Genomic DNA, 54,629 nt, shown 5'->3' on the forward strand with positions numbered 1-54,629 from the left:
GACCTTCACCGGATAGGCGCGGCTGCTACCCCGAGGGGGCTGGTCCTACAGGGCCAGCCCCCTTCTGTCGGGGTGCCGCCCCAGCCAGGCGGTGTAGCGGTCGTTCTTGCGCACCGCGTCGGCATACGCCTCGATCGCATACGCCCACACCTGCCCGGCGACGCTGGCGGCCGGCCCGTCGGGCAGCCAGCCGAGCATCTGCCGCCAGTGCAGCGGAGCGCCCACGATCGGCACCGCGGCCAGGCCCGCCATCGGGCGCAGCGTCGCCTGGCACAGCCCGACCGCGTCGCCGGACTCGATCAGGTCGATCGCGCCGCGGACCTCGGTCTCGAAGAGCACCTTCGGCGTGAAGCCGGCCCGGGCGCAGGCCGCCGCGTGGCAGGCCGAGAAGCAGCCGTCGCCGGGCGCCGCGACCCACTGCGCGTCGGCGAGCTCGGCCAGGTCGACCTCGTCCCGGTCGGCCAGGTGGTGCCCCTCCGGCAGCAGCAGGAACACCGGGTCGGCGGCCACGACCCGCCAGGCCAGGCCGTTGTCCGTCGCCGGTGGCGCGTCGCCGCAGGCGCCCACGAGGACGAAGTCGAGCTTGCCGGCGAGGATCTGGTCGCCGAGCTCGGACGCCGACCACGACGCGTGCGTGCTCACCTGGGCGCCCGGGTGGTTGCTGCTGATCCGGTGGACCAGGCCGCCCAGGATCGGGCCGTTGACGGCGCCGATGCGGTACCGCCCGGCAGGGTCCTTCGTGCTGGCCAGCCGGGTCGCCTCGTCCTGCAGGCCTTTCACCGCCGGCAGCAGCACCCTCGCCCTGGCGAGCACCAGCTCACCCAGCGGCGTCGCCCGGGCCCCGCGCCGGTCCCGCTCGAACAGCAGCCCGCCGAGCGCGCGCTCGATGCGCTGCAACTGGGCGGTCAACGCCGGCTGGGCGAGCCCCAGCATCGAGGCGGCCTTGGTGACACTGCCGGCATCCGCGATCGCGCAAACGACCCGCAGGTGCCGCAGCTCCAGATCCATATGCAGACGGTAGGACGTCTACCGGATGGGGAGAAGACCCCGAAGGTATCGAGACTCACCGTTTTCGCAGATCGACACATCATCGAAACACTTCTGTCGTTTGCCGCCATACCCCCCGGGAGTATGCGGTCGTGCTATGGAAACCCCGTGGTCCACCAGCACCACGACCACCACGTCCACCACTGAGCCGTAGGCTGGGTGGGTGCCCTCCCCCAGCCGCTGGTGCGCCGGTGCCGCCACCGCGACCGCGGTGACCGGCGCGATCGGGCTGGCCGTCTCCGTGGCCGGCTCGGCGCCGTGGCGCTACGTGAGCGAGTCCGGCGTCGCCGGCGCACCCCACCCGACGCTCTACCGGTGCAGCATGCTGCTGCTGGCGGCGTCCCTGGCGCTGCTGGCGGTGCCGGCCCGGCACACCGGCCGGCTCTGGACAGGAACAGGCCGGCTCTGGACAGGAACAGGCCGGCGCCTCGCCGCCGCCGTGCCGACCGGACTGGCCGCCGCCGCGCTCACCCTGGCCGCTCCCCTGGCCGCCCTGTCCGGAGCCGTCACGTGCTCTCCCGGCTGCCCGCTGCCACCGTACGAGTCACCCCAACCGCGGGACCTGATCCACGCCACCGGGGCGATCGGCGCGCTGCTGCTCTGCGCGCTCGCGATCCTCGTGTACGCCACCCAACCCGACGCCACGACCCTGCGCCGGGCGGGCCGCCTCGGCGTGCTCCTGGCCTTCCCGCCGCTGATCCTGTCCGCGATCGGCATCCTGCTCCTGGGCCGCGGCCTGTTCACGGGCCTGATGGAGCGTGCCGCCCTCGCCGCCGTCTCGGCCTGGCTCGTGCATACCGCCGCCGTGCACGTCCGCGCGAAACCGTGACCCGCACCGTCGTCGTCACCGGCGGCAGCGCCGGCATCGGCCTCGCCGCGGCCAAGCGCTTCGCCGCCGCCGGCGACCGGGTGATCCTCCTCGGCCGCAACGAGACCCGGCTGTCGGTCGCCCTGAAGGCAACCCACGCCGCCGCTGCCTCAGCTCCCGGCGCGGGCGATACCGACGGGATGCAGGAGCCGCTCGCGATCCGCGCCGACTTCGCCGACCCGTCCCAGGTCCGCATCGCCGCCGCGCGGGTCATGGCCGCCTGCGACCGCGTCGACGTGCTGGTCAACAACGCCGGCGGCCTGTTCCGCGGGGCGACCTGCCTGCGGGTCAACCACCTGGCCGGCTTCGAACTGGCCCACCTGCTGCTGGAGCACCTCAAGGCCGCCGCCACCCCCGGCCACCCGGCCCGCCTGATCACGACCGCCTCCCTCGCCGAGGCCTGGGGCGTCCTGGACGTCGACCGCCCGCTGCGGGAGTCGCTGTGGCATCGCAGCCGCTGGCTCGCGTACGGCTCCTCGAAGCAGGCCAACGTCCTGTTCACCGTGGAGGCCGCCCGCCGCTGGACCCCGCTGGGCATCCTGCCGACCGCGTTCTTCCCCGGCCTGGTGCGCAGCCGCTTCGCCACCACCAGCCCGCTGTTCATGCTCGGCAAGCTGATCCCGGTGCTGTTCGCCTCCCCGCACCGCGCGACCGACACCCTGCTCTGGCTCGCCGACGCCCCGGCGCACGACCTGTCCCCGGGCGGCTACTACTTCCTGCGCCAGCCCTTCGCCGCCACCCCTCGCGCGACCTCCCCGCACCGCGCCGAGCGCCTCTGGCAGTCCTCCCTCACCGCCACCGGCGATCCCGCCTAGGGCCGGATCGCCGGCACGGCGTCGTTGCGCGATCGCCCGCTATCGCAGCGTCGAGGGCAGGGGAATCTCGTGCCAGGTGGTGGTGGGGCCGGGGGTGGTGGCGAAGTCGTAGCGGGCGGCGTCGTGGCGCAGGGCGACCAGGCTGGCGGAGCCCGAGCCGTACTCCAGGCCGTCGACCTCGCGGTGCACGAGCAGCGGTCGCGGGGCGGCGCCGGTGAAGGTGCCGCCCGCGAGGAGGGGGACCCAGTCGCCCCACGCGTCGGCGGTGGGGCGGCCGGGGACCGGGTCAGGGCTGGCGGCGGCGTGCAGCGGGGCGAAGGTGTTGACGTCGACGCCCTGGTTGACGATCACGTGGTCGCCCGGGGGCAACGACTGATGCGCGAGGTCGGCGCCGTTCCAGGACAGCACGGTAACCGAAGCGGGCGTTGCTCGTACCAGATGGAAGGCGTCGAAACCGGAGAAGTCCTCGGGCAACGGGGCCAGCGGCAGGGTGCCCCGGGTCGGGCGGTCACCGAGGGGCGGCAGAGGTGGGAAGCCGTTGAGCAGGGCGGTCACGACCGGACCAGCCGGGTCGACGGCGAGCCAGGTCCCGCCGCCGGTGCTGTCCCGGCCTCCCCAGCGGCCCGGCCAGTGCTCGGCGGGCGGCTCCCAGGGGCGGGCCAGGTACTCGTCGCGGACCGCGGCCAGCAGGACGGGCCAGGCGGCGGCGGGGTCGAAGCGGAGGAGCACGGTGCACATGCGGGTGAAGGTTATGCCTGTCCGAGCTGGGGCACCCGTGCGGCCAGCCAGTCGGCGAACTCGTCGGCCGGGAGGGGCTTGGAGATGAAGTAGCCCTGGACCAGGTTGCAGCCCTCGAGGCGCAGGTGGTTGAGGGTCTGTTCGTCCTCGACGCCCTCGGCGACGACTTCGAGGTCGAGGGCGTGTCCGAGTTGCACGGCGGAGCGCACGACCGCGCGGTCCCGATGGTCGACGGCGATGCGCTGGACGAAGGACTTGTCGATCTTCATCTCGTGGATGGGGAGCTCGCGGAGGCGGCCGAGGGAGGAGTAGCCGGTGCCGAAGTCGTCGATGGCGAGCTTGACCCCGAGGGCGTGCAGGCGGTCGAGCGTGACGAGGCTGCCGGCGGGGTCGTCCATGATGCTGCTCTCGGTGATCTCCAGAGTCAGGGCGCTGGCCGGCACCCCAGCCTGGCCGAGCAGCCGGGCGACGATGTCGGGCAGGTCCGCCTCCTGCAGGCTGTTGGGCGACAGGTTGACCGCGACGTGCATGTCGTGGCCCATCCGCCGCCAGGACGCGCAGCGGCGCAGGGCGACCTCCAGCACGTGCAGGGTCAGCGGTCGGATCAGCCCGGAGGTCTCGGCCAGGGGGATGAACTCGTCCGGCGGGACGAAGCCGTGCGCGGGGTGGTGCCAGCGGGCGAGGGCCTCGGCGCCGCGGACGATGCCGGTGGCGGTCTCGAGCTTGGGCTGGAAGACGACGACGAGGTCGTGGCGCTGGATGGCCTCGCGCAGGTCGGCGACCATGGCGAGCCGGCGGGGGCTGTTGCGGTCGTCGTCGGGCTGGTAGACGCGCACGCCGGTGCGGGTGGTCTTGGCCACGTACATGGCGACGTCGGCGCGCTGGATGAGGGTCTTCGCGTCGTTGCCGTGCTCCGGGGCGAGGGCGATGCCGATGCTGACGCGGGCGTTGAGGCGCAGGTGGCCGATGGCGATCGGTTGTTCCATGGCGGCGGCGAGGTCGTCGCCGACCGCCACGGCGACCTCGCGGGTGCGGATGCCGGGCAGGAGCACGGCGAACTCGTCGCCGCCGAAGCGGGCCACGGTGCCGCGGTCGCCGAGGCGGCTCTGCAGCCGGTCGCCGACCTGACGCAGGAGGGTGTCGCCGATGTCGTGGCCGAGCGCGTCGTTGACGTCCTTGAACCGGTCGAGGTCCATGAGCAGCATCGCGACGGGCGCGCCCTGGGCCCGCAGCGCGTCGGTGAGGGCCTGGAAGCGTTGCCGGTTGGCCAGGCCGGTGAGCGGGTCGTACAGCGCCAGGTGCTCCTTCTGCGCGACCTCCTGCCGCAGCTCGTCCAGGAGCCTGGCCTTGGTGAGGGAGAGGCTGGCGTGGTTGGCGAGGGCCTGGAAGAGCCGGACGTGCTGCTCGCCGAAGGTCGGGATGTCGGGGAGGCTGTCGGCGACGAACAGCACGCCGGTGGCGCCGTCGCTGAGCGGCACGGGGACGGCGATGCCGTCGACGATGGAGCCGACGACCCGGCTGCCCTTGGCGACCAGGACAGGGGTGCCGGCGCGGGCGGGCTGCCACCAGGCGGTCTCGGGCAGCGTGTCCAGGACGGTGGTGTCGAGCTGGCGCCGGCCGTGCATGCGCATCCGGACCTGGGTGCCGTCCGGGCCGGGCATGATCAGCTCGGCGCGTTCGGCACGCAGCTGGTCGCGGGCCTGTTCGAGCACGATGCGGGCGACGCCACCGGTGTCCAGGACGCCGTCGAGGGCGCGGGTGAAGGCGTAGAGCTCCTCGACCTGTTCGTGGCCCTGACTCTGGCTGACGTAGGAGCGGTACGCCTTGTACGTGACCCCGGAGACGATCGTCAGCAGCGCGATGGCCCGCGGGTCACGGTCGATGGCGAGGGTGCTGATCAGGCCGATGCTGGTGGTGATCGCGACCAGCGGCAGCCCCCGCAGCGCGCTGGGCAGGCGTTTCCACTCGCTCGGGTCGTCGTGCAGCGCGATGACGGCGGTGACGAGGACCGCCGCGATGACGTCGGAGACCATCATGACGAGCAGGACGTAGAGCCACTGCACCGGTCCGACGTCGCCGGGCTCGGGGCCGGCGAGCGCCCGCAGCATCACGGACGAGGTGGTGGTCTGCACGCCGAGCAGGGCGACGTTGAAGCCGAGCTTGACGCCGCGCTGGCGGCGCAGGACGACGAGGCCGAGACCGCCGCCGAGCAGGCGCACGACGAGCAGCAGGGTCGGGTCGACCGACAGCAGGCCGAGGACCATCGGGATCTCGCTGAGGCTCATCGCGTGACCGCCGCGGCGGACCCTGATGTGCACGGCGAAGCCCTCGGTCGCGGCGAACGCGGCGCCGAGCAGGATCAGCGGCAACGCGTCGGCGCTGGATGGCAGGCCACCGTGCTGGATACGGAGGCCGTGCGCCACGACGGTGGCGACGCCCAGCCAGAGGCTGAGCGCCGCCACCCGGGCGTCCGGGCGACTCCACGCACGTGCTTTCTTCATGACCGTCCCGGAAGTCGCCTTCGTAGTGCGATTACTGCCAGATGGAGGCGGACCAGTAGCTTCCACTCCAAGTTCGGCCGCTCCAGGTGCTACCTGACCAAGTTCGACCACTCCATGTGCGGCCGTCCCACACGGCACTGCTCCAGGTGCGCCCGCTCCAGGTGCGTCCGGCCCAGTTGTTGCCGCTCCAACCGACCGCGACCCAGCTGCGTCCGGTCGAGGAGTTGCCGTTCAGCGCGGTGCCGGTCCAGGTCGCGCCGTTCCAGGTGCCGCCGGTCCACGCCGTGCCGGCGGTGGCCGCCCTGGCCCAGGTGGTGCCGGTCCAGGCCTGGCCCATGATGTCCTTCTCGCCGGTCAGCTCGGTGCCGGTGACCGGGTCCGAGACGTGCGCGGAGCCCCGCGACGACTCCAGCGAGCCGGTGCCGGTCGACGCCGCCCAGGTCTGGGTGAAGGTCGGGGTCGGCGCCTCGATCGCCTTCTTGATGTTGAGCTGGCCGGATCCGCGACCCAGGACGTCGCCGGCGGTCATCGCGTCGGCGGTGCTGACGAGCAGCTTCTTCACCTGGTCAGGGGTGAGGTTGGGACGCTGCTGCAGCAGCAGCGCCGCCGCGCCGGAGGTGATGGCCGCGGCCTGCGAGCTGCCGCTGCCACGGAAGTACCGGCCGGTCGAGTCGCCGGGCACCAGCCCGGTCGGGTAGTTGACGTCGACGTAGGAACCCGGGTCCCGCAGCCCGACGATCGAGCGACCGGGAGCGGTCAGGTCGGCGGAGCGGGTGGTGTTGCCGCGGGTGCTGAAGTCGGCCAGGACGTCGTCCGAGCGCGACTCGGTGCCCTTCGAGTCGGCGGCGCCGACCGCGATGACGTACGGGTTGGCCGCCGGCATCGACAGCGCGGTGCGGGTCTTGCCGTCGTTGCCGGCGGAGACCACGACCGTGATGCCCTTCTTCCAGGCCGCCTCGACCGCGTGGGAGAGCGGGTCGAGCTTCTCGTCCTGATACGTGTCGGTCCCGAACGACAGGTTCAGCACCTTGATGTTGAGCCCAGGGTCGTTGCGGTGCGTGACGACCCAGTCGATCCCGGCAATGACCTGGGAGACGTCGGTGGCGCCGTCGGCGGTGGCGACCTTGACGCTGATGAGCGTCGAGGTGGGCGCCATGCCGGTGAAGTTCGTCGGCGTGTCGACGGTCTGGAAGTTCGTGCCGGGGTCGCGGCCGGCGATCAGGCCGGCCATGTGGGTGCCGTGGCCGAAGGTGTCGGCATAGCGGAGGTTGGGCGACTGCGACTCGAACGACAGGTCTGGGCCGTTGACGATCCGGGTCGGGTCGTTGAGGCCGGTGACCTGCGAGACGCCGGAGTCGATCAGCGCGATGCCGACGCCGGCGCCGCCGATCGGCTTGCCGTTGGCGTCGCTCTTCTTCCACACGTCCAGCGCGCCGGTCGCGCGCACGACGCTGAACATCGAGTTGGCGTCGCCGTCGGCGCGCCATCGCTCGGCCTGGAGGGCCACCTCGCCGTCGAGGGTCACGGAGCGCACGCCGGGCGCGCTCCTCAGGGCGGACAGTTGCGTGCCGGGTACCTCAGCCGCGAAGCTCTCCACGATCGACAACGGCCGGCCGACCTTCCCACCCGCGCGGTCGACCGCGAGGGCGGCCGCGTCGGCGTCGTCATAGGCGACGATGACGCGGGTCAGTTGGTCGGCGGCCGACGCCGTCGGTGGCGCTGCGGCTGCCGGCACGCTCGGGACGGCCACACCAGCGATCGAGATGATCGCTGCCGCTGCGGCCCCCACTGCGCTCCGGTGTCTGCTTGGCATTCGGTCCCCTTCCATGGGTCGACGACTCGCCGTGATCCATGGTTGGGCAGAGCGTTGCGCGGCGTTGTCACCAGATCGGCCACTCTTCGCCGCCCAGTGCATACGCAGCGTGGTGTTGATCACTTCAGGCCGAGCCGCATCACGCCCGAAGCGCGCAGCATCACGCCCGGACGAGCAGCATCACGCCCGGACGAGCAGCATCACGCCCGGACGAGCAGCATCACGCCAGGTCGAACAGCATCACGCCAGGTCGAACAGCATGCAGCTGGAGGTGGCGTGCGCGACCATCCCGCCCCGGGCGTCGGTGATCACCGCCTGCGCCAGTGCCGTCCGCCGCCCCTTGGACAGCACGGTCCCCTCGCAGGTCAGCGTGCCGGACGCGAGCGACGCCGGACGCAGGAACTTCGTCGTGAGGTCGAGCGAGGTGTACCCCACACCGGCCGGCAGCGTCGAGTGCACCGCACAGGCCGCGGCCGTGTCGAGCAGCGTCGCCAGGACCCCGCCGTGCACGCTGCCCAGGGGGTTGTAGTGGAACTCCTGGGGCTCGAGTGTCACGACGACCCGGCCCAGCTCCGCCTCGATCCGCCCGGCGCCCATCAGGTGGGTGATCGGCGGCGCCGGTAGTTCGCCGCGGGCCATCGCCTGCAGCAGCTCCAGTCCGCTGCGGCGGCCCAGCTCGGCTGCGTTGAGCATCGGGTCGGACCAGGTGAACGTGCGGCTGCGTGCCCCATCCTGAGTCTGCGTCATAGATGCAGCCTGGCCTTCGGCGGCTGGATCTGTCAATCAGACTCAGGTGCGGGTTAGCCTTTCGGGATGAGACCTGCGGCACTGGAATGGTCGGTTGACAACTGCACCATCGGCGCGGCGATGGCGATCCTCGGCGAGAAGTGGACCCTCGTGGTGCTGCGCGAGGTCTTCAACGGCATCCACCGCTTCGATGACATGCGCGAACGCACCGGCATCCCCCGCCAGGTGCTCACCAACCGGCTCGGCAGGCTCGTCGACAACGACGTCCTGCGCCGGGTGACCTACCGGGAGCCCGGCTCGCGGGCCCGCGACGAGTACCGGCTCACCGAGAAGGGCTTCGACCTGTACCCGCTGCTCGTCGCCGTCCGGGAGTGGGGCGATCGCTACCTGGCCGGCCCGGAGGGCCCGCCGCTGGACATGATCCACCGCGGCTGCGGCGCACCCGTGCACGCGGTGCTGATCTGCGAGGCCGGGCACCACGAGATCGTCCCCCGCGACGTCGTGCCGGTCCCCGGTCCCGGCGCCCGCCGGCGCACCCCCGACTCACAGCCGGCCCACAGGTAGGGCGCAAGCTGCTGGCAGGGCCGGCCCGCAGTCTCGGCACCATGACGACGACGACGCTGACCCGCCCGACAGTTGCCGACAGTTCCACGCAGCCGCCTCGGGATCCCACCTGGGTCCGGCCGGCGCTGGGGCTGCTGCTGGCCGGCACGCTCGTGGCATACGTGTGGAACCTCAGCGCCTCCGGCTGGGGCAACGCGTTCTACGCCGCGGCGGCGCAGGCCGGCTCCGAGAGCTGGAAGGCGTGGTTCTTCGGCTCGTCGGACGCGTCGAACTTCATCACCGTCGACAAGACCCCGGCGGCGCTGTGGGTGACCGGGCTGTCCGTGCGGATCTTCGGGCTCAGCTCGTGGAGCATCCTGGTGCCGCAGGCGCTGATCGGGGTGGCGACCGTCTGGGTGCTGCACCTGACGGTCCGCCGCTGGCACGGCCCGGCGGCCGGGCTGCTCGCCGGCGCGGTGCTCGCCACGACCCCGATCGCCACGCTCATGTTCCGCTTCAACAACCCCGACGCGCTGCTCATGCTGCTGCTGGTCGCCGGTGTCTACGGCATGGTCCGCGCCCTGGAGCGGGGCAGCACCTGGTGGCTGGTGTTCGCGGCGGGCAGCATCGGCTTCGGCTTCCTCACCAAGATGTTGCAGGCACTGCTGGTGGTGCCCGCGTTCGCCCTGGCATACCTGCTCTTCGCGCCGACCGGCTGGGGCCGCCGGGCCGGGCAACTGCTCGTCGCCGGCGCGGCGCTGGTCGTCTCGGCCGGCTGGTGGATCGCGATCGTCGAGCTGACCCCGGCGTCGTGGCGGCCCTACGTCGGCGGTTCGCAGACCAACTCGATCCTGGAGCTCACGCTCGGCTACAACGGCCTGGGCCGCATCACCGGCAACGAGACCGGCAGCGTCGGCGGGGGCGGCGGCAACGGCGGCGGCTGGGGTGCGACCGGCTGGTCCCGCATGTTCGACGGGCAGACCGGCGGGCAGGCGTCCTGGCTGCTGCCGGCGGCGCTGATCTTCCTGGTCGCCGGCCTGGTCTGGTCGACGCGCAGGGCCGCCTACGTCCTGTGGGGCGGCTGGCTGGTGGTGACCGTCGTGGTCTTCAGCACCATGCAGGGCATCTTCCACGACTACTACACCGTGGCCCTCGCCCCCGCGATCGGTGCGCTGGTCGCGATGGGCACGGCGACCCTGTGGCGCCGGCGGGACAACCTGCTCGCCCTGCTCACCCTGGCCTCGACGGTCGCGATCAGCGCGATCTGGTCCTACGTCCTGCTCACCCGCGCCACCGACTTCCACCCGTGGCTGCGCGTCGCGGTCCTGCTGGCCGGGGCGGCGGGCGCGGCGGGCCTGCTGGTCAGCCAGCAGCTCGGGCGGCGGCTGGGCCGGCGGGTCGGGCTGGCCGCCGCGGCGGCGGCACTGTTCGCCCTGCTCGGGGGCCCGGTCGCCTACTCGATGAACACCGTCGCCACCCCGCACAGCGGCTCGATCGTCACGGCCGGCCCCACGGTCGCCGGTGCTGGTTTCGGCGGCGGTCGCGGTGGCGCGGGTGGAGGCCCGGGTGGCTTCCGCAACGGCGGAACGGCACCCGGCGGCGGCATGGGCTTTCCTGGCGGCGGCGCGGGCATGGGCGGGGGCATGGGCGGCGGCGGCATGGGCGGGTTGCTCAACGCCACCACCCCGAGCGCGGAACTGGTCGCGCTGCTGCGGGCCGACGCGTCGCGGTACACCTGGGTCGGCGCAGCCGTCGGGTCCAACAGCGCGTCGGGGTACCAGCTCGCCACCGAACTGCCGGTGATGGCCATCGGCGGCTTCAACGGCAGCGACCCCGCCCCGAGCCTGGGGCAGTTCCAGCAGCACGTCGCCGCCGGCGAGATCCACTACTTCATCGGCGGATCCGGCGTCGGCGGCCGCAGCAACGGCGGCAGCAGCGTCAGCGCCGAGATCGCCGCCTGGGTGGCGGCCAACTACACCGCCCAGACGGTCGGCGGCGTCACCGTGTACGACCTGTCGTAAACCCCCGCGAAACACCGGGGCCGTCTCGTCATGAGGCGGCCCCTTTTCACAGGTGGGGCGCAGGATCGTCGCAAGCTGCCGGAAGGTGCGGGACCGACCTTGGTGGCATGACCACAACGACGCTTCCCCGCGCAGCCGCCATCACCCCGTCGAGCGCCGCCACGGCCGTGCTCGACGTGGTCGTCCCCGTGTACAACGAGGAGCGCGACCTGGGCACGTGCGTACGCCGGCTGCACGCGCACCTCACGGCGACCTTCCCGTATCCCTTTCGGATCACCGTCGCCGACAACGCCAGCACCGACGGGACGCTCGCGGTCGCCGCCGGCCTGGCCGGGGACCTGACCGGCGTCGAGGTGCTGCACCTGACGGAGAAGGGCCGCGGGCGGGCGCTGCGAGCGGCCTGGGACGCCTCCGACGCGCCGGTGCTCGCCTACATGGACGTGGACCTGAGCACCGACCTCAACGCGCTGCTGCCGCTGGTCGCGCCGCTGCTGTCGGGGCATTCCGACGTGTCGATCGGGACCCGCCTGGCCCGGGGCTCCCGCGTGGTGCGGGGCGCGAAGCGGCAGTTCATCTCCAGGTCGTACAACCTGCTGCTGCGCGGGACGCTGCAGGTCGGCTTCTCCGACGCGCAGTGCGGCTTCAAGGCGATCCGCAAGGACGTCGCGGAGCAGCTGCTGCCGCTGGTCGAGGACACCGGCTGGTTCTTCGACACCGAGCTGCTGGTCCTCGCTCAGCGGGCCGGGCTGCGCATCCACGAGGTCCCGGTCGACTGGGTCGACGACCCGGACAGCCGCGTCGACATCGTCTCGACCGCCGTCGCCGACCTCCGCGGCATCGCCCGCCTCGGTCGTGGCCTGCTGAACGGGACGCTGCCGTTGCAGGCGCTGCGCTCGAAGTTCGGCCGGGCACCGCTCGTCGCGGCGGGCGTGCCGGCGGCGATGCCGTCGCAGCTGCTGCGGTTCGCCGCGGTCGGGGTGCTGTCGACGGCGGCGTACCTGCTGCTGTTCGCGCTGCTGCGGCCCTTCGCCGGGGCGCAGGCGGCGAACTTCGCGGCGCTGCTCGTGACCGCGGTCGGCAACACCGCGCTCAACCGGCGGGTCACCTTCGCCGTTCGCGGCGCCGCGAACGCCGGCCGGCACCAGGCGCAGGGGCTGCTGCTGTTCGCGCTCGGCCTGGCCCTGACCTCGGGCTCCCTCGCGCTGCTGTCGTCGGTCGCGCCGGTCCACCCGCACCTGGTGGAGGTGCTGGTGCTGGTGATCGCCAACCTGACCGCGACGGTGCTGCGCTTCGTGCTGATGCGGGTGTGGGTGTTCCGCCAGGCCTGACACCGGCTCAGCCGGACGGCCACCGCGGAGCGCGACGCTGCCGGAACGCCGCGATGCCCTCCGCCACCTCCGTGAGGTTCTGCCGGACCGGGCCGTCCCAGCCGTCGATGATCGCCTTGGCCGAGTGGACGCTGAGCTGGGAGCGGCCGGCGATCACCGCGGCGGTGTCGCGCACCGTGGCCGCGAGGGTGTCGGCGGCGACGACGGTGTCGACCAGGCCGATCCGCTCGGCGGTCCGCGCGTCGAGCAGTTCGCCGGTGAAGAGCAGCAGCTTCGCCCTGGACGGGCCGACGAGCGCGACCAGGCGGCGGGTGGTCGAACGCGGGTACACGATGCCGAGCTTCGCCGGGGTGATGCCGAAGCGGCTGTCGTCACCGGCGAACCGCAGGTCGCAGGCGACCGCGAGCTGGCAGCCACCGCCGACGCAGAAGCCGTCGATGCGGGCGATGGTCGGTTTCGGAAACGCGGCCAGGGCCCGCTCGGCGTGCACGGCGACGCTGTCCTCGCCGTCGGCCGCGATTGCCGCCGCGTCGTCGAGGTCGGCGCCGGCGCAGAACGTGCCGCCCGCCCCGGCGACGACCACGACCTTGACGGCGGGGTCGGCGGCGAGGTCGGCCAGCAGCTGGGGGATGGCGCGCCACATGGCGGCGGTCAGCGCGTTGCGCTTGCCCGGGTTGTCGATGAGCAGCGTCGCGACCGGGCCGTCGACGTCCGCGCGGACCGCGCCCCCGGAGCCTCCGAGGCCGCCGGTCACCACTCGTGGACGGGCACGTTGGAATGCATTCTGGGAAGGTACTCCGCCAGCAGTTTGCGCATGGTGTCGTCGCGATCGATCTCACCCGCGCCCGCGATGCGGTGGACGGTCTCGACCTGCCAGGATGCGCCGTTGCGGGCGGTCAGGCAGCGTTGCTCGATGACGCGGAGCAGCCGGTCGCGATGCACGGGGTCGACGCCCCACCCGTCGAGGCCTTCGTGCGCGAGCGGCAGGAGGCGGCGCAGCACGAGTTCGGTCACGGGGACGGCGCCGAGGCCGGGCCAGAAGACGGACGCGTCGATGCCGTTGCGGGCGGCGGTGTGGAAGTTCTCCTCGGCGGCGCCGAAGGACATCTGCGTCCAGACGGGGCGGTCCTGTTCGGCGAGGCGGCGGACGAGGCCGAAGTAGAAGGCGGCGTTGGCCATGCTGTCCACGACGGTCGGCCCGGCGGGCAGGACCCGGTTCTCGACGCGGACGTGCGGTTTGCCGTCGACGACGTCGTAGATCGGGCGGTTCCAGCGGTACACGGTGCCGTTGTGCAGTCGCAGCTCGCCGAGCTTCGGCACGCCGTTGCCGTCGAGGACGGCGATCGGGTCCTCGTCCTCGCAGATGGGCAGCAGTGAGGGGAAGTAGCGGACGTTCTCCTCGAACAGGTCGAAGATCGAGGTGATCCACCGCTCGCCGAACCAGACCCGGGGGCGCACCCCCTGGGACTTGAGCTCTTCGGCGCGGGTGTCGGTGGCCTGTTCGAACAGCGGGATGCGGGTCTCGCGCCACAGCTCACGGCCGAAGAGGAAGGGCGCGTTGGCACCGAGGGCGACCTGGACGCCGGCGATGGCCTGGGCCGCGTTCCAGTGCGCGGCGAACTGCTGCGGGCTGACCTGCAGGTGGAACTGCACGCTGGTGCAGGCGGCCTCCGGCGCGATCGAGTCGCAGCGCACGTGCAACCGTTCGATCCCGTCGATCGCGATCAGCAGGTCCTCGCCCCGGGCCGCGAAGATCTGCTCGTTGAGCAGCGAGTAGCGGGGGTTGGCCGACAGCACGTCCGGGGTGAGCTGGTCGCGGCGCAGGGTGGGCAGGATGCCGATCATCGCCAGCCGGGTGTCGACGCTCGCCGCGTGCTGATCGGCCGCGTTGAGGCTGGCCCGGACCTGGTCCTCGAACCTGGCGAGCCCGTCGCCGGCGAGCCGCCGGGGCGGCACGTTGATCTCGATGTTGAACTGGCCGAGCTCGGTGACGAACGCCGGGTCGGCGAGGGCGTCGAGGACCCGCTGGTTGCGCAGCGCGGGGTCGTGCCGCTCGTCGACGAGGTTGAGCTCGATCTCCAGGCCGCTCATGCCGTCGCCGTCCTCGAAGTGCGCGTCGGCCAGCATCCTGGCGAACGCGTCGAGGCACTGGCGCACCTTGTCGCGGTACCGCATGCGGTCTTCCCGGCTGAACTCGGTCGTTTCGACGTCCCTGCCCATGGATGCCCACCTCCGCCGGAGCCGCAGCCGTGCCGTGCCGTGCGTGCATCTGGCATACCACGGGACGCGGATTTTTACTCCTGCGTCCCAACCAGGAGAGCTCAGGCGACGTGCGGTTTCAGGCCGAGGTACCGCAGCGCCGCCTCGGCCGACGGCTTGTGCGGCAGCTTGCCGAGCCAGGACTGCCACAGCCGGCGGTCGGCGGACCACGCCCGCAGGTATTCGACGCACAGGTCCGGGGTGATGGTGAGGCTGCGCCCGTGCGCGCCGGTGAGGGCGGCCGCCATCCGCTGCCGCTCCGCCTCGTCGGCGACGGTCGCGCGGGGCACGCGGTGCAGGACCTGCTGGATGAAGTCACGGCGGACGCTGAGATACGCCTCCCAGTAGCCGGCGTCGGCGGCGTCGATGGTCTTGCCGTCGTCGAGGAGGGCGTAGACGCCTTCGGCGAGGGTGTCGCCGAACTCCTCGCCGCGCGCCCGGACGGTGTCGCGGAACGGGTCGTATTCCTTCTGGGTGACCTTGCCGACCGTGGTGACGGGGTCGATGCCATGCCCGTTGAGCAGGAAGAACCAGTCCTCGTTGTAGATGTTTGGGAAGAACGAGGTGGTCCGGTTGACTTGGACGACCAGGGCTCCCCCGCCGACGAACGTGCCCTGGATGCCGCCGGTCCTGCGGTAGGCGTGGCAGACCACGGAGTTGTCCGGGAAGCCCTGGTTGACCAGGCCGACGGCGGCGTGGGTCTCGGCGAGGGCGGCGGCGTCCCAGATGTCGCCGGGCTCCTCGACGCGGATGTCGTCGTCGAGGAAGAGCACGAAGCGCCAGCCGACCATGCGGGCGAGGGCGAGCCCGACGTTGCGTTTGAGGCTGGTGTCGGTCTTGCGGGAGAAGCGCCGCCAGCGCTGCTCGTCGAGCATCGACGAGGTGCGCAGGTCGGGCAGCCGCGGCTGGTCGTCGTCGATGTCGACGGTGACCACCCGGACGCCGACGTCGGCGGCGAGGTCGAGGGCGCGGCCGGCGTCGGCCCACTTGCTGCACAGCACGATGAGCTGGCAGTTGAGTTCCTTGACGAGCTCGGCGGCGTCGCGCAGGTAGCCGTAGGGCCGGGCGGTCGGCACGATGACCGCGTTGACGCCGGCGGGCCGGGCCGAGCGGACGGTGGCGGTGCTGAGCAGTCGCGTGTGCGACGCGTGGTGCGCGTGCACCCGCGGTGGGACCGGTTGCGGCCCTCGGGTCACTCCGTAGGCTCCGGCCATTCGTGCAGCCGGGTCTCGGGGACCGTCCAGTCAGGTGTCAAGACTTCCCCTCTGACGATCTGCACCGACGTGAGGATGCTGAAGGTATCGCGAGACGCGAACCGTGCTGCGAGGTACCCACCGTTGCGGTCGCGGAACCTCTCGTCGGTCAGAGAGCGCACCGCGCCGTAGGTGCCCCGGCCGAACATGCCGTTGAAGATCGTGACGGTCCGGAGCCGGTTGTAGGGGTTGGGCGCGCGGTAGAAGTGCGCGACGTCCTCGACGAGCCGGCCATCGACCAGCGTCGGGGCGAAGATCTGGACGTCGTCGCCGTGGCGGACCTGGAACGCGGCGCCGGTCTCGTCGTCGCCGAGGCGGTCGTGCTGTGACACGGGCACGTCGAGGCGGCCGAGCAGGTCGCGGGTGAGGAGGTTCCAGTCGACGCCGCCGAGGAGCACGAGGTGGGTGGTGAGGTCGTCGGCGGACAGGGCGTCGTCGGCGCGGATGTGGATGACGCTGAGGGGGTTGGCGGCGCGGATGTGGCCGTGCAGTTCGAGCAGTGTGTCGAGGTCGGCGTAGGTGTACGACTCCGTGTAGTCGGGCTCGGCCGGGTCGACGTAAGGCATGTTGCGCCGGAACTCGGGTGGGAGCCGGGCGCAGACGATGGTGATCGGGCGGTTGTCGGCGAAGCACAGCGGCCCGCTGTGCAGCCGGCGCAGGTCCTCGTCGGCGGGCCGGATCGGGCCGGCGGTGCTGCCGTTGGCGGCGTCGCGCAGCGTCAGCAGCTCCTCTTCGAGCTCCCGGCGGCGGGCCTGCTCGTCGTGGTCGAGGTCGTCCTCGCCGATGAGCCGGACCCGGCCGTCGGCGAAGGAACGCTCAGTGCAGAACAGCCGCGCGTAGGAGCTGATCCGCCCGATGGGCGGCAGGTCGGGCTTGCCCGGGGACTCCCACGACGAGATGAGGGGCGCGCTGACGCCGAGCGCCTTGGCGAGCTGGCTCTGGGTCAGTGCGTCCGCATCGGTCCGCAGCGACTTCAGTCGGACCGCCAGCCTGGCTTTCGCATTCTGTGTCGACGCCGCCATGAGCATCCTTAGGAAGATCCGGACTTCAGAACCTGGATGAACATTCCTGACGGCGTTCACCATAGCAAACCGCTGGTCAAACGGCTGCGGTCGATGCGTTGCTTCAGCTTGGACTGAAGTTTAGTCTGACGTCAGGCAAGTCGCCGCAAATTCCGTGACCTGCATTTGCCGGACCGGTGGAGGGGACGGTCCGGCGATGCGGAGCCGGGGTCGGGGTGGTGGATCGCCGCCCCGCCCCGACCCCGGCGCTCATCGACCGTGGTCGCACGAGAAGGCACTATTGCTTGGTGTTGTCAGATCATCTGGAGGTCAGACCCGCGATCGAGCCTGAGCTCGACCTCGTGGTCGCCGCGTTCGGCGACGCGTCGTTCTTCGCCGAACGAATGGCACGACAGTCCGAGGACAACGGCGTCCTCCTGGTGGCATGGCTGCACGGCGAGGCCGTGGGCTGTGTCTACGTATGGTTCGAGGACGCCGAAGAGGCCGAACTGCGCAAACACCTGCCGGGTGTGCCGTTGCTGAACCGCCTGCGGGTGGTCGAGCCGTTGCGCAACAACCGCTTCGGCACCGCATTGGTCCACGCCGCCGAGCGGCTGGTCCGGGAGCAGGGGCACACGCAGTTGGCGCTCGGCATCAGCCTGGACAACGCCGATGCCGAGCGCCTGTATCTGCGGTTGGGGTTCGCGGAGTGGCCGCACGGCCTGGTCGACACGTACTACGTGGTTTTCAAGGGCGAGCTTGAGGTCCGCGAGCCCGAGCTGTGCAGGATTCTGGTGAAGGACCTGGTCGATCTGGACGGTCAGGAGTGAGCGCAGGGCGGGGTCCTGCAAGCCGGCACGCACGACCCCGCCCGCGTCCATGGCTTGGAAAAAGCCCACAAATGCGACTTATCCTCGCGTACCGTCTGGGTCATGGCCCGACACACGCTGCTCCTCCGGGTCGCCAACGTGAATCCCGCCAGCGTGCGGACGCACACCGACCGGGCGCTGTACCGCTCGATCGGGGTCTTCATCCTGCTGTACGGCATCTATGCGATCGTCGGCGCCGCGACCTTCGTCGACGCCAGCACCAACTACGCCCATCCCTGGTGGCAGTGGCTGGTCGGGCCGCCCGTCGCGGCCGCCGTGATCGCCTACGACCGGGCCGTCGTCGGCCGGGTCGCGGTCAGCTACGACAGCCTCGACTCCCCCGACCCGAGGCTGCTGCTGCGGCGGGGGACGCTCGGCCTGTACGCCGGCCGGCTGCTGCTCGCCCTGCTCTTCGCGGTCGTCATCACCGAGCCGCTCATGCTGGCCCGGTACAAGGGCGAGATCGACGCGTATCTCGGCACCGTGCACAACCGGCAGCTCATCCAGCTGGAACAGTCCGGCGCGATCGCCACCTTCGCCGGGCAGGTCGACGCGCTGCGCCAGCAGGACACCGCCGACGACGCCGCCGTCAACGACCTGCACAAACTCGCCGCGGGCAAACGGCAGGAAGCGGCCGAGGTATACGACCGGGCCCTCGCGGACTCGCGCGCCGACGGGGTGACCCGGCGGGCCGGCTGCCCCGCGGGCGGGTTCTGCGACACCCTCGTGCAGCAGTCCCGGGCGCTGAGCGCGGAGGCCACCCGGCTCGACGACGAGGCCGCCACGTTACAGAGAACGCAGGAAAGTGCCCGGCTGGACCGCGCGAAGCAGATATCGGCGCTCAACGGGCAGATCGCCGAGCAACGGTCCGACAACCGGCGCTCGGTGGAGGCCGGCGCCGGCTTCGGTGCCCGCACCACGGCGATGTGGCACCTGGTCAAGAGCGACTTCTGGGGGTTCGGCTTCTTCTACCTCGGCGTCGCCGCGCTGCTGGTCTGCCTGGACTGCGCGGCCGTGTGGCTGAAGCTGGTGTCGCACGGCAACGCCTACGAGCGCACCGAGGCCCGCGCCGCCCGCCGCCAGGAGCTGACCGCCACGAAACGCCACGAGCAGGAGCTCCGCGTCGCCGGGGCCGCCCGGGAGGTCGCCGGCGACGGCCTGGACACCGTGGTCGCGGAGCGGCGCCTGGTCGATGCCGCGGTCGAACAGGCCACCGCCCGCCTGATGGCGGAACTGGAGGACCAGTCCCTCCCCTCTTCGTCCAGAAGTTCCTGAATCGCTTGCAATGGGGGCTTCGGGACCGGGCAGACTGGTCGACGTGCGTCACAGCCTGCCCCGCCGCCCCCCGGTGCTACCGATCGTGATCGGCATCGTCCTCGCGGTGGTCGCCGGCGTCGGCGCCGTCCGGGCGGTCTGGGTCAGCTCCACCTCGTCCAACGCCACGCCGTCGGGGCGCGGCGAGGAACGCGCCGACCGGTCCAGGCCCCGCGGCGACCTGCGCTGCGACGGGGTCCCGTTGAGCGCGCCCCGGGAGCTGCGCGGCATCTGGATCACCACGGTCGAGAACATCGACTGGCCGAGCCGCCCCGGGCTGCCCGACGAGCAGATCAAGTCCGAGTACCTGGGCTGGCTCGACCTCGCCGGGAAGCGCAACCTCAACGCGGTCTTCGTCCACGTGCGCCCCAGCGGTGATGCCCTGTGGCCGTCGAAGTACGCGCCGTGGTCCGAGTGGATCACGGGGGTACGGGGGAAGGCTCCCGGCTTCGACCTCATGCGCTGGATGATCGACGAGACCCACGCCCGCGGCCTGGAGTTCCACGCCTGGTTCAACCCGTACCGGGGCAGCCAGCCCGCGCCCGCCGGCGCCGGATCCGACATCAACGCCCTGGCCCCGGACCACCCGCTGCGCAAGCACCCCGAATGGGCGGTCGTCTACCCGGCGGCCGGCACCACCGGCAGCCGCCTGCACTTCAACCCGGGCATCCCGGCGGCCCGCGAGTTCGTCGAGGACTCGATGCTCGAGGCGGTCAAGAACTACGACATCGACGGCGTGCACTTCGACGACTTCTTCTACCAGTACCCGGTCAACAAGCAGGAGTATCCGGACGGCGCCGCCTACGCGCAGTACGGCAACGGGATGAGCCGCGCCGACTGGCGCCGGGACAACGTCAACAAGCTCGTCCAGGAGATGCACGACAAGATCCGCAAGCTGAAGCCGTGGGTGAAGTTCGGCATCAGCCCGTTCGGCATCTGGCGCAACGACCGGACCGACCCCTCGGGATCCCCGACCCGCGGTCTGCAGTCCTATGACGAGATCTACGCCGACACCCGCCTGTGGGTGCAGCGGGAGTGGCTCGACTACATCGTGCCGCAGCTGTACTGGAACATCGGCTTCGACGTCGCCGACTACGCCAAGCTGCTGCCCTGGTGGGCCGCCGTGGTCAAGGACACCGACGTGCAGCTGTGGATCGGCCAGGCCGACTACCGCGTCGGGCAGGCCGGCGCCTGGTCCGACGCCGGCGAACTGGACCGCCAGCTCGCCCTGAACCGCAAGTATCCGCAGGTCACCGGCAGCGTCCACTTCAGCGCCAAGAGCATGCGCAGCGACGCCCTGGGCTCCGTGTCGAAGTATGCGGCCAGCTTCTACCCGACGCCGGCACTGCCGCCGATCATGACGCAGCTGCCCGACGACATCCCCGCCCCGCCCAGCGTGTCGCTGTCCGGCACCTCGCTCACCTGGAAGGGCAAGGGCACCAACTCGGCCGTGTACCGCGTGCAGGGCGCCAAGGCGAACCTGCTGGCCGTGCGCCGCGGCGGGGACGGCTCGCTGACCGTCCCGGACGCCGCCGGCACCTACTGCGTGACGGCGCTGGACCGCTCCTGGAACGAGAGCACTCCGGCCAGGTGAGCCCGCCTCATCCCGGACCGCGCCAGGTTTGAGCGATGACCAGCTTCATCTCCGACCAGGACTTCACCACCCCCGCACACACCCGGGTCGCCGCCGACGTCGAGGAGCGCACCGCACGCCGGGAGTCCTCGCCGGCCCCGTTCCTCGCCGTGGTGTTCCTGGCCGCGGTCTGGCTGGTGGTGTCCGCGGTGCCGATCGGCTACATCGGCGCCGGCCGCTACGACGTGTTCTGGGGCGACACGGTCGTCGGCATCGCCGTCGCGATCGTCACCATGGTCCGGCTGCTGCGCCCGACCCCGGCCCTGGCCTGGGTCACCGCCGGTCTCGGCGGCTGGCTGCTGGTCGCGCCGCTGGTCCTGCAGTACGGATGGAGCGCCCCGACCGCCAACGACCTCGCCGTCGGCCTGGTCATGCTGATCTTCACGGGGCTGTCCGCCCCGTCCTGACACGACTTCGGGCCCGCCCCGAGACAGGGCGGGCCCGATGGGTGTCAGGTGCGGTCAGTTCGTGAACGCGTCCTTGACGTCAGCGCCGGCGTCCTTGACGTGGTCGCCGGCCTGCTTCGCCTTGGCGGCGGCACGCTCGGCGGCGCCTTCGGCCTGCAACCGCTCATTGTCGGTGGCGTCGCCGAACTTCTCCTTGGCGGCACCCTTGAGCTCTTCAGCCTTGTGCTCGACCTTGTCCGTGAAGCTCATCGCTGATCCTTCCGTTTTGGTCCTGCCTTGCGCTCTTAGGGGTGCCCGTGCTTGCCATACCGCAAACACCGCCGTCACTGCGAGGGACACCACACTGCCCACCCCCGCGGCGGCGTACGGCTGGTCGAAGACCCGACCCCCGATGTATCCGAGCGACACCATGTAGCAGCTCCACAGCACCGCGCCGAGCAGCAGCGCGGGCAGGAACCGCCGGCGCGGGAACCTCGCATACCCGGTGACGAGGGCGACCGTGGTGCGCCCCATCGGCACGAACCGGCCCGCCGCCACGATGCCGCCGCCCCACCGATGCAGCGCCGAGGTGGTCTTCGCCAGGGCCCGCCGCGGCCGTCCCCGGCGGGTCCACCTGCCGAACAGCCGGCGCCCACCCCGCCGGGCGGCCTCATGGGTGAGGAGGTCACCCGCCGCGACCGCGGTCACCGTCGCGACCAGCACGACCGGCAGCTGCAACTGCCCACCGGCCGCCAGCGCCCCGCCGGCGATGACACTGGTCTCCGCCGGCAGCACCGGCAGCAAACAGTCCAACACCAGCAGCACGAAGATCACGACGTAGGCCCACTGCACACCTCAACCGTGCCCGTTCCGGCCGTCCGCGACACGCGTGCCAGCCCGCCGATCGTGGGTGGGGCTTTCCCTACCGGTCGAAGCGGGCGACGACCGCGGGGTCGTGGAAGGCGACCAGTTCGGTGATCCGGCCGGCGGTGATGTGCAGGATCCCCACCGCGAACGGCTGCCAGTCCGTCTCGCCCGGTGGACGGATGTGGGACACCATGGCGGGCCGGCGGTTCGCCGCGGTGCAGCGGACCCGGACCTCGCCGAGGGCGGCACGGCTTTCCCGGAGGGCCTGCTCGACGGCCGTCCGTCCCCGGTACCAGATGCGCAGCGGCGGCATGGAGGCCCGGACTTCGTCGGCCAGGAGGCGGACCATCGCCGGGATGTCGCCGCGCTGGAAGGCGTCGGCGTAGCGGCGGGCGACCTCATGCTCGGCGGCCGTGGCCGGTTTCGACGGGGCGGGCATGCGGGTCTTGGCCCGTTGCAGGGCGCTGTTGACGGCCGGGACGGTCATGTCCAGCAGGGTCGCGGTCTGCGCGGCCGGCCATTCCAGCACGTCGCGGAGGATCAGCACGGCCCGCTGCCGGGGCGGCAGGTGCTGCAGCGCGGCGAGGAACGCCAGCTCGACGCCCTCCTTCGCGACCAGCGCGGCCTCCGGGCCGGCCTGCGCCGCGTTGAGGACGGTGTCGGGGATCGGCTCCAGCCAGAGGGCGGGCTCGTCGGAGCCGAGGTCGACGGGGAGGGCGCGGCGAGGACGGGCCTTGAGCGCGTCGAGGCAGGCGTTGGTGGCGATCCGGTAGAGCCAGGTCCGCACCGACGACCGCCCGTCGAAGCCGTCGCGGGCGCGCCAGGCCTTCAGGTACGTCTCCTGCACCAGGTCCTCGGCCTCGTGCAGCGAGCCGAGCATCCGGTAGCAGTGGACCTCCAGCTCGCGGCGGTACTCCTCCACCACCGTATGTTAGGGCGATGTGGGCGGACTACCGGAAGCGCGTGCTCTTCGAGGACGACGCGGTGCTGGTGCTCGACAAGCCGGTCGGTGTCTCCGTCATGGGTGAGCGGCACGAGACGGACCTGGTGCGGATGGCCGCCGACGCCGGCGAGACCCTGTTCCCGGTGCATCGCATCGACAAGGTCACCTCCGGCGTGATCCTGTTCGCGAAGGACCTCGCCGCGCACGGCGGGCTGACCCGGCAGTTCAACAAGCGGACCGTGGCGAAGGCCTACCTGGCCGTGGTGAGCCCCGGTGGCCTGCCGGCGGAGGCGCGGATCGACCTGCCGTTGAGCGTGGGGCGCAAGAACCGGGTCAGGATCGCGGCGGCCCGGGAGAGCATCGCCCTGGCCGACGGGACCTGGTCGGTGCCGGCCGGGGCCGTGTTCGACCAGGTCCCGACGTATCCGTCGGTGACGGAGCTGCGGGTGCCGTGGCAGGACGAGCGGCACGCCTTGGTGGTCGCCAACCCGCTGACGGGCCGGCGCCACCAGATCCGGGTGCATCTGGCCTGGATCGGTCACCCGATCCTGGGTGATCCGCTGTTCGACAAGGCCGCCACGGGGCGGACGCATCTGCACGCGTGGCGGCTCTCGTTCGACCTCGGCGACGAGCGGGTCACGGTGTCGGCCCCGCCGTCCGCGGAGTTCCTGGCCCCCGTCCCCGGCGCGGTCATCCCGCCGGGCTGAAGTCCTCGGGGCCGAAGACCCGGTGGACCTCCGCGTCGCCCTCCCAGCCGGGCCACAGGTCGCGGTGCAGCTTCATGAACCGGGTCGTCCACTCCGTGGCCTCGGCCTTGGTCCGGACCTGGTACAGCGCGTAGCTGATCATCTCCTTGGTCTCGGCGAACGGCCCGTCGATCACGTCGAGGGCGCCACCGGTCACGGTCACCCGGGCGCTGTCCACGCTCGGGGCGAGCCCGGCGGTGTCCAGCAGCGCGCCGGCGGCGGTGGCGTCCTCGCCCAGCTTCATGATCGCGGCCATCAGCTCGGGCGGGGGCGGGGTGCCCGGGGCGGTCCCCTTCAGCAGCACGAGGTAGCGCATGTCCGTCTCCTATCAGCAGGTGTCTTCACCGGTGCCTCGAACGGGCCGACCCCGATCCGACACGGACCACCAACATATTTTCTGGTAGGGCTGGCACTACCTCCGACACGGGAGACAGCGGGCTGGGACCGGGCCGGCCGTTTCCATACGGTCGTATCCATGACCGTGACGATGACTCGGAACGCCGGGACCCGCGTCGTGCGGCACCCGGCCCCACGCCAGTACCTGATGCTGCTGCCGAGCGTGGCGGCGATCGCGCTCGGGGTCGCCATGCTCCTCGACCCGCTCATCGACGGGACCGCGATCTTCGTGGTCGTCGCGCAGCTGCTCCTGCTCGCCGCCGCGGCCCGGCTCGGCAGCGTCCGGGCCCTGGTCGCCGGCACCTGCCTGATCGCCGGCCTGACTCCGCTGGTCGCGCTGGCGTTCTGACGTTCTAGCGGGTGATCGTCGTCGGCCAGGCCGCCGGGTTGGTGAGGTCCTCGAAGATCTGGACGCGTTGGACGTACCAGACCGCCTGCTCCTCGCTGATCAGGTCCGCGTGGAACGCGTCCCGCTCGCCGACATACAGGCTGACCGGCCCGAACTCCGGCATCCACAGGCCGCGCATACCCTCGGTGACCCACTGCGCGGGATACCCGGCCACGACCCGGTCCGGCTTGAACTCGGCGACGTCGTGCTCGGCCGCCGCCCACAGCTGGACCCGGATGCCGTCGACCTGCTGGACGGTCAGGCTCGACCAGCGCCACCCGGGCCGGCCCGGGACCGGCCCGGCGCGGACCGCCGTCTCGCACTCGGTCCAGCGGCCCCCCGCCGGCAGCTCGGACAGGCGCATCGGGGTCACGCACCGCTGGGCCCGGTCGAGCCGGACGGCGTCGAACGCCTTCGCCGCGCTGGCCCGGTCGGGCGCCCACACGGCCGCGAAGATGCCGTCCCGCGGTTCCCACCGCAGGTCCGTGTACCGCACCGCCGGGTCGCCGGCCCCCACCTCGAACGTGTCGGCCTTGGCGGGCCGGCCACCGACCGTGGTGTCGACGGCGGTGGAGCTCAACGGCCGCAGGGCCCGCTTCAGGTCCGACGCCGTCGGCGCCAGGTACACGGCGGCGATCAGGCTGTTGTCGGACGCGTAGACGCTCACCGACTCGTGGTCCTCGGCCGAGCCCCAGACGGTGAACGCCGGCGGCACGCCGAACGCGCGCACGTCCACGTCGAAGTGCAGCAGCCCCGGGTCCGTGCCGATCGCCTCGGGCCGGCTCGCCGCGGACGGGATGCCCAGCGCGACGGGCAGCGTGGTGTCCTTCCGCTCGGGCAGCAGTGCGCGCACCCCGACGACCCCGGCAACCACCAGCACCGCCACGGCGGCGCCGGTGACCACCCGGTGGCGGGCCCGGATCCGCCCGGCCCTGGTCATCGCGAGGCGGGCCAGGCCGTCGACCTCGACCGGCCGGTCGGCCCGCGCGGTGAGACTCCGCGCCAGCCTGGTCTCGATGTCGGTCATGTCGTCCCCTCCGCCACGCTCCGGCCGTCCGCGTCGAGGCGCCCGCGCAGCCTGGTCAGGGCGCGCATGGCGTGGGTGCGGACGGTCGTCTGTGAACATTCCAGGACCTGCGCGATCGCCGCGTCGTCGAGATCCTCGTAGTACCGCAGGACGACGACGGCGCGCTGCTTGATCGGCAACGCGGCGACCAGCCGCCACAGCTCGTCCCGGTCGGCCGACTCCAGGCTCAGATCCCCGGGCGCGATGCCGTCGGGCGCCCGCTCGACCGGGACCTCCCGGTTGGTCCGGCGCCGCCACCAGGTCCGCGACCCGTTCAGGACGAGCCGGCGCACGTACACCTCGGGGTCGTCGGCGCGCCGGATGCTCGACCACCGCAGGTACGTCTTGGCCAGCGCCTCCTGCACCAGGTCCTCGGCCCGATGGTCGTCGCCGGTGAGCAGGATCGCGAAGCGCACCAGCGCCGCACCCCGGGCGGCGACGAACGCCTCGAACCCCACGACGTGGACCTCGGACGGCTGCAGGGTCACCACGCTTCGTCCCCTCTGTCAGACCATGTCACCCAACAGAGTCCCTTCGGCGCCCCGCCCGTTGACAGCCCTGGCGGACGGCTTCTGGAGGAACGGCTTCCGCAGGACGGTCCGGGACACGACCGTGATCCAGGCGGCGACCAGCACGGCGTACAGCGCGACCGCGAGCCACGCGGCCGCGGGGCTGCCGGTCTGCACCGCGACGCCCGTCATCCCGGTGACGACGGTCCCGACCGGGAACGTGAAGCTCCACCAGCCGAGGGAGAAGGGGAGCCCCCGGCGCACCGCGGCCACCGTCACGATCGCGGCGCCGACGCCCCACCCGAATGCGGCGAGCAGGACCGGCCCGGCGAACCACAGCGCCGCCGTCGCGTGTCCGGTGGCCCTGCCCAGCAGGAGCGCCGCGGTCGCCGACTGGCCGAGCGGCCCGAGCACGATCCACACCGCCGGCGCGGTCCGCGGTCCGCGGCACACCCTGGCCAGCGTCACCGCCGCCACGGGCAGCCCGGCGCCGAACAGGACCACACAGGCCCCGAGCAGCCCCGGCCGGAGCGCGCCGGGCACGTGCGGGAGCAGCAGCGCGCCGGTGGACGCCGAGACCAGCGGCGGGACGACGGGCAGCAGCCAGGTCGGATCCGGCGGCCCGACCTTCCGCTTGTGCAGTGCGGCCCCCATGGTCACCAGTCCGATGCCGGTGCCCACGCACCACAGGACCGCGTCCAGGGCGACCGCCGCCGTGTCCCCGATCCACGCCCCACCGGCCAGCAGCGCCCCGGCGCCGACGGTCAGCACGGCCATGGGCAGCGCCCCGTTCCGCGTTTCCGTTGTTCGCGGGTGTACGACCAGCGCCACCAACAGCGTCGCCGCGGCCGCCCACACCACCGCCGCCACCTGCCGCTGCCCGCCCACCTGCACCGGCAACGTCACGGCGGCGTTCGCGACGATCCCCGTGCCCATCACCGCGGCGAACCGATTGGCTTTCACACCGCTCAGCCTTGATCGGTTCGCGCCGTCCCGGTACCGGTCTTGTCCTGATGCCGCCATAGGCTGCGGTTATGCCACTCCCGCCGCAGGTCACCGACCTGACCAGCTTCGACCTGCTGCTGTCCGTGGCCCGCCTCGGCAGCGTCGGCCGCGCGGCCGCCGAGCACCGCGTCTCCCAACCGGCCGCCAGCGCCCGCCTCCGTCAGCTCGAACGCCGGCTCGGCCTCACCCTCCTGCACCGCACCACCCGCGGCTCCACCCTCACGCCCACCGGAGCGCTGGTCGCGGACTGGGCCCGCACCGCCGTCGACGCCGCCGCCGCACTCGCCCTCGGCGTGGCGGCGCTCCGCGACACCCACACCCGCCGCCTCGCCGTCGCGGCCAGCCAGACCGTCGCCGAATACCTGCTCCCGGCGTGGCTCGTCGCCCTGCGCGCCGCACATCCCGACCTCAGCGTCGTGCTCCAGGCCGCCAACTCGGCCGACGTCGCCGCCCGCGTCCTGGCCGGCGAGACCGCGCTCGGCTTCGTCGAGGGCCCCGACCTGCCGACGGGTCTGCACGCCGCAACCGTCGCCACCGACCGCCTCACCGTCGTCGTCGCCCCCGGCCACCCGTGGGCCCGCCGCCGCCGTGGTGTCACCGCCGCCGAGCTCGCCGCGACACCGCTGGTCACCCGCGAGGCCGGCTCCGGCACCCGCCGGGCGTTGGAGCAGGCCCTGGGCTCCTCGACGGTGCCGTTGCTGGAGCTCTCGTCGACCACCGCGATCAAGCACGCGGTGGCGTACGGCGACTCACCCGCCGTCCTCAGTTCCCTCGCCGTCACCGCCGACCTCGCCGCCGGCACCCTCACCGCCGTCCCGGTCGTCGACGTCGACCTGCACCGCGACCTCCGCGCCATCTGGCCGGCGGGCATGCAGCTCACCGGCCCGGAGCGGGACCTCTTCACGATCGCCGCCGGGGTGGTCAGGTGATGTGCATCGGGGTGGGGGCGTCCGTGTCGTGCAGGAGGTCGGTCAGCTCGGCCACGCAGGTCGCCACGTCCGCGAGATGCGCGTTGCGGCCGAACGAGCGGGGGCGGGGGATGTCGACGGTGAGGACGTGCCGGACGCGTCCCGGGCGTTCGCTGAGCACGGCGACGCGGTCGGCCAGCAGCACCGCCTCCTGGATGGAATGGGTGACGAAGACGGTCGTGGGCTTGACGTCCATGTGCACCTGTTGCAGCTGACCCGCCAGCTCCTCACGGGTCAGCGCGTCGAGCGCGGAGAACGGCTCGTCCATCAGCAGGACCTTCGGCTGCTGGATGAGCGCGCGGCACAGCGCGACGCGTTGCTGCATGCCGCCGGACAGCTCGTGGGGCAGCCGCTTGTGGAAGCCGGCCAGGCCGACGGCGTCGAGGAGCTGGCAGGCCCGCTCCCGGTGCGGCGCGCGCCTGCCGCCGTGCATCTCCACCGGCAGGAGCACGTTGGCGAGCACGGACCGCCACGGCAGCAGGGCCGGCCGCTGGAACATCAGGGCGACGTCGCGACGGGGCCGGGTGACCGCAGTGCCGCCGACGAGCACCGTGCCGTCCGTCGGTGGCAGCAGCCCGGCCAGCAACCGCAGCAGGGTGGACTTCCCGCAGCCGGAGCGGCCGATGACGGCGAGGAACTCGCCCTCGGCAACCGTCAGGTCGATGCCGCGCAGCGCCTCGATGTCACCGGAGCGGGTGCGGAAGGTCCGGGACACCCCGGCAAGCTCGATCATGGCCCCTCCCGGGGTTACGCGGAGATCGCCCGGGCCCACGGCAGCAGCAGCCGCTCGAGGGCGACGATGAGGTAGAACAGCACGATGCTGAGCAACGCCAGCAGCACGATGGCGGCGAACGCCAGCGGGGTGTCCAGCGAGCTGCCCGACAGCACGATGACCGCGCCGAGGCCCTGGTTCGGGCTGCTGATCTCGGCCACCACCGCGCCGATGACGGCGAGCGAGACACCCAGTTTCAGGCCGACGAAGACCTGCGGCAGCGCCCACGGCAGCCGGACCTTGAAGTAGCCCTGCCACCAGGAGGCGGACAGGGACCGGGCCAGCTCGCCGAGGTCGGCCGGGGTCGAGGTCAGCCCGGCGACCGTCGACACGACGATCGGGAAGAAGCAGATCAACACGACCAGCACGATCTTCGGCTTCGGCCCGTATCCCAGCCAGACGACCAGCAGCGGCGCGACCGCGACCTTCGGGATCGAGTTGAGGGCGACGAGGAGCGGGAACGTCGCCCGTTCGACCGCCCTCCACGCGGTGAGCATCATGGCGATGGCCAGGCCCGCGGCCACCCCGATCCCGAAGCCGAGCAGCGTCTCCGTCAGCGTGGCCCAGGTCTCCCGAAGCAGGTAGGCGGGCTGGGCGCGGAACGAGGCGATGATGTCCGGCGGCGCCGGCAGGAAGAACGACCGGATGCCGAAGATCACGGTGGTGCCCCACCAGAGGCCGACCGCCGCAGTGGCGCCGGCCGCCGGCAGGGCCACCACGGACCACCGCGACGATGTCCGTTGCTCAGGCACGGCGGCCGATGGTCGAATACGTGAAGTGTCCCCGGACGACTAGCCGCGGATCCTGCACCGCGGCGTCCAGCTGCTCGATCCGCTCGGCGGTGAACCCGGCGGCGATGAACTCCTTCCGGAGCTGGGCCACGTTGACGGCGATGAGCAGTGCGCCCGGGGTGCCGCCGGGCCAGGACTCCGCGTGGATGGCCGTGTCGACGTCGACAAGCCCTGCCGCCAGCATCGTGTCGTGCACCCGCGCGGCCCAGGTCGGGTCGTTGCCCCGGGCGGGGAGCACCTGGTTCACCAGGACGTCCTGGTAGTGGTTGATGAGCTCGGCGGTGTCGCGGTCCGGGGCCGAGAGGCACAGGTTGCCGAACTCCGTCGCCCAGTCCTCCACGACCAGCGCCCCGCCCGGGGCGAGGGCCGCCGCCAGTCGCGCGAGGATCTCCGCGCGCTGGGGGATGTGCAGCAGCACCAGCCGGGCGTGGATGAGGTCCCAGGGACCTTCCGGCACTGGCTCGGCGACCAGGTCGTGCTGCAGCACGGAGTATCCGTCGCCGGTCGGGATGTGCCGGACGTTGAGGTCGGTGGCCAGCACCCGGCCGCCCGGGCCGGTCCGGCCGGCGAGCCAGCGGGCGACGCTGCCACCGCCGGCGCCGACCTCCAGGCAGCGCCGGCCGGTCAGCTCGCCGACCGTGCCGAGCCGGCTGAAGGTGAGGCCGTCGAGCATGGCGGACAGGTGGCTGTGCCGCCCCACGGACTCGGGATCGTCGTTGTCGAACGAGTACCGCGACCTGCTGGGGTCGATGGATGTGGTCATGTGCGGTCCCCTCCCGGGATCTCGAGGTCAGGCTCTTTGGCGCTCTCGAGGTCAGGCTTTCGGTGTGATGCCGAAGTCGACGACCGCGTCCGGGGTCAGGCCGGCCGGGATGAGACCGCCGGCCTGCAGGGTGGCGATCGCACGGGCGACGCGCTCCTGGTCCATGCCACCGATCGCACCACCGGAGCTGACGTACGGCGTCATCAGGGTGATCTCGCCGACGGCGGCGGTGATGTCGGCCGCGGGCTGCGCCTTCTTCAGGATCTGCGCGGCCTCGTCCGGGTGCTCGATGGTGTACTTCAGCGCCTTGAGCGAGGCGTCGCGGAACCGCTTGGCGAGGTCCGGGTTCTCCTTGGCGATCTTCGCGCTGGTGATGATGCCGTTGCCGTAGAGGTCGCCGAGGTACTTGCTGTAGGGCAGGACCACGGTCTTCTTGCCGCCGGCCGCCTTCTCGATGCCCTTGGAGCCGATGAGGAAGGTGCTCAGCGCCTGGACCTGGCCGCCGGCCAGCAGCGCGGGCAGCTGCGGCGGCTGCGCGTTGACCCACTGGACCTTGCTCGCGTCGATGCCGGCCAGCTTGGCGTAGGCCGGGAACAGCAGCTGGTTGACGGAGCCGGTCGCGGCGCCGACCTTCTTGCCCTCGAGGTCCTTGGGCGAGGTGATGCCGGCCCCTTCGAGCGAGATGATCGAGACCAGCGACTGCTGGTGGATCGCGGCGATGGTCCGGAAGTCCTTGTAGTCGCCCTTGCCGGCGAGGATCCAGGCCCCGATCAGGTCCAGGTTGGCGAACTGCGCCTGGCCGGCGGCGAGGCCTTTGAGGTTCTCCCCCGTGGCCGCGCCGAGCTGGATGGTGACGTCGAGCCCGGACTCCTTGAAGTACCCCTTCTCCTGGGCCACCCAGGCGAAGGCATCACGACCGACGGCCCCGAACGCCGTCAGGTAGGTAACCTTGTCGGCCGGCTTCTCCGCGGCGGCGGGTTTCTCCTTCGAACTCGAGCAGCCACCCGTCGTGCCGATCAGCGCCATGGCCACCACCGACACCAGCAATGCGCGGTAACGCCTCATCGCGGATTCCCCCATTCATATTTTTCGGAAAGTCCCGAACACATGTTCTAACCGAGCAGGCGCCACCGGCCGCCGCGCGCCTCGAGCATCGTCAGCGACTGCGGCATGAACCCGGAATGATTGCTTGGCGTCAATCTGACCTGACCGCTGAGACCGTCGATCTGCGAGGTTTCCAGCGCCGCGCGCAACGTGTCCCCGTCGGTCGAGCCGGATTTGACGACCGCGTTCACGACGAGCTGCAGCGCGTCCGCGGCGAATGACGCGTGGCCGTGATAGGTCCCGTAGCGGGACATGTAGTCCTGAAACCATTGCCGGCGGGCCGCCTTCGCGGGCGTGGTCGCGATGACGTCGTCGATGGCGAGCGTCTGGGTGAAGACGAGCGCCGTGCCGTCGGTGGTCGCGGCCGGTCCGCCGAGGAAGAGCTCCCCGGCGGCGCCGGCGTCCAGGTACACCTGGCCGCGGTAGCCGGCGTCGCGGAGGGCGCCGATGGCCGTCGCGGCCTGCGGCGGGTAGCCCCAGACCACGATCGCGTCCGGGCTGCCGGCGGTCGCCGCGCGGGCGGCACGGCCGAGGTCACCGTCGGCCGGCGCGTACTGCCCGTGGGCGACCACCTTCGCGCCGATCTTGGCGACCTCCCGGGCCAGCGCCTCCGCGCCGCCCCGGCCGTAGGCGTCGTCGCTGGAGACGAACGCGACCTTGCGCCGCCCGGCCCGGGCCAGCTCACCGGCCAGGACGCTCGCGTCGTCGTCGACATTGGGGGCCAGCCGGAAGATGTACCTGCGGTCGGCCAGCGGGGCGCTCACCTCGGCCACCGGCGACAGCGCGATGGTCGGCAGGCGCCCGTCATTGATCACCTTCGCGGCGCCGGTCACGCACTCGGCGCAGGCGCCGGTAATGATCGCGGTGACGTCGGGGTCGCCGGTGAACTCCGTGATCTGGGTCAGCGCGATCGCCGGGTCGCTGCGGTTGTCGCGCACCCGCAGGGCGAGCCGGCGCCGGCCCAGCAGGCCGCCGGAGTTGATCTGGGCCACCCGCAGTTCCAGGGCGCGCTTGTACGCCGTGCCGAGGTCGGCCGCGCTGCCGGAGAGCTCCAGACTCGCCGCGACAACGACGTCGGTTTCCTGTTCCGCATTGACGCTTGTGCATCCTGCCGCGGACGCGGCGGCCACCGCGAGCATCGCCGCAAAAGATCGCCAGCGTCGCACGTCGATTCCCCCGCTCGATGCTCCGGCCCCTCCGGACGGCGATGACCGCCAACACCTTGCCAACTCGTACCAGGACGGTCAAGAGGTTCGAAATACGCGTTCTGACACCATTGCTGAATCTAGGGGGACAACTTACTCAATTGATGACCCTGATAGTACTCAGAGACACCCGTGAATGCCCTATCGGGTTTCCCCAGGAATGTCGGACATGGTGGAATGCGCTGTCCTGCGCCCCGGGGGCCCGCCAGGTCACCATCCTGCGCGACCGTCGATCCGCCGGACCGTCCTAGGCGACCACGAGCACGCGGAGACCTTGCATGCCCGCATCGAAGAAGCCTGCAGGTAGTAGGTTGCGCATCGGTCGGCCCCGACTGGCCAACACCAGGATCCGCGCCAAGCTCGGACTCATCCTGCTGATCCCCATCATGGCGATCGTGACGCTGGCCGCGTTCCGGCTGAGCAGCGCCGCCGACCGCGCGGTCGACGCCGGCCGGGTGGGTGCCCTCACCAGGCTGTCGGCCGACGTGTCGGCCCTGTCCCAGCAGATCCATCTGGAACGGATGACCGCCGCGGCGCTGCTGGCCGCCCCCGCCCCCGCCCCGGCACTGGTGACGTTCAACCGGCAGGTCCTGCGGACGGACGAGGCCATCGCCGCCTACGCCAAGCGGCGCGACGCGCTCGGCGACGTGCCCACCGCGATCCGGGACCGGCTGCAGCGCATCAACGACCAGCTCGAGGCCGTCTCGACGATCCGCGCGGAGGTCAGCAGCCGGCAGGGCGTGTCGGTGGCCGAGGTCCTGCTGCGGTACGGCGTGATCGTCGAGGACCTCGTCTCCTACCGCGAGGCCCTCGGGCAGGTGAGCACCGACCCGGACCTCTCCGACGCGCTCCGGGCGGCGGCGGCGTTCTCCAAGGCGAAGGCACGCGTGGCGGAGCAGGAGGCGATCGTCTACGCCGCGCTGAAGGCCGGCCCGCTCGACGCCCATCAGCTGTCCGCGCTGCTGGCCACGCTCACCGGCCAGCAGGAGGCGTTCGTCGCCTTCTCGCTCTCGGCCGACGTGGAGCAGCGCCGGCTCGTGGAGGCCACGATCGCCGGCGACGCGACCCAGATGGCCGACGACATGACGAGCGCGCTGCAACGCTCGGTCGGCCGGCCGCCCCCCGTCTCCGCCGATGACGCCGTGTCCGTGTTCGGCGCGGTCAACGACCTCATGCGCTGGACCGAGGAACAACTCGACGACGGACTCATCGCCGACGCCGCCGGAATCGGCGCCGCCGTGCGCCGCCAGGTGATCGTGGAGTCGGCCATCGTGGTGCTGGTGCTGGCGGTCGTGCTCGGCCTGGCCCTGGTCACGGCCCGCTCCATGGTCGTGTCGCTGCGGCGGCTGCGCCAGAGCGCCCTCGCCGTGGCCGAGCACGACCTGCCCGCCGCGGTCAGCCAGTTTCGCGACGCCCAGTCGCTGCGCTCGCCGCAGGAGATCGCCGACCAGGTCCGCGACCCGATCGGGGTCCACAGCAAGGACGAGATCGGCGAGGTGGCGCGGGCCTTCAACATCGTGCACCGCGAGGCGGTCCGGGTCGCGGCCGAGCAGGCCGTCCTGCGCAACAGCGTCTCGTCCATGTTCCTCAACCTGGCGCGCCGCAGCCAGACCCTGGTCGACCGGATGATCGGCCAGCTCGACCGGATCGAGCACGGCGAGGAAGATCCCAAACGACTGGCCGACCTCTTCCAGCTGGACCACCTCGCCACCCGGATGCGACGCAACGACGAGAACGTGCTGGTGCTCGCCGGCGCCGACACCACCCCGCCGCGCCGCCAGAACGCGCCGCTCATCGACGTGATGCGCGCCGCCCAGTCCGAGATCGAGCTGTACGAGCGGATCGAGTTCCCCACCGTCGACGACGACGTGTTCGTGGCGGCCCCGGCCGTCAACGACACCGTCCGGCTGCTCGCCGAACTGCTGGACAACGCCACCCGGTTCTCGCCGCCCAACGCGCCCGTCGTGCTCACCGGTCGGCGCCTCGGCGACCGGGCGATCCTGCAGATCGAGGACCGCGGACTCGGCATCGACCCGGAGTCCCTCGCCGCCTACAACGGCCGGCTCGCCGAACCACCACCCGTCGACATCGGCGCCTTCCGGCTGATGGGCATCGCGGTCGTCGGACGCCTCGCCTTCCGGCACAGGATCCTCGTGCAACTGCGCAACAACGCCGGCGGCGGCACCGTCGCGGAGATCGTGCTGCCGCACGGCGTCCTCGCCCCGCCGCGCAACGGGCGGGCGCCGGCCGCTCCGGTCCGGCGGCGGACCGCGGCGGTCACCGTCGGCGGCGCGGCGGCGGCGGTCACCGTCGGTGGCACGGCGGCGGCCGGCACCGGGGGCGGCGTGGCAGCGGCCGGCACGGCGACGATGGTGGAACCCGGTCCGAGCCATCCACCCGCGTGGCCCTTGCCGGCGGCCGAGCCGGGGCCGAACCGGTGGGCCGAGCTGGTGAGCCCGGTCTGGAACGCGGAGCTGGCCGCCGAAGACACCACGGAGCTGCCGATCTTCCGCGAGATCGAAACGGCCTGGTTCCACGAGCGCGGCCACAGCGTGATGCAAGGACCCGTGCCCGCCGCGCCGCGGATTCCGGCACCGGCACCGGCCCCCGCGACACCAGTACCGGCCCCCGCACCGGCGGCGGCGCAACCGGCGGGGCGGCGGCAGCCGGTCGGCGCTGGGCCCGCCGCCGCTTCCGGACGCGTGGACTGGCGCAGCGCGGCCGACGAGGGCTGGCGCGCGGCATCCGCGGCGCAGGATCCACCGCTCGCCGGCAGCACCCGGTCCGGCTTGCCCAAACGCGCACCCCAGGCCCAGCTCGTGCCGGGCGGGGTGCCCGCCCGACCGGCAAAACTCAACCGGCCCAGCGCCGAGGAACTGCGCGGCCTGCTCTCCTCGTACCAACGGGGTGTCCAGCGTGGACGGCAGGCGGCCGGTCCGAATCCGGACCGTGCGGCACAGGCAACCGAGGAGAATCGCTCATGACCGGACCCGGCGCGTTGGAAAGCATGGACTGGCTGCTCGACAGCTTCGCCCAGCAGCTCAACGGCATCGCCCACGTCATCGTCGTGTCGTCCGACGGGCTGCTGCTGGCCGCCACGGGCGACCTCCCGCCGGAGCGGGCCGAGCAGCTCGCCTCGGTCACGGCCGGGCTGGTCAGCCTCACCTACGGCACGGCACGGCACTTCGACGGCGGCAACGTGCAGCAGACCATCGTGCACATGGAGGCCGGCTACCTGATCCTCATGTCGATCAGCGACGGCTCCTCCCTCGTGGTGCTCGCCGCCCGGCACTGCGACGTGGGCCACGTCGGCTACGAGATGGCCCTGCTGGTCGAGCGCGTCGGCAAGTCACTGGTGTCACCGCCCCGCGAAGCGGCGACCCGGTAAGGGAAGGCGGGCGGGACGGCGGAGGCGGCCATGGATCAGTACGGCGAGGAGGACCCGCGCGGAAATCTCGTTCGCCCGTACGCGGTGACCCGCGGCCGGACCGAGCCCACCCGCGAGATCGCCATCGAGGCGGTGATGCTGACCATGCAGCGGGGGGTGGAGGAGAGCCGGTACGCCGGACGGGACCGGCACCTCATCGCGACCCTCTGCAACGGCCGCGCGCAGTCACTGGCCGAGATCGCCGTGCACCTGCGCGTGCCACTCGGCGTCGCCCGGGTGCTCGTCGCCGACATGATCACCGAAGGGATCCTGACCCTCTACGAGCCGCTCGACGCGGACGACACAGAGGAACGGATCAACGTTCTGGAAAGGGTTCTCGTTGGACTCCGCAGCCTCTGACGCGAGTCGGGTCACCGCCGCGAAGATCGTCATCGCCGGCGGCTTCGGCGCCGGCAAGACCACCCTCGTCGGTGCGATCTCGGAGATAACCCCACTGACCACCGAGGCCGTCATGACCGCGGCCGGCGTGCACGTCGACGACACCAGCGCCGTGCCGGCGAAGAGCACCACCACGGTCGCGATGGACTTCGGCCGCATCACGATCGCCCGCGATCTGATCCTGTACCTGTTCGGCACCCCCGGACAGACCCGCTTCTGGTTCATGTGGGACGAGCTGATCCGCGGCGCACTGGGCGCGGTGGTCATTGTCGACACCCGCCGGATCCAGGACAGCTTCACCGCCATCGACTTCTTCGAGCACCGCGACCTGCCCTACCTGGCAGCGGTCAACTGCTTCGACGGCGCCCCGGAGTACGACATCGACGAGGTCCGCGAAGCCCTGGCCCTCGCCGACCACGTGCCACTGATCCTCATCGACGCCCGTTCCCGCGAATCAGTGAAACAACTCCTGATCACCGTCGTCGAACACGCCCTGTCAGTACTGACCACAACGCCGGTGTAACCGGGCCGAACGATCCGATGCCTGCTCAGTCGATCGAGCCGGGAGCCGCCAGCCATGTGGTCGGTTGCTGGGTCGTCCGCGCGATCGTCTCGAAGTCGTGGTCATAGTGCAGCAGCGACAGACCGGACAGCTCGGCCGTCGCCGCCACCAGCAGGTCGACCGCGCTGGCTCCCTGGTGCTCCGAACCGTCCGCGAGCATCTGCTGGATCTCGGCGGCTCGATGCCACACGTCGTCCGGGGTCACCACCCACGTGAAGACCGACCCCAGCAACGCGGCATACCGGTCATGATCGGCCTTGGACCGCACTCCGCGGAGGAACTCCAGCTCGGTAAGGGTGCAGATGCCGATGACGCCGGCCCGCAACTGCGGCTGCCACAGCTCCTGCACCCGCTGGTTGCGCAGCAGTCGTACCACGGCACTCGTGTCAGCGAGGAACCGAACGGTACTCACGGCCGGTAGTTCCCCTTGTCAAGCAGATGATCGAACGCGCCGGTAGCCGCGATCTCGGTCAGTTCACCCAGCGCCTTGGCGCGACGCTGCACGGCGGCCACCTCACGGAGCGCGGTGTTGATGGTGTCCTTCTGCGTCTTCGTCCCGAGCAGGGCCGTCGCCTCCGCCAGCGCATCCAAGTCGATGTCGATGAGCTTCTTGGTCATACCAGCCCCCCAATATATCCAACTCTGACTGCTAGTATATACGTTCGACCGGCGCTCGACGAAGCCACGGGATGCCACCTTGCCGCATCGGACGGAACGCGCTGGTCGCAAACACCGCTCGGGGCGATCGGCGACCGGTCCCACCAGCCCGAACACACCAAGGTCACACCAGGCCGGGATATGCCGACGCAGGTCAGCGGGGACGTCGGTACACTATCGACTCGCGCCCTCGTAGCTCAGGGGATAGAGCATCGGTTTCCTAAACCGTGTGTCGCAGGTTCGAATCCTGCCGGGGGCACGTCACAGAACTACGAACGCGCGGCGCGACCGACCGATCACTGATCGCGGACGCCAGCTTCACGCTCTGAGTGAGTGAGGATGCCCCCAGGCGAACCGCCCGGGGGGGCATCCTCGCGTTCAACCTGATGATCGACATCGGACCCGCCCGGGCTGCGGCATGAGTGAGTAGTCGACAGGCGGTGGTCGGTCTTGACTCGCATCGGCCTGGTGATCTCAGGTACTGGCCCGTCATCCGCACCACCCGATCGGAGGCCGCCTACAGTCGCCCCGTGTCGATGTCCGCTGTCGGCCCGCGCCGGGGCCTGGACGACGATCGGCGGCGCGGGTTCGCCCCAGCATCCGGACGAACCCGCGCCCTGCCAGATCGCTGCCTCGACCTCGGCTCGCCTCGGCAGGGACTTCGACACACGCTAGTACCCGCCCGCCTCCATGCAGTCTCCGAACGACGGGTACAGGCCGCCCCCGGGGCCGTTGCCATACTGCAGCCACAAGCAGTCAATGAACCTCGAGATCAGTTCGATGATGCCGCGGGCTTTGGTGTCGGGTACGGCGAGGTCCAGCGCGCACCGGCCCAACGCGTCGATGTCGTTGCGCGGCACTTTCGTCGAGCATGGCTCGATGGCGGCCAACAGCCTGGCCTTGATCGCCTGGAGCTCGGCCGGGCTGGGCGGCGGTTGCGTCGTGCTGGTCGCCGCCACCGAGTCCGCGGCCGTCGCCATTCCCGGTGTGGAGGCGAGCAGGGCGACTGCGACCGCGACGGCTACGGCGGCTCGGGCCGCCCCGCGTAGGCCTCGAGAAGCGTGCATGACGGGCATGCTTGTCTCCGTTCTGTAGGTGCCGGGCACGTGCCGGGCAGTGGTGAGAGACGCCGCGACCGTTACCACCAACGACTTCCAAACGTCGGGAACGCGACAGTCAGTCCCGTGCCGGCGCGCAGAGCCCGCGTACGCTCGCCCGCCGCGCGTCACCTCGGCGGCCCGGCGTACGTGGTCAACCCGCGCATCGGCCCAGCTCAACGCATGGAGGCCGGCAGCGGTGACCAGGGTGTGGACGCTGGTCGGCGCCTCGGCCCGTCGCCCGCCTCGGCGGGCCGGTTAAGTGAGCTGCGCGGCGCCGAAGGAGACCGAGAAGCGTTTGCACCAGATCGTCACCGACCGCAGGGTGGTGAGGTCGGCGGCGGCGGGGATCGCGTACACCTGATCGCCCTTGTTGCCCTTGAGTTTGCCGAGCTCGACATACTGGCCGTCGTCGAAGACCTGCCAGCCGGCCTTGCCGGCGACGACCGCCTGGTCGGTGAGCCACACGCGCAGGTCCGGTCCGTCGGAGGTGTCGAGGCCCTCGATCTCCAGGCGGTGTGTGCCGTCGGGCAGCCGCACCACCCGCGCGGTGCCGGACGTGTCGTGCTCGTGGGTGACGAACGTTCCCCGCGCCACAACGACTGCCACGGGGCCGCTGGGGGTGGCGGTGGGGGCTCCGGTGCTGGCCGTGGTGGCCGCGGGCGAGGTCAGGGCCTCCCGCACGGTGGTGTCGGTGAACAGGCGCCACGGTGCGAACCAGTACAGGCCGAACCCGATTCCCACGGCGAGTCCCGCGAGCACGATCCACGTCAACGGCTTGCGCGTCATGCCTCCGAGTGAACCGGTCAGCCCGGGCCGGGGCCAGATGTCACGCGGTTACCGGCTCCTTACGGAAGCCAGCCCTCCTCGTTCGACATGGTTTCGAAGTCATGCGGCTCCAGGTGGTCCCACTCGAGGCCGGTCTTGCTCGTGTAGGCGTTGCTGGCGACGTCGAGCAGCGCCGCGGCGTGACCGCCGTAATCAACCGTGAACGGGATGAAGGCCGTCCGGTCGGCGAGCACCGAGGTGTACGCGGCCCGCCCCCCGACGACGACGGCGCAGCGGACGTAGAGGAACCCGTCGTCGCCGAGCGGTGTCCGGCTCACCGTGGCCAGGTCGCGGCGGTCCAGGCCGAACAGCAGCTCGGCGAGCTTGTCGGCGAAGCCGAAGATCCGCTCCTCCGGTCCGGCGGCCAGGGTCGCGGACAGGCGTTCATACGGCCCGTTGTCACAGACGTCGAACCTGCCCTCGAAGACGTCGATGAGGCTCCAGAACTCGTCGTCCGTCACGGTTGCGCCCTTCTTCGCCGGGAGCCGACTCTAGCATGACGCAACCTTTTGGTTGCCATTTGCGAGAGGATGTGCAACCGTTGGGTTGCGACGAAGGGAGAACGCATCATGACCGACCACACGACCGGGACCCGCGAGGAGTGGCTCGCGGCGCGGCTGGAACTGCTCAAGGCGGAGAAGGAGCTCACGCGGCGCAACGACGAGGTGGCCCGGCAGCGGCAGGAGCTGCCCTGGGTGCGCGTCGACAAGGAGTACCGCTTCGACACCGACGACGGGCCGGCCACCCTGGCCGACCTGTTCCGGGGCAACTCGCAGCTGCTCGTCTACCACTTCATGTTCGGACCCGACTACACCGCCGGCTGCCCGTCGTGCTCCTCGATCGCGGACGGCTTCAACGGCTCCGTCGTCCATCTCGCCAATCACGATGTCACGCTGCACGCCGTCTCGCAGGCGCCACTGGCGAAGCTGCAGGTGTACAAGCAGCGGATGGGCTGGACGTTCCCGTGGGCGTCCTCGGCCGGAAGCGACTTCAACTACGACTTCCGCGTGACCCACTCCGCCGACGAGTGGCGCTCCGGCAGCGTGGAGTACAACTACCGCCAGATGGACGTGCGACCGGCCGGGGAGATGCCCCCGAGCGTGATCGAAATGGCGTCGGGCGTCGGCGTCGACTGGTCGACGTACCGGCAGCAGGGCCCGGGCGTGAGCGCGTTCGTGCTCGAGGACGGCGCCGTCTACCACACCTATTCCTCGTACGAGCGTGGTGTGGACGGCATCTGGGGCATGTACTCGTGGCTGGACCGGGCCCCTCGCGGCCGCAACGAGACCGGCGTCTGGTGGCGGCGCAAGGACGAATACGCCCGTTCCTGACCAAGGGGTCTGCGGGTGCCCACCAGGGCACCCGCGTCCTCAGGACGCCAGGATGCCGGCCGACGCGGCGGCGGTGTGCCAGCGGCTGACGAAGTTGCCGAAGATCTGGCCGTAGAGGTCCTCGTCCGACAGCAGGTCGATGTCGTCGATGGGGATGAAGCCGGCGTTGTCGACCATCCCGCCGCGCACGTCGTCCAGCCGGGCGAGGACCCCGTAGTCGGCGACGCCGAGGCCGAGGAACATCCAGTACACCGGGCGGTTGCTGGAACGCACCAGCAGTTCCTTGATCTGCTTCTCGGCGTGCACGCCGCCGTCGGACCAGAACAGCACCAGCGTCGGGTGCGGCGACGGCTCGGCCGCCGTCCAGTCCAGGATCTCCTTCATCACCCGGGGCTCGAAGTTGCCGCCCTCCGCGCGCTTCTTGTCGTCGGCCTGCCGCTCCAGGTAGTCGTGCGCGGTGGTGGTGCGCACCGGCGCCGACCGCACCGGGAAGTCGCCGAAGAACCACACCTCCATCTCGCCGTTGTCGTCGAGCAGGTCGGCGATCACGACCATCCGCTCCAGCGAGCGCTGCATGACGCCGCTGCGGAACAGCTTCTTCGTCGAGCCGCTGCAGTCGATCGCGAGCACCACCCGGAACGTGCGCCCGTCCAGGCCGCTCTTGACCAGCGACACCGCGACGGCGTATTTGCGCAGGTCGACGCTGGAGGCGCCGGCGGCCGGCTTGGCGAGGCTGATCTGCTTGGCCTTGGTGAGCTGGATCGCGGGTGCCGCGGTCTGGGGTGCTTCGTCGTCGACCGTGAGGCCGACGTCGGTGATCAGCCCGCGCAGGCCGTCGGTGAAGCCGTCCCCGACGCACCGCACCTTGACCGCGTCGCGGTGCCGGTAGACGTCGCCGACGATGAGCGCGTCCTGCACGGTCGGCGTGCCGAGATCCAGCGTGTACAGCTCCCCGCCGTCCCCGTGCAGCGCGGCCCGCAGATTCGGTACCGCGGCGAACGTGGCACCGGCAACCGTCAGGCCGATCCGGACCCGGGCGGTCGCCCCCGCCCAACCACCCGGCGTCACTTCGAGGCGGTGCCGGGTCACCCCGCCGGCGGTCTCGGGCGGCAGCCAGCGCACCCCGGCGCCGGCGGGCTGGTTGTAGAAGACCATCGCCTCGTCCCCGGGCGCCCGGCCGGACTCGTCGAGCAGGAACGCCACGAGGTCCACCTCGGGCCCGGACGCATGGCTGACCACGACGGTGTACGACGGCGCCGACGGCAGTGCCGTGTTCTGCCCACGGGCCAGGATCGCAATGGTCACGCGAAGATTGCACCACAGCTGGTCCAGAGCCGGTCCAGAGCCGGCCCAGCCGTTCATGCGGCTCGGGTGGGTGCACGCCGGCACCCGACCCGGATGGTGGATCCCGTAAGCGCACGCGCCGCGAGGCGGCCCGTGACGGATCTACTGATCAAGGGAGCACCCGTGACCAGTTCCACCGCTGAACGCACCCGTACCGAAGCCGGCGAGCGGGAAGGAGAAGAGGGTGTCCTGCACCCACTGCTGCTGGCGGCACTGATGGCGCGCCGGGAGGAGCGTGGCGAAGCGCTGTTCGAACACCCGTTGCTGCTCGCCGCCCTCGCTCGTCGCCGCCGTGACGACGACAGCGAGTCCGGCATCGAGCACCCGCTCCTGCTGGCCGCGCTCGCCCGTCGCCGCCGCGACGACGACGACGAGCCCGTCATCGAGCACCCGCTCCTGCTCGCCGCCCTCGCCCGTCGCCGCCGCGACGACGACAGCGAGTCCGGCATCGAGCACCCGCTCCTGCTGGCCGCACTGGCCCGCCGCCGCCGCGACGACGGCGACAGCATCATGGACAACCCGCTGCTGTTCATGGCCCTCGCCTCCCGGAAGCGGCGGGGCAAGAACATCGTCGAGCACCCCCTTCTGCTGGCCGCCATGATGGCGCGCAACTGACCGGGGCGGCCCGTTCATCCCCGATCCCGTCCTCCGGCTGTTCACAGCCGGGGGGCGGGGCATTTGCCCATCTGAGGGAGGCATCATCGTGGCGGCTGACTCGCCCGTACCCAACGATCCGGACCAATCACACCAACATGTCGAAACGCTGATCGACGAGCTGATCCTGGAGATCCTCGACAACGCCGACCAGAGCCAGAAGGTCACGGGTCGAGGCCGCTCCCCGGCGCCCGGCGGCCTGCTCGAGGGGGTCCGATCCACCATGATGCGCGGCCGCTCGGGCGGCTCGACGCTGGAGCGGATGCTCATTGCCGAGGCCCTCGCGGGGGTGCTCGCCGACGCTATCGCACCGGCGCTGGCGGAGGTGCTCGCGCCGAGAATCATGAAGGTTCTGGACGACGGCGAGGAGGAACCGGCCGGTGCAGCGAGGCCCGCGAAGGCCACGGCCGCCCGGTCCCACACCCGCAAGTCCGAGTCGAAGTGAAGCGGCAGGCGGCGCCCTTTGTCGGGCGCCGCCTGCCGCTCTTGGTGGTGGTGTCTCAGGCTCTTGCCGCCGCCTCCCGGCGCATGATGAACGCGAACGCGATCTCCACGCACCCGATCACCAGGGCGCTGATGCCGGTCAGCAGCACCATCGCGGTCAGCGTCACGCCGGGCCACACGACGAACACCAAGCCGACGACCAGCGACGCGACGCCCATGGTGGTCAGCCATACCCGCGGCCGGCCGTGCGTCATCATCCCGATCCCGATCTCCGACACGCCGGTCAGCAGCCAGGCCAGCCCGACGATCAACGCGAGGACCACCACGCCGTTGGCGACGTCGCGTAGGCAGGCCACCCCACCGATGATCATCGCGGCGCCGACCACCCCGGTCAGCACCCGCCGTCCCAGCCCCTGATGCTCGGTCAGTGCCGCCGCCACCCGCATCACGCCGGCAACGAGCAGCCAGACGCCGACCAGCGCACCGAGGACCCGCAGCGTCTCGCCCGGCCAGGCAAGCACCACGATCCCGAACAGGGCGGTGATCACGCCCAACGTCAGGGTCTGCTTGAACGGCACGGCGGCCGTAGCCGGGGAACCGTGCGCCACGCCGCGCCGAGGGGCGTCGCCGTGTCTCGCTGAAAACGTCGCCATGTTCCCTCCTTCGCTCCTTTATCACCCACGCTTCACCCACAATCACGACTCGCCATCCCCCGTGGCGGGCGAACAGGACGGTGACGATGCTGATCAGGCCACGGGTACACCGGCATCACTTCTGGGTGACCGGACCCGACGAGGAGAGCACCGCAGCCGGCATCTACGGCGTCATCATCGGCGCGGCCGTCATGGCCTCGTCCCACGCCGCCACCGCCGCGGCCGTGATCGGGGCCGTCGTGGTCGCGCTCATCGTCTACTGGACCGCCGAGCGGTACTCCCGCCTGGTGGCGCAACGCATCCACGCGCACCGCCGGCCGACCGCACGCGAGGTGCGGGCGCAGCTGACCACCGGCTGGGAGATCGTGACGGCGTCCGCCCTACCGGTGGCCGTCCTGGCCCTGCTGCGGGTCGGGGGCGTCCCGCTCCGCGCCTCGGTGTTGTCCGCGCTCGTCTGCAGCACGCTGCTGCTGTGCCTGGCCGGCTGGGAGGTGGGCCGGAACGGTCAGCTCACCCGCCCGGAACGCCTGGTGTCGGCGCTGGTCGCCGGTGTGTTCGGCGCCCTGATGATCCTGCTCAAGATCACGCTGCACTGAGCCGTGCTTTTTTCGTCGGCTGAGAGCTTTTTCGTTGGCTCGGAGCTTTCGTTGGCTCGGAGCTTTCGTTGGCTCGGAGCTTTCGTCGGCTCAGAGCTTTCGTCGGCTCAGAGCCAGGTGGTGCCCAGCCAGACGGCGACGGCGGCGGTCACCAGGAGGCCGATGTTGAGGCCGATCAGCCGGGCCTCACCCCGGGACAGGTGGACCGCGATACCACCGACCTGGATCAGCACGAGCCCGGCCGCGGCGGCCACCGCGAGCCACGGCGCGATCCCGGTCAGCGGCGGCAGGATCAACCCGACCGCACCGAGGACCTCCAGCACCCCGATCGTCCTCACCAGCGGCATCGGCACGCGGTCGACCCAGCCCATCATCGGCTGGAGCTGCTCCTGACTCTGCGCGACCTTCTTGCCGCCGGCGTACAGGTAGAACACCGCGAGCAACCCGCCAACGATCCAGTACGCGATCTCCATGAACGCCCCTCACCAGGATGGTTACCAGTCGTAAGTAGGCACATGATGCGTCACTATCGGGGGGCCTACAAAAGGCACACGGATGTACGTGAGGCACAAGGGGTTGTCACTTGCAGTACGAGCACACCTGCATGATCCGCGGCGACGGCGGCCAGACGCTCCGGGCGATCCTCGACCAGATCTGCAACAAGTGGACGCTGCTCATCGTCGCCACCCTCGACCAGGGCACGCTGCGCTTCACCGACCTCCACCAGCAGATCCCGGGCATCTCCCAACGGATGTTGACCTTGACGCTGCGCAACCTGGAGCGCGACGGCCTGGTCGCCCGTAAGGTGCACGCCGAGGTCCCACCACGGGTGGAGTACACCCTGACCCCCACCGGCAAGAGCCTGATCCCGCCCGCGCTGGCCCTCGCGGGCTGGGCGATCGAGCACGTGCCGCACATCGAGGCGAGCCGGGAGGCGTACCAGCTGAACTCAGGCTTCGGGCAGCGCCGCGGGGCTGAGTAGCGCCTGAGCGAACCGCGCCTCGAACCGCGCGGCACCGTGGACGGCAACGGGCAGGGTGACGGCGAACAGCAGGGCCGCGACCAGGTAGAACGCCACCGCCGTGAGATAGGCGTCGCCGAGCCCGAGCAGCTCGGGCAGCCCCTGCGCGCCTTCTCCGTCGGGCAGCGCCCATCCCCACAACGCCCAGCTCAGCCCGCCGAGCACCCCGGCCCACCAGGTGACCACGACCGAGAACGCGGCGGTGCTCGGGACGATGCGCAACGACGCGTGCGCCAGGTCCCGCCACGCCTGCGGATCGGTGAGGCCGCCGCGGTACCGGGGCTGCCGGACCGGCCCCGCCTCGCTGAGCACCGCGGCGATGCGCGCCCGCTCCATACCGGCGAACGCCCGTGACAGCGTCATGGCGGCGATCATCAGCGGCACCCCGACCCAGACCACCACCAGACTCACGCCGGCGACGAAGCCGGTCATGCACAGGGTCAGCCCCGCCAGTGCCAGCGGGAACCCGGTGAGGACGTATCGGGTGTCGGCAGCGACCCGGGACAGCGGCCCGGTCGCGGGAGCGATGGTGGTGCGGGGCGTCTCGAGCAGCGTCGCGGTCATGCCATCGACGCTAGGCGCCGCCTCCGCCACAACCGATCCGGCGAGCCGCCCTCTCGTTGGTAGGGCCCACCCCAGTGCCAGCCGGCCTTCGGGCACTCTCAGCCACGATTCCCAGCCCACTCGCCGGCGAGCATGGCGAAAACCAGCTCGGTGCACCACTCGCCGTCGAGCATTTCGCTGTCGACGAAGCGTGCTTCCTGCCGCATCCCGATCCTGCGCGCGAGCTTCACCGAGGCCGCGTTGCGTTCGTCGACACTGGCGGTGATCCGGTGCAGTCCGCATTCAGGCCCAACTCGTCGAAGCCGAGTCCCAACGCCGCCCGCGCCGCTTCGGTTGCGTAACCACGGCCGGCGAAGTCCGGGTTGACGGCGTAGCCGAGCTCGCCGCTGCAGTGTTCCCGGCTGCGCCAGAACACCATCACCTCACCGACGAGCTTCCCGGTCTCTGCCACTTCGATGCCGAGCGTCAGCGACTGCCCTTCGTCGGTGAGGGCGGTTGCCGCCCACGGGCCGGCCAGTCGATCGATGACCGCTTCACGGCTCAGCGGATTGAAGGGGACATACCGGCAAACGTCCGGGCGGCTGCGATAGGCCAGCAGCGCGTCGACGTCGTCGAGTCCCAGCGGGCGTAGCAGCAGGCGCGGAGTGCGGACCGGATAGATCGGGCGGAGCTGAAGCTGTCGCTCTTCCCGCACGCCGACATCATGTCAGCCGTCGCGCACCCATGAGCCAGGCCACAATCGGACGGTCGCGCCGTCGCGTCCGCAGGTCTGTGACGTGCCCCCGGCAGGATTCGAACCTGCGACACACGGTTTAGGAATTCAAGTCGATCAAGCGAGGCGCGGTCACCCACCTGCGGTGACCTGCGCCTCGTCGGCGTGCCGGCCTTCGCTGAGTGCCCGCGATTAACCGCGGTTAACCGTGGGATCGGGCACGCAACGGGCACGCCGGCCGACTGGTTTCCGCGCGATCCCCTCAGGTCTGAAGCTCCTCCGTACACCGTCATGCACCCCTGGGAAGCGGGCCGGCGGCGGGGGTGCCTCGTGCGCGCGGAGGGTGAGGGCCGGCGCGGACGCTTGGCACCCCCGCCGGCGGTCTGCTTGGCATCGCCTGCGTGGCGGGTGTGCGGAGGAGTGGCCCCCTCCGGGACCCAGAGGCCCGCCGGGAGGCAAGAGCGTGATTACCGGCGGAGGGCGAGGCCGCGGGAGCGACGGTATGTAGTCCGGTGGGCATCGCGGTAGCTCAAATCTCTGTTGAGCCATTCCGGTTTCTCGATATCTGTTGGTCACCGCCACACCTGGCCCGGCCGACAGTCTCGACCCTGGCTGTGGCGTCCGGCTCGGTACGCTTCGCCTTGATGGATGAGACGTATGCGCAACGGGCCTACCTGGTTCTCCTGCACCGGCTGACGAAAGCCGTGTCGTCGTACAGTGATGCAGAACTCGACGCGATGGCGTTCGACCCGGACGAGGTCACCGCGCTGGTGGGGCTGGCACCGACGACCAGCAACCGGCGGGGCGAGCGGGGACGACGATTGAGCGGCTGGGAGTACAGCATGCCGGTGATGGACACCGCTATCACCGAATTCGCGATGACTGCACTGCTCGACCGGATCGACCCGTGCGCCGACGGCATCGCCGCCGCCTGCCGGGCCTTCGACCTGCAGGCCGGCATCAGGGTTGTCAACAACGAGCCGGACCACGCGGCGAGCGCCTTGGTCTTCTACTCACCAACGACCATCCAGCGGCTTGCCCGCCTCGGCGTGTGGATCGAACACGCCCCGTAGCGCTTGCCATCTCCCGGTGAGGCGTCGGAAATCGGAGCCACCGCATCCACACTGCACTACCGCGATCATCAATCGACCTTGCACTTAGCACGTCGAAGATGGCCATCACCGAGGTTGAAAGGGCGCGTTGAGGCCAACTCGGTCGATGCAGGCGCTTCGAGTCAAGCGTCGACCTGTCTGGCCGTCCTTCTCAAGCGGACTCCGTCCGGCCCGACGTGGCGTCCCGGTCGCGAGGGCTTACGGCGCTGGCGCGCAGCGCCGGGCGCCGCTTGCCCGTCGAGCCGGGTGTCCACGTCCGGGCCTGCGCCGAAGGCGCCTTGATCTAGTACAGCCATATTCGGCAACGGTCACCACAGACGACTTGTCCGGTCCCGACACATGCTTGACACTCGCGTCCCACTACATGCTTGACAGTGGCCGTGTTCGGTCGTTGATCACGATGGTTGATGAATCTCGTGGTCGGGGGGCCGGGATTGGCGCTGATCGTCATGTCGAAGGTGGAACAGCGGTATCGGGCCGTGCTTGCGGTGCAGGCCGGGGAGCGGGTCGGTGAGGTCGCGCAGCGGCTGGGGGTGTCGCGGCAGAGTGTGCATACCTGGTTGAACCGTTATGCCGAGGCGGGTCTGGCCGGGTTGGAGGATCGGTCCCGTCGGCCGGACTCGTGTGCTCATCAGGCGTCGCCGGAGGTGGAGGCGGCGGTGTGCGAGTTGCGCCGAGCGCATCCGCGGTGGGGTGCGCGGCGGATCGAGTTCGAGTTGGGTCGTAACGGATGCCCGGGCCGGGTGCCGTCACGGATGACGGTGTACCGGATCCTGGTGCGTCATGGGCTGCTGCGGCCGGTGAAGCGGGGCCGGCAGCGTAAGGACTACAAGCGCTGGCAGCGTGACGCGCCGATGGAGTTGTGGCAGATGGACATCGTCGGCGGGATCCTGCTGCCCGGTGGGGTGGAGGCGAAGGTGGTCACCTGCGTGGACGATCACTCCCGGTTCGCGGTCGCGGCGAAGGTGGTGCGCCGGGCCACCGGCCGGGCTGTCTGTGCCGCGTTCGCTGAGGCCCTGGTCCGGTACGGAATCCCGGAGGAGATGCTCACCGACAACGGCAAGCAGTTCACCGACCGGTTCGGCAAGGGCGGTGAGGTGCTGTTCGACCGGATCTGCCGGGAGAACGGCATCGTGCACCGGCTGACACAGCCTGCATCGCCCACTACGACCGGGAAGGTGGAACGGTTCCATCAGACGCTGCGTCGGGAACTGCTCGACGACATCGGCGAATTCATCGACCTGGCTGCCGGGCAGGCTGCGGTCGACCGGTTCCTGCACGAGTACAACACCAACCGGCCGCATCAGGCCCTGGACATGGCGTTTCCCGCCGACCGGTTCCGGCCGAACACCGCCACCGACGGCGCGGCGTTGCTGCCGCTGAAGGTGCCCAGCATCCTGGGCGTGACGCCAGCATCGCCGCAGCCGCCGGTGTCCGCCGCTGTGACGCAGCGCAGCGCCGCGCTGGCGCCTGCTCCGGCGATCCCGGTCGTCCCGCCGCAGGTGTCGTCCGGCCGGTGGGCCGGTGGTGCGATCGAGTTCGACCGGGTTGTGCCGCCGTCGGGGAACCTGCAGGTCGCTGGGAAACAGTTCTGGCTCGGTCCGGCCCGCTCCGGCATCACGGTGACGTTCTGGGCTGACCCCGATGTCATCCATCTGCTGATCGCCGGTACCCGGCTCAAGTCGGTGCGCTCCCATTTGTCCGTCAACGACCTGGCCATGCTGCTGCGTAACGGTGGCCGCCAGGCCGGGCCGCCGCCGCTGCCCGTAGCCGCCAACGGCGACCCTGTCGGGCCGGTCGAGGTCGACCGGACCGTCAACGCTGCCGGCCATGTGTCCCTGGGCCAGCATGTGGTGCTGGCGGCCGAGATCCTCGCCGGGCGCCGGGTGAGCATCCGCATCGACGAGCAGACCCTGATGTTTTTCGACCCGGACACGCGGGAACTGTTGCGCACCCGCGCCAACCCGCTGACCCCGGCCGAGATCGGGCGGCTGCGCTCGGCCCGTCCCGCTGGTCCGCCGCCACAGCCTCCGACCGGTCCGGTCCGCGTCCAGCGCCGCGCCTCCAACAGTGGCGTCGTCATGGTCGCCGGGCAGAAAGTCGCGCTCGTCCGGATCCACGCCGGCGAGACCATCACCATCGACGTGTCCGGGACGGAGCTGGCCATCCACTGCGACGACGGCACCCGCACCATCCGACGCACCACCGACCAGCCCGTCACCCGGATCAAAGCCCACCGCCCCCGCAAGACCGACCAGCTCTCGGCCGAGGCGCTACGAACCGCCCAGTCGCTCCGCGCCACCACGATGCACGACGCCGCCACGCTGCCCCCGCCGCAAAGTCGGGCTCCGCGCCCCAGGTTGTCGTTGGAATGATGACGAGCATGGACAGCTTCGAAGGCCGCGCCTGGCTGGAGTGGTGGGCGAACTCGTCCACCCTGCTCGACAGCGTCGAGGTGGCAGTCGTGATCACCACCAGCGGTGCCGGATGGGACGCTCATGGGTTCCTGACCAGCAACAAGGGCGAGGACCGCGAGGGGTTCGCCTTCTTCTGCGAACTCGATCCCGTCTTCATGCTGCGATTCGAAGACGAGAGCACCGTTGCCGTGACCGTGCACCCCACCGACGAGCATCGCCGGTTCACCCTGACCGAGTACACCGAGCCGGCTCAACGCCCGATCGACCACCACATCGATCTTTAGGCAGCGCCACGCCCGAGCACGTCTACGATGAAGCATCCAAAACGTCCCTAGGCCACCTGTCCAACATCAGGTGAGACGGAAACGTCAAGCATCAGGTGGGACTCGACATGCGGTTCTGTGGCATGTCTGGTCCCGGTTGATGTTTGACAGCCGCGTCCCAGCTGACGCTTGACAGGTGCCGTGTTCGGCGTCTTGATCACGAGGTCGTTGCGGAGATCTCGTTGGTCGGGGAGCCGGGATTGGCGTTGTTGCAGATGTCTGTCGTGGAGCCGCGGTGTTGGCGGTGCAGGCTGGCGACCGGGTGGGCGAGGTCGCGGCGAAGGTCGGAAGATGCCAGCGTCGACGAGGGTCATGAGCTTGCCGTCGACGGGGTGGCGGATGTGGTGCTCGTCCCCAACCTCTCTGGGCAGAACACCTAGGGCTGGCCGGGGGTGGGTGCGACATGGTGTTCTCCTGTGCCTGAGGGTCGGCGCAGGTCCAACGGTGTCGGTGAATCTGGCCTGAACGTCAATGCTGGAGGCGGCAATTGACGTGTCAAAAGCGGATTGGTTCACTGGCCTGGGATGATCGCCTCGCCGCCGGCTTCCCACCTGGAGATCATTCGCTCGCTGACGCCGAGGTGGCCGGCGAACTCGGCGAGTTGGGCGTTGCGGCGGTGCCACAGCGCGCCGAGCAGACCGGTGTGCGTCACCTCGGGCAGGTCGCGGGTGTACGTCGCCGATCGCACGCACCACGGCTCGACTGCACCGGACGGCACCTCGCGGGTGGTCACCAGCACCTGCGGCGTGGCTGCTGCACTCGAACGAGCGAGCGGTAAGTGTGTGAGGGGGTCGAACACGGTCACGCGGACGACGAAGACGTCATCTCGGCTACGACGACGGTGCAGCGGCCGGTCGTCAGGCGCCCAATGACACGCTGCACATGGCTGCTGCCGGGATCTGGACCGGCGTCGGCGGGCTGAGGTGACGACGCGGCCCTACAGGGCGACGCGGTCGCGGATGCTGTCGAGCACCGCTTCCGCCGCCCACGCGGCGGCGTCGGCGATGTCACGCCGGTCCATGCCGAACTCGCGGCGAAACGTCACCCAGGTCGCGGCGGAGTCGAGGTGACACAGTGCCACGATGACCGCCCTGCGCTGCACTTCGTCGAGGGATGGCACCTCGGCGTCCAGCAGCCGCTCGAGGTGCGGCCGGCCGAGCGACGGCGCCGCGCCGCTCACGCCGCGCATTGCCGTTTCGGCGACGACGTGCGCGAGCTCCGGCCGCTCGTCGTACCGCTGCATCGCGTCGCGGATCGCGAGGGGGATGTCGAAGATCGAGTGCGACTCCTCGCGGGCGAACACCGTGGCCTCGATCCACGTCGCGGTCGCCAGGAGCAGATCGACCCGCGTGGGATAGTTGCGGAACACCGTGCGCTCGGCGATGCCGGCCCGGCGCGCGACGAGCCGGAATGACACGTCGTCGCTGCCGACCTCCTCGATCAGCTCGGCGTAGGCGGCGAGGATCGCCGCTTGCGTGCCGCTCAGCGCCGGGACGTCCGCCGGCCCGGTCACGGCTTCGCCCACGTCGCGTCGAGCAGCCTCGCGAGCATGGTGCCGACGGCGCGGTCGAACGCGTCGCAGATCTCGCCGGCGTCCATGTCGAAGCCCGTGCGCAGTCGCGCCCAGAACATCGCCGAGGAGAAGTATCGCAGGGATGCCGCGAGCCGCCGCCGATCCCGTCGGTTGAGCGTCGAAGCCGACACGTCGAGCATCGCCTCGATCGCACGGGTGATGTAGGCAGGCTCGGCGTCGAGCGTCGGCGAGATCGCGGACGCCCGTGCGCCGACGAATGCATACGCGGGCGACGCGTCGAAGGCGCGGAAGCGGTCGTGCACGGCGGCGCGGAAATCGGCCACGGTCACGAACGGCGGCAGCGGGAAATGGGTCTGCTCAATCCAGTTCGAAAGTGCGGCGAGCAGGTGCGCACGGGTGGGGTACTGGCGGTAGACCGTGCGCTCCGAGATGCCGACCTCGTCGGCGAGGGCACGATAGGAGATGTCGTCGAACGTGTGCTCACGCAGCAGAGCCGCAGCGCTCGCCAGAATCGCGGTCGCGGTGTCGACCGGCTCCTCCATCACGTTCCCCTGCCTCGATCGGTCGCCCGGTGCGGGGGGCCGGTGACTTCCGGCGGAAGCACGTAGCGATCGGAACTGTCGAGCGTGAGCGCCAGCGACGAGACGTACTGCAACTGCCCGTGCGACCCTCGCTGGGCCGAGGCCAGCATATCCGGCCGCTCGAACATGTACCCGGTGACATGGCAGCGGAACCGCTCACCCGAGGGGTTGCCGTGCTCGTCGAACAGGGGGGCGTCGATGCCGTCGGAGCGGCGGCGGAGGTAGTAGCGCCCCCGTGTGGCGAGGGCCATGACCGGCGTGGCGACGAACGCGACACCGATCGCGATGAGCACCGAGAACGGCTTGACGGCGGTGCCGAGCAGCCCGGCGAACGCGAGCAGCGAAAGCACCGAGGCGAGTCCCACCGACACGAGCCCCACCGGGTTCCAGTCGTGCAGCATGCCGCGGCGGAACTCTGGGAAGCGCGGCGAGATGCGGAGCACCCACTTGTTGATCGCGATGTCGGTGGCGATCGTCACGAGCCACGCCATGACGACGTTCGCGTAGAGGCTCAGCACGAAGGAGATGAGGGTGAAGACGTCCAGCATCATGAGCGCGTATGCGATCACCAGGTTGAGCAGCACGAAGATCGTGCGGCCCGGGTAGTGCTTCGCCACCCGGGTGAAGACGTTGGACCAGGCGAGCGAGCCCGAGTACGCGTTCGTCACGTTGATCTTCACCTGCGCGACCACGATGAGCACCAGGGCGAGGACGATGGCGAGCCAGTTGGGGAGCAGGGTCTGATACATGCCGACGAACTGCTTGACCGGTTCGGTCGCGTTGTGCCCGAGGGTGGGATCCACCTTCACGAGGACGTAGACGGCGAGGAAGACCCCGATGATCTGCTTGGTACCGCTGAAGATGACCCAGCCGGGGCCGGACAACGCGAACGACGTCCACCACGAGCGGGCGTTCGCCGGCGTGCGCGGCGGCATGGCGCGGATGTAGTCGATCTGCTCCGCCAGCTGCGGGGTGAGGGCGAAGCACACGGCCGCGCTGGAGACAACGGCGCCGAAACTGATCGAGCCGTCGGACTTGCCGCCGAACGACATGAATGCGCTCACCGACTCGGGGTCGGAGACGAGGATCCACAGCAGTGGCAGCAGGGCGAGGGCGAGCCACATGGGCGTGGTCCAGAAGTGCAGGCGCTCCAGTGCCCGCATGCCGTAGATGACGATCGGGATCACGACCACGGTCGAGATGAGATAGCCGAGCCACAGCGGCGTCCCCGTCGCCACCTGCAGCCCCTGCGCCATGATGGCGCCCTCCAGGGCGAAGAAGATGCAGGTGAAACCCGCGAAGATCACCGTTGTGATGATCGAGCCGTAGTAGCCGAACCCCGAGCCGCGGGCGATGAGGTCGAGGTCGAGGTTGTAGCGGGCGGCGTAGTAGGCGACGGGCACGCCCACGATGATGATGATGACCGACGCGAACAGGATGCCGAGCACGGCGTTGGCGGTGCCGTGGTCGATGCCGACGCTCGCGCCGATCGAGAAGTCGGCGAGGAACGCGATGGACCCGAGGGCGGTCGCGCCGACGGAGGCCGCGCTCCAGCGCCGGAAGGTGCGCGGCACATACCGGAAGGCATAGTCCTCGAGGCTGTCCTCCGCGGCCTCGCGCGCGTTGCCTGTTCTGCTCACAATGGCATCCCCTCACGCGCTAGGCGTGGGGCATCTTCCGGTGCCGTTGTTACGACCGCGTTGCAGGCCCGGAA

Annotated in this window: 58 protein-coding genes, 1 tRNA gene and 1 pseudogene; 25 read left to right on the top strand and 35 right to left on the bottom strand. The window is 70.9% G+C overall.

Annotated features, from left to right (window positions below; genetic code table 11):
* Positions 1-45 precede the first annotated feature (45 nt).
* Positions 46-1,008, bottom strand: coding sequence for a LysR family transcriptional regulator (locus Dsi01nite_RS26820; RefSeq protein ID WP_203849044.1), 963 nt, complete (start codon positions 1,006-1,008; stop codon positions 46-48).
* Positions 1,009-1,210: 202 nt separating this feature from the next.
* Between Dsi01nite_RS26820 and Dsi01nite_RS26825 the strand changes: the two genes are divergently transcribed.
* Complete coding sequence (locus Dsi01nite_RS26825; RefSeq protein WP_203849045.1) at positions 1,211-1,876, top strand: DUF998 domain-containing protein; 666 nt, start codon at positions 1,211-1,213, stop codon at positions 1,874-1,876.
* Positions 1,873-2,730, top strand: a complete 858-nt coding sequence (locus Dsi01nite_RS26830; protein WP_203849046.1) for an SDR family NAD(P)-dependent oxidoreductase — start codon at positions 1,873-1,875, stop codon at positions 2,728-2,730. Before Dsi01nite_RS26825 ends, Dsi01nite_RS26830 begins: the two co-directional genes overlap by 4 nt.
* A gap of 39 nt (positions 2,731-2,769) precedes the next feature.
* Here Dsi01nite_RS26830 and Dsi01nite_RS26835 read toward each other — a convergent pair whose 3' ends face one another.
* From Dsi01nite_RS26835 to Dsi01nite_RS26850, 4 genes are all read right to left on the bottom strand, one after another.
* Positions 2,770-3,468, bottom strand: a complete 699-nt coding sequence (locus Dsi01nite_RS26835) for an NRDE family protein (protein ID WP_203849047.1) — start codon at positions 3,466-3,468, stop codon at positions 2,770-2,772.
* 11 nt (positions 3,469-3,479) lie between these two features.
* Entirely contained in the window at positions 3,480-5,969 is a 2,490-nt protein-coding gene (locus Dsi01nite_RS26840; protein WP_203849048.1) for a putative bifunctional diguanylate cyclase/phosphodiesterase, read from the bottom strand.
* A 31-nt stretch (positions 5,970-6,000) separates the two neighbouring features.
* Positions 6,001-7,719, bottom strand: coding sequence for a S8 family serine peptidase (locus Dsi01nite_RS26845; RefSeq protein WP_239136192.1), 1,719 nt, complete (start codon positions 7,717-7,719; stop codon positions 6,001-6,003).
* A 303-nt stretch (positions 7,720-8,022) separates the two neighbouring features.
* On the bottom strand, positions 8,023-8,529 hold the full coding sequence (locus Dsi01nite_RS26850) for a PaaI family thioesterase (RefSeq protein ID WP_203849050.1): 507 nt from the start codon (positions 8,527-8,529) through the stop codon (positions 8,023-8,025).
* 66 nt (positions 8,530-8,595) lie between these two features.
* On the opposite strand from Dsi01nite_RS26850, the gene Dsi01nite_RS26855 reads away from it, so the two are divergent.
* The 3 genes from Dsi01nite_RS26855 (at position 8,596) to Dsi01nite_RS26865 (ending at position 12,421) form a co-directional block, all read left to right on the top strand.
* Complete coding sequence (locus tag Dsi01nite_RS26855) at positions 8,596-9,093, top strand: winged helix-turn-helix transcriptional regulator (protein ID WP_203849051.1); 498 nt, start codon at positions 8,596-8,598, stop codon at positions 9,091-9,093.
* Between the two features lie 41 nt (positions 9,094-9,134).
* The gene (locus tag Dsi01nite_RS26860) at positions 9,135-11,093 is read left to right on the top strand and encodes an ArnT family glycosyltransferase (protein ID WP_203849052.1); all 1,959 of its coding nucleotides are present in this window, start codon (positions 9,135-9,137) and stop codon (positions 11,091-11,093) included.
* Between the two features lie 107 nt (positions 11,094-11,200).
* A complete protein-coding gene (locus tag Dsi01nite_RS26865; RefSeq protein WP_203849053.1) occupies positions 11,201-12,421 on the top strand; it encodes a bifunctional glycosyltransferase family 2/GtrA family protein in 1,221 nt (406 codons plus the stop codon).
* Between the two features lie 7 nt (positions 12,422-12,428).
* On the opposite strand, the gene Dsi01nite_RS26870 is transcribed toward Dsi01nite_RS26865, so the two are convergent.
* The 4 genes from Dsi01nite_RS26870 to Dsi01nite_RS26885 all read right to left on the bottom strand — a co-directional run bounded on the left by Dsi01nite_RS26870 (position 12,429) and on the right by Dsi01nite_RS26885 (position 16,955).
* Positions 12,429-13,175 (bottom strand): enoyl-CoA hydratase/isomerase family protein, encoded by a 747-nt coding sequence (locus Dsi01nite_RS26870; protein WP_203849054.1) that lies wholly within the window; start codon positions 13,173-13,175, stop codon positions 12,429-12,431.
* Positions 13,172-14,641, bottom strand: a complete 1,470-nt coding sequence (locus Dsi01nite_RS26875; protein WP_203849055.1) for a glutamate-cysteine ligase family protein — start codon at positions 14,639-14,641, stop codon at positions 13,172-13,174. The genes Dsi01nite_RS26870 and Dsi01nite_RS26875 overlap by 4 nt, the downstream gene beginning before the upstream one ends.
* 101 nt (positions 14,642-14,742) lie before the next feature.
* Positions 14,743-15,876, bottom strand: a complete 1,134-nt coding sequence (locus Dsi01nite_RS26880; RefSeq protein WP_203849056.1) for a hypothetical protein — start codon at positions 15,874-15,876, stop codon at positions 14,743-14,745.
* Positions 15,873-16,955 carry a helix-turn-helix transcriptional regulator gene (locus Dsi01nite_RS26885; protein WP_203849057.1) on the bottom strand — a complete coding sequence of 361 codons (1,083 nt, stop codon included), beginning with the start codon at positions 16,953-16,955 and terminating at the stop codon, positions 15,873-15,875. The genes Dsi01nite_RS26880 and Dsi01nite_RS26885 overlap by 4 nt, the downstream gene beginning before the upstream one ends.
* Before the next feature lie 218 nt (positions 16,956-17,173).
* Here Dsi01nite_RS26885 and Dsi01nite_RS26890 point away from each other — a divergent pair, with 218 nt between their 5' ends.
* The 4 genes from Dsi01nite_RS26890 (at position 17,174) to Dsi01nite_RS26905 (ending at position 21,157) form a co-directional block, all read left to right on the top strand.
* Complete coding sequence (locus Dsi01nite_RS26890) at positions 17,174-17,764, top strand: GNAT family N-acetyltransferase (RefSeq protein WP_203849058.1); 591 nt, start codon at positions 17,174-17,176, stop codon at positions 17,762-17,764.
* 102 nt (positions 17,765-17,866) lie between these two features.
* Positions 17,867-19,078, top strand: coding sequence for a DUF4407 domain-containing protein (locus tag Dsi01nite_RS26895; protein ID WP_203849059.1), 1,212 nt, complete (start codon positions 17,867-17,869; stop codon positions 19,076-19,078).
* Positions 19,079-19,121: 43 nt separating this feature from the next.
* Entirely contained in the window at positions 19,122-20,711 is a 1,590-nt protein-coding gene (locus tag Dsi01nite_RS26900; RefSeq protein ID WP_239136193.1) for a glycoside hydrolase family 10-like protein, read from the top strand.
* A gap of 35 nt (positions 20,712-20,746) precedes the next feature.
* Positions 20,747-21,157: an SPW repeat domain-containing protein gene (locus Dsi01nite_RS26905; RefSeq protein ID WP_203849061.1), complete on the top strand. Its 411-nt coding sequence runs from the start codon at positions 20,747-20,749 to the stop codon at positions 21,155-21,157.
* 54 nt (positions 21,158-21,211) lie between these two features.
* On the opposite strand, the gene Dsi01nite_RS58935 is transcribed toward Dsi01nite_RS26905, so the two are convergent.
* Together Dsi01nite_RS58935 and Dsi01nite_RS26915 are read right to left on the bottom strand one after the other, a co-directional pair.
* Positions 21,212-21,988 (bottom strand): CsbD family protein, encoded by a 777-nt coding sequence (locus tag Dsi01nite_RS58935; RefSeq protein WP_203849062.1) that lies wholly within the window; start codon positions 21,986-21,988, stop codon positions 21,212-21,214.
* A 70-nt stretch (positions 21,989-22,058) separates the two neighbouring features.
* Positions 22,059-22,925: an RNA polymerase subunit sigma-70 gene (locus Dsi01nite_RS26915; protein ID WP_239136194.1), complete on the bottom strand. Its 867-nt coding sequence runs from the start codon at positions 22,923-22,925 to the stop codon at positions 22,059-22,061.
* Positions 22,926-22,942: 17 nt separating this feature from the next.
* Between Dsi01nite_RS26915 and Dsi01nite_RS26920 the strand changes: the two genes are divergently transcribed.
* A complete protein-coding gene (locus Dsi01nite_RS26920) occupies positions 22,943-23,653 on the top strand; it encodes an RluA family pseudouridine synthase (RefSeq protein ID WP_203849063.1) in 711 nt (236 codons plus the stop codon).
* Here Dsi01nite_RS26920 and Dsi01nite_RS26925 read toward each other — a convergent pair.
* Positions 23,637-24,008 carry a YciI family protein gene (locus Dsi01nite_RS26925; protein ID WP_203849064.1) on the bottom strand — a complete coding sequence of 124 codons (372 nt, stop codon included), beginning with the start codon at positions 24,006-24,008 and terminating at the stop codon, positions 23,637-23,639. The genes Dsi01nite_RS26920 and Dsi01nite_RS26925 overlap by 17 nt on opposite strands.
* 159 nt (positions 24,009-24,167) lie before the next feature.
* On the opposite strand from Dsi01nite_RS26925, the gene Dsi01nite_RS26930 reads away from it, so the two are divergent.
* Positions 24,168-24,437 (top strand): hypothetical protein, encoded by a 270-nt coding sequence (locus Dsi01nite_RS26930; RefSeq protein WP_203849065.1) that lies wholly within the window; start codon positions 24,168-24,170, stop codon positions 24,435-24,437.
* 4 nt (positions 24,438-24,441) lie between these two features.
* Here Dsi01nite_RS26930 and Dsi01nite_RS26935 read toward each other — a convergent pair whose 3' ends face one another.
* Genes Dsi01nite_RS26935 through Dsi01nite_RS26945 form a run of 3 tightly spaced genes read right to left on the bottom strand, consistent with a single transcriptional unit; the run spans position 24,442 to position 27,014 of the window.
* The gene (locus Dsi01nite_RS26935; protein ID WP_203849066.1) at positions 24,442-25,503 is read right to left on the bottom strand and encodes a hypothetical protein; all 1,062 of its coding nucleotides are present in this window, start codon (positions 25,501-25,503) and stop codon (positions 24,442-24,444) included.
* Positions 25,500-26,000, bottom strand: a complete 501-nt coding sequence (locus Dsi01nite_RS26940; RefSeq protein ID WP_203849309.1) for a SigE family RNA polymerase sigma factor — start codon at positions 25,998-26,000, stop codon at positions 25,500-25,502. The genes Dsi01nite_RS26935 and Dsi01nite_RS26940 overlap by 4 nt, the downstream gene beginning before the upstream one ends.
* Positions 26,001-26,048: 48 nt before the next feature.
* Positions 26,049-27,014 (bottom strand): SLAC1 family transporter, encoded by a 966-nt coding sequence (locus Dsi01nite_RS26945; RefSeq protein WP_203849067.1) that lies wholly within the window; start codon positions 27,012-27,014, stop codon positions 26,049-26,051.
* Between the two features lie 71 nt (positions 27,015-27,085).
* Here Dsi01nite_RS26945 and Dsi01nite_RS26950 point away from each other — a divergent pair, with 71 nt between their 5' ends.
* Positions 27,086-27,985, top strand: coding sequence for a LysR family transcriptional regulator (locus tag Dsi01nite_RS26950; RefSeq protein ID WP_203849068.1), 900 nt, complete (start codon positions 27,086-27,088; stop codon positions 27,983-27,985).
* On the opposite strand, the gene Dsi01nite_RS26955 is transcribed toward Dsi01nite_RS26950, so the two are convergent.
* From Dsi01nite_RS26955 to Dsi01nite_RS26975, 5 genes are read right to left on the bottom strand one after another with little or no spacing between them, the layout of a single operon-like run.
* Complete coding sequence (locus Dsi01nite_RS26955; RefSeq protein ID WP_203849069.1) at positions 27,978-28,757, bottom strand: ABC transporter ATP-binding protein; 780 nt, start codon at positions 28,755-28,757, stop codon at positions 27,978-27,980. The two genes, Dsi01nite_RS26950 and Dsi01nite_RS26955, sit on opposite strands and share 8 nt — an antisense overlap.
* A 14-nt stretch (positions 28,758-28,771) precedes the next feature.
* Positions 28,772-29,548: an ABC transporter permease gene (locus Dsi01nite_RS26960; protein WP_203849070.1), complete on the bottom strand. Its 777-nt coding sequence runs from the start codon at positions 29,546-29,548 to the stop codon at positions 28,772-28,774.
* Complete coding sequence (locus Dsi01nite_RS26965; RefSeq protein WP_203849071.1) at positions 29,541-30,350, bottom strand: class I SAM-dependent methyltransferase; 810 nt, start codon at positions 30,348-30,350, stop codon at positions 29,541-29,543. The genes Dsi01nite_RS26960 and Dsi01nite_RS26965 overlap by 8 nt, the downstream gene beginning before the upstream one ends.
* A gap of 51 nt (positions 30,351-30,401) precedes the next feature.
* Positions 30,402-31,415 carry an ABC transporter substrate-binding protein gene (locus Dsi01nite_RS26970; RefSeq protein ID WP_239136195.1) on the bottom strand — a complete coding sequence of 338 codons (1,014 nt, stop codon included), beginning with the start codon at positions 31,413-31,415 and terminating at the stop codon, positions 30,402-30,404.
* A gap of 47 nt (positions 31,416-31,462) precedes the next feature.
* Positions 31,463-32,593: an ABC transporter substrate-binding protein gene (locus tag Dsi01nite_RS26975; RefSeq protein ID WP_203849073.1), complete on the bottom strand. Its 1,131-nt coding sequence runs from the start codon at positions 32,591-32,593 to the stop codon at positions 31,463-31,465.
* 377 nt (positions 32,594-32,970) lie between these two features.
* Between Dsi01nite_RS26975 and Dsi01nite_RS26980 the strand changes: the two genes are divergently transcribed.
* From Dsi01nite_RS26980 to Dsi01nite_RS26995, 4 genes are read left to right on the top strand one after another with little or no spacing between them, the layout of a single operon-like run.
* Complete coding sequence (locus tag Dsi01nite_RS26980; protein ID WP_203849074.1) at positions 32,971-35,643, top strand: sensor histidine kinase; 2,673 nt, start codon at positions 32,971-32,973, stop codon at positions 35,641-35,643.
* On the top strand, positions 35,640-36,047 hold the full coding sequence (locus Dsi01nite_RS26985) for a roadblock/LC7 domain-containing protein (RefSeq protein WP_203849075.1): 408 nt from the start codon (positions 35,640-35,642) through the stop codon (positions 36,045-36,047). The genes Dsi01nite_RS26980 and Dsi01nite_RS26985 overlap by 4 nt, the downstream gene beginning before the upstream one ends.
* 30 nt (positions 36,048-36,077) lie before the next feature.
* Positions 36,078-36,446: a DUF742 domain-containing protein gene (locus Dsi01nite_RS26990; protein WP_203849076.1), complete on the top strand. Its 369-nt coding sequence runs from the start codon at positions 36,078-36,080 to the stop codon at positions 36,444-36,446.
* A complete protein-coding gene (locus tag Dsi01nite_RS26995; RefSeq protein WP_203849077.1) occupies positions 36,427-37,008 on the top strand; it encodes a GTP-binding protein in 582 nt (193 codons plus the stop codon). The genes Dsi01nite_RS26990 and Dsi01nite_RS26995 overlap by 20 nt, the downstream gene beginning before the upstream one ends.
* Positions 37,009-37,033: 25 nt before the next feature.
* Here the strand turns inward: Dsi01nite_RS26995 and Dsi01nite_RS27000 are convergent, their stop codons facing one another.
* Together Dsi01nite_RS27000 and Dsi01nite_RS27005 are read right to left on the bottom strand one after the other, a co-directional pair.
* Positions 37,034-37,459, bottom strand: coding sequence for a PIN domain nuclease (locus tag Dsi01nite_RS27000; protein WP_203849078.1), 426 nt, complete (start codon positions 37,457-37,459; stop codon positions 37,034-37,036).
* Entirely contained in the window at positions 37,456-37,665 is a 210-nt protein-coding gene (locus tag Dsi01nite_RS27005; protein ID WP_203849079.1) for a type II toxin-antitoxin system VapB family antitoxin, read from the bottom strand. The genes Dsi01nite_RS27000 and Dsi01nite_RS27005 overlap by 4 nt, the downstream gene beginning before the upstream one ends.
* A 225-nt stretch (positions 37,666-37,890) precedes the next feature.
* On the opposite strand from Dsi01nite_RS27005, the gene Dsi01nite_RS27010 reads away from it, so the two are divergent.
* Positions 37,891-37,963 (top strand) — tRNA-Arg (locus Dsi01nite_RS27010).
* A 412-nt stretch (positions 37,964-38,375) separates the two neighbouring features.
* Here the strand turns inward: Dsi01nite_RS27010 and Dsi01nite_RS27015 are convergent.
* From Dsi01nite_RS27015 to Dsi01nite_RS27025, 3 genes are all read right to left on the bottom strand, one after another.
* Positions 38,376-38,780, bottom strand: coding sequence for a hypothetical protein (locus Dsi01nite_RS27015; protein ID WP_203849080.1), 405 nt, complete (start codon positions 38,778-38,780; stop codon positions 38,376-38,378).
* A 279-nt stretch (positions 38,781-39,059) separates the two neighbouring features.
* Positions 39,060-39,590: a DM13 domain-containing protein gene (locus tag Dsi01nite_RS27020; RefSeq protein ID WP_203849081.1), complete on the bottom strand. Its 531-nt coding sequence runs from the start codon at positions 39,588-39,590 to the stop codon at positions 39,060-39,062.
* A 59-nt stretch (positions 39,591-39,649) separates the two neighbouring features.
* Positions 39,650-40,090, bottom strand: a complete 441-nt coding sequence (locus Dsi01nite_RS27025; RefSeq protein ID WP_203849082.1) for a DUF4240 domain-containing protein — start codon at positions 40,088-40,090, stop codon at positions 39,650-39,652.
* Positions 40,091-40,198: 108 nt separating this feature from the next.
* Here Dsi01nite_RS27025 and Dsi01nite_RS27030 point away from each other — a divergent pair, with 108 nt between their 5' ends.
* On the top strand, positions 40,199-40,960 hold the full coding sequence (locus Dsi01nite_RS27030) for a DUF899 domain-containing protein (RefSeq protein ID WP_203849083.1): 762 nt from the start codon (positions 40,199-40,201) through the stop codon (positions 40,958-40,960).
* Between the two features lie 39 nt (positions 40,961-40,999).
* Here Dsi01nite_RS27030 and Dsi01nite_RS27035 read toward each other — a convergent pair whose 3' ends face one another.
* Positions 41,000-42,265, bottom strand: a complete 1,266-nt coding sequence (locus Dsi01nite_RS27035) for a VWA domain-containing protein (protein ID WP_203849084.1) — start codon at positions 42,263-42,265, stop codon at positions 41,000-41,002.
* A gap of 162 nt (positions 42,266-42,427) precedes the next feature.
* On the opposite strand from Dsi01nite_RS27035, the gene Dsi01nite_RS27040 reads away from it, so the two are divergent.
* Together Dsi01nite_RS27040 and Dsi01nite_RS27045 are read left to right on the top strand one after the other, a co-directional pair.
* A complete protein-coding gene (locus tag Dsi01nite_RS27040) occupies positions 42,428-42,919 on the top strand; it encodes a hypothetical protein (protein WP_203849085.1) in 492 nt (163 codons plus the stop codon).
* A gap of 88 nt (positions 42,920-43,007) precedes the next feature.
* Positions 43,008-43,403: a hypothetical protein gene (locus Dsi01nite_RS27045; RefSeq protein ID WP_203849086.1), complete on the top strand. Its 396-nt coding sequence runs from the start codon at positions 43,008-43,010 to the stop codon at positions 43,401-43,403.
* Positions 43,404-43,458: 55 nt separating this feature from the next.
* Here the strand turns inward: Dsi01nite_RS27045 and Dsi01nite_RS27050 are convergent, their stop codons facing one another.
* Entirely contained in the window at positions 43,459-44,055 is a 597-nt protein-coding gene (locus Dsi01nite_RS27050) for an HdeD family acid-resistance protein (protein ID WP_203849087.1), read from the bottom strand.
* 125 nt (positions 44,056-44,180) lie between these two features.
* On the opposite strand from Dsi01nite_RS27050, the gene Dsi01nite_RS27055 reads away from it, so the two are divergent.
* The gene (locus Dsi01nite_RS27055; RefSeq protein WP_239136196.1) at positions 44,181-44,651 is read left to right on the top strand and encodes a hypothetical protein; all 471 of its coding nucleotides are present in this window, start codon (positions 44,181-44,183) and stop codon (positions 44,649-44,651) included.
* A gap of 107 nt (positions 44,652-44,758) precedes the next feature.
* Here Dsi01nite_RS27055 and Dsi01nite_RS27060 read toward each other — a convergent pair whose 3' ends face one another.
* The gene (locus Dsi01nite_RS27060; protein WP_203849089.1) at positions 44,759-45,124 is read right to left on the bottom strand and encodes a DoxX family protein; all 366 of its coding nucleotides are present in this window, start codon (positions 45,122-45,124) and stop codon (positions 44,759-44,761) included.
* 110 nt (positions 45,125-45,234) lie between these two features.
* Between Dsi01nite_RS27060 and Dsi01nite_RS27065 the strand changes: the two genes are divergently transcribed.
* Entirely contained in the window at positions 45,235-45,633 is a 399-nt protein-coding gene (locus tag Dsi01nite_RS27065; RefSeq protein WP_275423420.1) for a winged helix-turn-helix transcriptional regulator, read from the top strand.
* Here Dsi01nite_RS27065 and Dsi01nite_RS27070 read toward each other — a convergent pair.
* The 3 genes from Dsi01nite_RS27070 to Dsi01nite_RS27075 form a co-directional block, all read right to left on the bottom strand.
* Positions 45,601-46,236: a sensor domain-containing protein gene (locus tag Dsi01nite_RS27070; protein WP_203849090.1), complete on the bottom strand. Its 636-nt coding sequence runs from the start codon at positions 46,234-46,236 to the stop codon at positions 45,601-45,603. The genes Dsi01nite_RS27065 and Dsi01nite_RS27070 overlap by 33 nt on opposite strands.
* Before the next feature lie 98 nt (positions 46,237-46,334).
* Positions 46,335-46,466 carry a GNAT family N-acetyltransferase gene (locus Dsi01nite_RS57535; protein WP_239136197.1) on the bottom strand — a complete coding sequence of 44 codons (132 nt, stop codon included), beginning with the start codon at positions 46,464-46,466 and terminating at the stop codon, positions 46,335-46,337.
* The gene (locus Dsi01nite_RS27075) at positions 46,463-46,930 is read right to left on the bottom strand and encodes a GNAT family N-acetyltransferase (protein WP_239136198.1); all 468 of its coding nucleotides are present in this window, start codon (positions 46,928-46,930) and stop codon (positions 46,463-46,465) included. The genes Dsi01nite_RS57535 and Dsi01nite_RS27075 overlap by 4 nt, the downstream gene beginning before the upstream one ends.
* A gap of 662 nt (positions 46,931-47,592) precedes the next feature.
* Here Dsi01nite_RS27075 and Dsi01nite_RS27080 point away from each other — a divergent pair.
* The 3 genes and pseudogenes from Dsi01nite_RS27080 (at position 47,593) to Dsi01nite_RS27090 (ending at position 50,761) form a co-directional block, all read left to right on the top strand.
* A complete protein-coding gene (locus Dsi01nite_RS27080; protein WP_239136233.1) occupies positions 47,593-48,021 on the top strand; it encodes a DUF4279 domain-containing protein in 429 nt (142 codons plus the stop codon).
* A gap of 488 nt (positions 48,022-48,509) precedes the next feature.
* Positions 48,510-49,406 (top strand): annotated as a pseudogene (locus Dsi01nite_RS59200) (IS481 family transposase); the annotation flags it as partial.
* Between the two features lie 1,037 nt (positions 49,407-50,443).
* Entirely contained in the window at positions 50,444-50,761 is a 318-nt protein-coding gene (locus Dsi01nite_RS27090; protein WP_203849092.1) for a hypothetical protein, read from the top strand.
* A gap of 550 nt (positions 50,762-51,311) precedes the next feature.
* On the opposite strand, the gene Dsi01nite_RS27095 is transcribed toward Dsi01nite_RS27090, so the two are convergent.
* The 4 genes from Dsi01nite_RS27095 to Dsi01nite_RS27110 form a co-directional block, all read right to left on the bottom strand.
* The gene (locus Dsi01nite_RS27095; protein ID WP_203849093.1) at positions 51,312-51,533 is read right to left on the bottom strand and encodes a helix-turn-helix domain-containing protein; all 222 of its coding nucleotides are present in this window, start codon (positions 51,531-51,533) and stop codon (positions 51,312-51,314) included.
* Positions 51,534-51,737: 204 nt separating this feature from the next.
* Positions 51,738-52,325: a TetR/AcrR family transcriptional regulator gene (locus Dsi01nite_RS27100; RefSeq protein ID WP_203849094.1), complete on the bottom strand. Its 588-nt coding sequence runs from the start codon at positions 52,323-52,325 to the stop codon at positions 51,738-51,740.
* A complete protein-coding gene (locus Dsi01nite_RS27105; RefSeq protein WP_203849095.1) occupies positions 52,310-52,876 on the bottom strand; it encodes a TetR/AcrR family transcriptional regulator in 567 nt (188 codons plus the stop codon). Before Dsi01nite_RS27105 ends, Dsi01nite_RS27100 begins: the two co-directional genes overlap by 16 nt.
* Positions 52,876-54,555, bottom strand: coding sequence for a purine-cytosine permease family protein (locus Dsi01nite_RS27110; protein WP_203849096.1), 1,680 nt, complete (start codon positions 54,553-54,555; stop codon positions 52,876-52,878). The genes Dsi01nite_RS27105 and Dsi01nite_RS27110 overlap by 1 nt, the downstream gene beginning before the upstream one ends.
* Positions 54,556-54,629: the final 74 nt, after the last annotated feature.

Source organism: Dactylosporangium siamense (assembly GCF_016862795.1).
GTDB classification, from domain to species: Bacteria; Actinomycetota; Actinomycetes; order Mycobacteriales; family Micromonosporaceae; genus Dactylosporangium; species Dactylosporangium siamense.

Coding starts and splice junctions, on each gene's coding strand:
- Dsi01nite_RS26905 (WP_203849061.1), top strand. CDS start 20,747: ATGACCAGCTTCATCTCCGACCAGGACTTCACCACCCCCGCACACACC.
- Dsi01nite_RS27070 (WP_203849090.1), bottom strand. CDS start 46,236: ATGACCGCGACGCTGCTCGAGACGCCCCGCACCACCATCGCTCCCGCG.
- Dsi01nite_RS26975 (WP_203849073.1), bottom strand. CDS start 32,593: ATGCTCGCGGTGGCCGCCGCGTCCGCGGCAGGATGCACAAGCGTCAAT.
- Dsi01nite_RS26860 (WP_203849052.1), top strand. CDS start 9,135: ATGACGACGACGACGCTGACCCGCCCGACAGTTGCCGACAGTTCCACG.
- Dsi01nite_RS27015 (WP_203849080.1), bottom strand. CDS start 38,780: ATGCCCGTCATGCACGCTTCTCGAGGCCTACGCGGGGCGGCCCGAGCC.
- Dsi01nite_RS26950 (WP_203849068.1), top strand. CDS start 27,086: ATGCCACTCCCGCCGCAGGTCACCGACCTGACCAGCTTCGACCTGCTG.
- Dsi01nite_RS26820 (WP_203849044.1), bottom strand. CDS start 1,008: ATGGATCTGGAGCTGCGGCACCTGCGGGTCGTTTGCGCGATCGCGGAT.
- Dsi01nite_RS27005 (WP_203849079.1), bottom strand. CDS start 37,665: ATGACCAAGAAGCTCATCGACATCGACTTGGATGCGCTGGCGGAGGCG.
- Dsi01nite_RS26970 (WP_239136195.1), bottom strand. CDS start 31,415: ATGAGGCGTTACCGCGCATTGCTGGTGTCGGTGGTGGCCATGGCGCTG.
- Dsi01nite_RS26865 (WP_203849053.1), top strand. CDS start 11,201: ATGACCACAACGACGCTTCCCCGCGCAGCCGCCATCACCCCGTCGAGC.
- Dsi01nite_RS26965 (WP_203849071.1), bottom strand. CDS start 30,350: ATGACCACATCCATCGACCCCAGCAGGTCGCGGTACTCGTTCGACAAC.
- Dsi01nite_RS26930 (WP_203849065.1), top strand. CDS start 24,168: ATGACCGTGACGATGACTCGGAACGCCGGGACCCGCGTCGTGCGGCAC.
- Dsi01nite_RS26895 (WP_203849059.1), top strand. CDS start 17,867: ATGGCCCGACACACGCTGCTCCTCCGGGTCGCCAACGTGAATCCCGCC.
- Dsi01nite_RS27090 (WP_203849092.1), top strand. CDS start 50,444: ATGGACAGCTTCGAAGGCCGCGCCTGGCTGGAGTGGTGGGCGAACTCG.
- Dsi01nite_RS26935 (WP_203849066.1), bottom strand. CDS start 25,503: ATGACCGACATCGAGACCAGGCTGGCGCGGAGTCTCACCGCGCGGGCC.
- Dsi01nite_RS26985 (WP_203849075.1), top strand. CDS start 35,640: ATGACCGGACCCGGCGCGTTGGAAAGCATGGACTGGCTGCTCGACAGC.
- Dsi01nite_RS26850 (WP_203849050.1), bottom strand. CDS start 8,529: ATGACGCAGACTCAGGATGGGGCACGCAGCCGCACGTTCACCTGGTCC.
- Dsi01nite_RS26920 (WP_203849063.1), top strand. CDS start 22,943: ATGTGGGCGGACTACCGGAAGCGCGTGCTCTTCGAGGACGACGCGGTG.
- Dsi01nite_RS27080 (WP_239136233.1), top strand. CDS start 47,593: ATGGATGAGACGTATGCGCAACGGGCCTACCTGGTTCTCCTGCACCGG.
- Dsi01nite_RS27020 (WP_203849081.1), bottom strand. CDS start 39,590: ATGACGCGCAAGCCGTTGACGTGGATCGTGCTCGCGGGACTCGCCGTG.
- Dsi01nite_RS27105 (WP_203849095.1), bottom strand. CDS start 52,876: ATGGAGGAGCCGGTCGACACCGCGACCGCGATTCTGGCGAGCGCTGCG.
- Dsi01nite_RS26885 (WP_203849057.1), bottom strand. CDS start 16,955: ATGGCGGCGTCGACACAGAATGCGAAAGCCAGGCTGGCGGTCCGACTG.
- Dsi01nite_RS26925 (WP_203849064.1), bottom strand. CDS start 24,008: ATGCGCTACCTCGTGCTGCTGAAGGGGACCGCCCCGGGCACCCCGCCC.
- Dsi01nite_RS26835 (WP_203849047.1), bottom strand. CDS start 3,468: ATGTGCACCGTGCTCCTCCGCTTCGACCCCGCCGCCGCCTGGCCCGTC.
- Dsi01nite_RS27030 (WP_203849083.1), top strand. CDS start 40,199: ATGACCGACCACACGACCGGGACCCGCGAGGAGTGGCTCGCGGCGCGG.
- Dsi01nite_RS26875 (WP_203849055.1), bottom strand. CDS start 14,641: ATGGGCAGGGACGTCGAAACGACCGAGTTCAGCCGGGAAGACCGCATG.
- Dsi01nite_RS26840 (WP_203849048.1), bottom strand. CDS start 5,969: ATGAAGAAAGCACGTGCGTGGAGTCGCCCGGACGCCCGGGTGGCGGCG.
- Dsi01nite_RS27050 (WP_203849087.1), bottom strand. CDS start 44,055: ATGGCGACGTTTTCAGCGAGACACGGCGACGCCCCTCGGCGCGGCGTG.
- Dsi01nite_RS26990 (WP_203849076.1), top strand. CDS start 36,078: ATGGATCAGTACGGCGAGGAGGACCCGCGCGGAAATCTCGTTCGCCCG.
- Dsi01nite_RS27060 (WP_203849089.1), bottom strand. CDS start 45,124: ATGGAGATCGCGTACTGGATCGTTGGCGGGTTGCTCGCGGTGTTCTAC.
- Dsi01nite_RS26955 (WP_203849069.1), bottom strand. CDS start 28,757: ATGATCGAGCTTGCCGGGGTGTCCCGGACCTTCCGCACCCGCTCCGGT.
- Dsi01nite_RS26855 (WP_203849051.1), top strand. CDS start 8,596: ATGAGACCTGCGGCACTGGAATGGTCGGTTGACAACTGCACCATCGGC.